51 protein-coding genes and 1 pseudogene (2 of these 52 cut by a window edge) are annotated in these 56,686 nt (G+C 69.7%); 22 read left to right on the top strand and 30 right to left on the bottom strand.

Features of this window, described 5'->3' with window-relative positions; all coding sequences use genetic code 11:
• On the bottom strand, positions 1-250 hold the start of the coding sequence (locus OG622_RS48140; RefSeq protein ID WP_371583633.1) for a hypothetical protein. 440 nt of this gene lie to the left of the window's left edge; only the first 250 of its 690 coding nucleotides appear in the window; the start codon lies at positions 248-250; its stop codon lies off the left edge, out of view.
• 62 nt (positions 251-312) lie between these two features.
• Positions 313-1,722, bottom strand: a complete 1,410-nt coding sequence (locus OG622_RS48135; RefSeq protein ID WP_371572538.1) for an IS701 family transposase — start codon at positions 1,720-1,722, stop codon at positions 313-315.
• 176 nt (positions 1,723-1,898) lie between these two features.
• Between OG622_RS48135 and OG622_RS48130 the strand changes: the two genes are divergently transcribed.
• Complete coding sequence (locus OG622_RS48130) at positions 1,899-2,438, top strand: winged helix-turn-helix domain-containing protein (RefSeq protein ID WP_371572729.1); 540 nt, start codon at positions 1,899-1,901, stop codon at positions 2,436-2,438.
• Entirely contained in the window at positions 2,435-2,971 is a 537-nt protein-coding gene (locus OG622_RS48125; RefSeq protein WP_371583632.1) for a transposase, read from the top strand. Before OG622_RS48130 ends, OG622_RS48125 begins: the two co-directional genes overlap by 4 nt.
• Before the next feature lie 2 nt (positions 2,972-2,973).
• On the opposite strand, the gene OG622_RS48120 is transcribed toward OG622_RS48125, so the two are convergent.
• Complete coding sequence (locus OG622_RS48120) at positions 2,974-3,168, bottom strand: hypothetical protein (protein WP_371583630.1); 195 nt, start codon at positions 3,166-3,168, stop codon at positions 2,974-2,976.
• A gap of 108 nt (positions 3,169-3,276) precedes the next feature.
• The gene (locus OG622_RS48115; RefSeq protein WP_371583628.1) at positions 3,277-4,197 is read right to left on the bottom strand and encodes a VOC family protein; all 921 of its coding nucleotides are present in this window, start codon (positions 4,195-4,197) and stop codon (positions 3,277-3,279) included.
• 630 nt (positions 4,198-4,827) lie between these two features.
• On the opposite strand from OG622_RS48115, the gene OG622_RS48110 reads away from it, so the two are divergent.
• Positions 4,828-5,724, top strand: a complete 897-nt coding sequence (locus tag OG622_RS48110) for a fumarylacetoacetate hydrolase family protein (RefSeq protein WP_371583627.1) — start codon at positions 4,828-4,830, stop codon at positions 5,722-5,724.
• Positions 5,721-6,836 (top strand): zinc-binding dehydrogenase, encoded by a 1,116-nt coding sequence (locus tag OG622_RS48105; RefSeq protein ID WP_371583625.1) that lies wholly within the window; start codon positions 5,721-5,723, stop codon positions 6,834-6,836. Before OG622_RS48110 ends, OG622_RS48105 begins: the two co-directional genes overlap by 4 nt.
• Positions 6,837-7,098: 262 nt before the next feature.
• Here the strand turns inward: OG622_RS48105 and OG622_RS48100 are convergent, their stop codons facing one another.
• From OG622_RS48100 to OG622_RS48085, 4 genes are all read right to left on the bottom strand, one after another.
• Positions 7,099-7,899 (bottom strand): GntR family transcriptional regulator, encoded by an 801-nt coding sequence (locus tag OG622_RS48100; RefSeq protein WP_371583624.1) that lies wholly within the window; start codon positions 7,897-7,899, stop codon positions 7,099-7,101.
• Between the two features lie 347 nt (positions 7,900-8,246).
• Entirely contained in the window at positions 8,247-8,864 is a 618-nt protein-coding gene (locus OG622_RS48095; protein ID WP_371583622.1) for a nuclear transport factor 2 family protein, read from the bottom strand.
• A 351-nt stretch (positions 8,865-9,215) separates the two neighbouring features.
• The gene (locus OG622_RS48090) at positions 9,216-10,184 is read right to left on the bottom strand and encodes a dioxygenase (protein ID WP_371583621.1); all 969 of its coding nucleotides are present in this window, start codon (positions 10,182-10,184) and stop codon (positions 9,216-9,218) included.
• Complete coding sequence (locus OG622_RS48085) at positions 10,184-11,332, bottom strand: maleylacetate reductase (protein WP_371583620.1); 1,149 nt, start codon at positions 11,330-11,332, stop codon at positions 10,184-10,186. Before OG622_RS48085 ends, OG622_RS48090 begins: the two co-directional genes overlap by 1 nt.
• 1,073 nt (positions 11,333-12,405) lie before the next feature.
• On the opposite strand from OG622_RS48085, the gene OG622_RS48080 reads away from it, so the two are divergent.
• Positions 12,406-13,791: an MFS transporter gene (locus OG622_RS48080; RefSeq protein WP_371583618.1), complete on the top strand. Its 1,386-nt coding sequence runs from the start codon at positions 12,406-12,408 to the stop codon at positions 13,789-13,791.
• Positions 13,792-14,283: 492 nt separating this feature from the next.
• Here OG622_RS48080 and OG622_RS48075 read toward each other — a convergent pair whose 3' ends face one another.
• From OG622_RS48075 to OG622_RS48050, 6 genes are all read right to left on the bottom strand, one after another.
• Positions 14,284-14,655, bottom strand: a complete 372-nt coding sequence (locus tag OG622_RS48075) for a hypothetical protein (protein ID WP_371583617.1) — start codon at positions 14,653-14,655, stop codon at positions 14,284-14,286.
• Positions 14,656-14,744: 89 nt separating this feature from the next.
• Positions 14,745-14,873, bottom strand: coding sequence for a hypothetical protein (locus OG622_RS48070; RefSeq protein WP_371583616.1), 129 nt, complete (start codon positions 14,871-14,873; stop codon positions 14,745-14,747).
• A 27-nt stretch (positions 14,874-14,900) separates the two neighbouring features.
• Entirely contained in the window at positions 14,901-15,572 is a 672-nt protein-coding gene (locus OG622_RS48065) for a hypothetical protein (RefSeq protein ID WP_371583614.1), read from the bottom strand.
• Between the two features lie 394 nt (positions 15,573-15,966).
• Positions 15,967-16,428, bottom strand: a complete 462-nt coding sequence (locus OG622_RS48060) for a VOC family protein (protein WP_371583613.1) — start codon at positions 16,426-16,428, stop codon at positions 15,967-15,969.
• A 307-nt stretch (positions 16,429-16,735) separates the two neighbouring features.
• Entirely contained in the window at positions 16,736-17,116 is a 381-nt protein-coding gene (locus OG622_RS48055) for a VOC family protein (protein WP_371583612.1), read from the bottom strand.
• Complete coding sequence (locus OG622_RS48050; protein WP_371584446.1) at positions 17,097-17,558, bottom strand: WD40 repeat domain-containing protein; 462 nt, start codon at positions 17,556-17,558, stop codon at positions 17,097-17,099. Before OG622_RS48050 ends, OG622_RS48055 begins: the two co-directional genes overlap by 20 nt.
• A gap of 54 nt (positions 17,559-17,612) precedes the next feature.
• On the opposite strand from OG622_RS48050, the gene OG622_RS48045 reads away from it, so the two are divergent.
• Both OG622_RS48045 and OG622_RS48040 read left to right on the top strand, forming a co-directional pair.
• Entirely contained in the window at positions 17,613-17,921 is a 309-nt protein-coding gene (locus tag OG622_RS48045; protein ID WP_371583611.1) for a hypothetical protein, read from the top strand.
• A 157-nt stretch (positions 17,922-18,078) separates the two neighbouring features.
• Positions 18,079-18,747, top strand: a complete 669-nt coding sequence (locus OG622_RS48040) for a hypothetical protein (protein WP_371583609.1) — start codon at positions 18,079-18,081, stop codon at positions 18,745-18,747.
• Between the two features lie 976 nt (positions 18,748-19,723).
• Here OG622_RS48040 and OG622_RS48035 read toward each other — a convergent pair.
• The 8 genes from OG622_RS48035 to OG622_RS48000 all read right to left on the bottom strand — a co-directional run bounded on the left by OG622_RS48035 (position 19,724) and on the right by OG622_RS48000 (position 27,618).
• A complete protein-coding gene (locus OG622_RS48035) occupies positions 19,724-20,410 on the bottom strand; it encodes a GntR family transcriptional regulator (protein WP_371583607.1) in 687 nt (228 codons plus the stop codon).
• Positions 20,411-20,432: 22 nt separating this feature from the next.
• Positions 20,433-21,281 (bottom strand): aspartate/glutamate racemase family protein, encoded by an 849-nt coding sequence (locus OG622_RS48030; RefSeq protein WP_371583606.1) that lies wholly within the window; start codon positions 21,279-21,281, stop codon positions 20,433-20,435.
• Entirely contained in the window at positions 21,278-22,543 is a 1,266-nt protein-coding gene (locus OG622_RS48025; RefSeq protein ID WP_371583605.1) for a dicarboxylate/amino acid:cation symporter, read from the bottom strand. Before OG622_RS48025 ends, OG622_RS48030 begins: the two co-directional genes overlap by 4 nt.
• Before the next feature lie 399 nt (positions 22,544-22,942).
• Positions 22,943-23,098, bottom strand: coding sequence for a hypothetical protein (locus OG622_RS48020; protein ID WP_371583604.1), 156 nt, complete (start codon positions 23,096-23,098; stop codon positions 22,943-22,945).
• An 82-nt stretch (positions 23,099-23,180) separates the two neighbouring features.
• Positions 23,181-23,894 (bottom strand): SDR family NAD(P)-dependent oxidoreductase, encoded by a 714-nt coding sequence (locus OG622_RS48015; protein ID WP_371583603.1) that lies wholly within the window; start codon positions 23,892-23,894, stop codon positions 23,181-23,183.
• A 104-nt stretch (positions 23,895-23,998) separates the two neighbouring features.
• Entirely contained in the window at positions 23,999-24,160 is a 162-nt protein-coding gene (locus tag OG622_RS48010) for a hypothetical protein (protein WP_371583601.1), read from the bottom strand.
• A 102-nt stretch (positions 24,161-24,262) separates the two neighbouring features.
• Entirely contained in the window at positions 24,263-26,323 is a 2,061-nt protein-coding gene (locus tag OG622_RS48005) for an RICIN domain-containing protein (RefSeq protein WP_371583599.1), read from the bottom strand.
• A gap of 260 nt (positions 26,324-26,583) precedes the next feature.
• Entirely contained in the window at positions 26,584-27,618 is a 1,035-nt protein-coding gene (locus OG622_RS48000; protein WP_371583598.1) for a LacI family DNA-binding transcriptional regulator, read from the bottom strand.
• Between the two features lie 287 nt (positions 27,619-27,905).
• On the opposite strand from OG622_RS48000, the pseudogene OG622_RS47995 reads away from it, so the two are divergent.
• A pseudogene (locus OG622_RS47995) lies at positions 27,906-28,082 on the top strand (beta-galactosidase); the annotation flags it as partial.
• A 45-nt stretch (positions 28,083-28,127) separates the two neighbouring features.
• On the opposite strand, the gene OG622_RS47990 reads toward OG622_RS47995, so the two are convergent.
• Positions 28,128-31,175, bottom strand: a complete 3,048-nt coding sequence (locus OG622_RS47990) for a family 78 glycoside hydrolase catalytic domain (RefSeq protein ID WP_371583596.1) — start codon at positions 31,173-31,175, stop codon at positions 28,128-28,130.
• 178 nt (positions 31,176-31,353) lie between these two features.
• Entirely contained in the window at positions 31,354-31,683 is a 330-nt protein-coding gene (locus OG622_RS47985; protein WP_371583595.1) for an alpha-L-rhamnosidase C-terminal domain-containing protein, read from the bottom strand.
• 562 nt (positions 31,684-32,245) lie between these two features.
• Between OG622_RS47985 and OG622_RS47980 the strand changes: the two genes are divergently transcribed.
• The 6 genes from OG622_RS47980 (at position 32,246) to OG622_RS47955 (ending at position 37,297) form a co-directional block, all read left to right on the top strand.
• The gene (locus OG622_RS47980) at positions 32,246-33,289 is read left to right on the top strand and encodes a LacI family DNA-binding transcriptional regulator (protein ID WP_371583594.1); all 1,044 of its coding nucleotides are present in this window, start codon (positions 32,246-32,248) and stop codon (positions 33,287-33,289) included.
• Between the two features lie 175 nt (positions 33,290-33,464).
• The gene (locus OG622_RS47975) at positions 33,465-34,601 is read left to right on the top strand and encodes an ABC transporter substrate-binding protein (RefSeq protein WP_371583593.1); all 1,137 of its coding nucleotides are present in this window, start codon (positions 33,465-33,467) and stop codon (positions 34,599-34,601) included.
• A 146-nt stretch (positions 34,602-34,747) separates the two neighbouring features.
• A complete protein-coding gene (locus OG622_RS47970) occupies positions 34,748-35,242 on the top strand; it encodes a MarR family winged helix-turn-helix transcriptional regulator (protein ID WP_371583591.1) in 495 nt (164 codons plus the stop codon).
• A 173-nt stretch (positions 35,243-35,415) separates the two neighbouring features.
• Positions 35,416-36,042, top strand: a complete 627-nt coding sequence (locus tag OG622_RS47965; RefSeq protein ID WP_371584445.1) for a DsbA family protein — start codon at positions 35,416-35,418, stop codon at positions 36,040-36,042.
• 35 nt (positions 36,043-36,077) lie between these two features.
• A complete protein-coding gene (locus OG622_RS47960; RefSeq protein ID WP_371583589.1) occupies positions 36,078-36,884 on the top strand; it encodes an MBL fold metallo-hydrolase in 807 nt (268 codons plus the stop codon).
• A gap of 2 nt (positions 36,885-36,886) precedes the next feature.
• Positions 36,887-37,297 carry a nuclear transport factor 2 family protein gene (locus tag OG622_RS47955; RefSeq protein WP_371583588.1) on the top strand — a complete coding sequence of 137 codons (411 nt, stop codon included), beginning with the start codon at positions 36,887-36,889 and terminating at the stop codon, positions 37,295-37,297.
• Positions 37,298-37,427: 130 nt separating this feature from the next.
• Here the strand turns inward: OG622_RS47955 and OG622_RS47950 are convergent, their stop codons facing one another.
• Both OG622_RS47950 and OG622_RS47945 read right to left on the bottom strand, forming a co-directional pair.
• A complete protein-coding gene (locus tag OG622_RS47950) occupies positions 37,428-38,396 on the bottom strand; it encodes an alpha/beta hydrolase (protein ID WP_371583586.1) in 969 nt (322 codons plus the stop codon).
• A gap of 498 nt (positions 38,397-38,894) precedes the next feature.
• A complete protein-coding gene (locus OG622_RS47945) occupies positions 38,895-39,902 on the bottom strand; it encodes a LacI family DNA-binding transcriptional regulator (RefSeq protein ID WP_371583584.1) in 1,008 nt (335 codons plus the stop codon).
• 214 nt (positions 39,903-40,116) lie between these two features.
• Here OG622_RS47945 and OG622_RS47940 point away from each other — a divergent pair, with 214 nt between their 5' ends.
• The 3 genes from OG622_RS47940 to OG622_RS47930 are packed head-to-tail and all read left to right on the top strand — an operon-like array spanning position 40,117 to position 44,887.
• Positions 40,117-41,475, top strand: a complete 1,359-nt coding sequence (locus tag OG622_RS47940) for an MFS transporter (protein WP_371583582.1) — start codon at positions 40,117-40,119, stop codon at positions 41,473-41,475.
• On the top strand, positions 41,472-42,248 hold the full coding sequence (locus tag OG622_RS47935) for an alpha/beta hydrolase (RefSeq protein WP_371583580.1): 777 nt from the start codon (positions 41,472-41,474) through the stop codon (positions 42,246-42,248). Before OG622_RS47940 ends, OG622_RS47935 begins: the two co-directional genes overlap by 4 nt.
• Positions 42,245-44,887: a family 78 glycoside hydrolase catalytic domain gene (locus tag OG622_RS47930; RefSeq protein WP_371583578.1), complete on the top strand. Its 2,643-nt coding sequence runs from the start codon at positions 42,245-42,247 to the stop codon at positions 44,885-44,887. Before OG622_RS47935 ends, OG622_RS47930 begins: the two co-directional genes overlap by 4 nt.
• Before the next feature lie 123 nt (positions 44,888-45,010).
• Here OG622_RS47930 and OG622_RS47925 read toward each other — a convergent pair whose 3' ends face one another.
• Together OG622_RS47925 and OG622_RS47920 are read right to left on the bottom strand one after the other, a co-directional pair.
• Positions 45,011-45,931 (bottom strand): alpha/beta hydrolase fold domain-containing protein, encoded by a 921-nt coding sequence (locus OG622_RS47925; RefSeq protein WP_371583576.1) that lies wholly within the window; start codon positions 45,929-45,931, stop codon positions 45,011-45,013.
• A 153-nt stretch (positions 45,932-46,084) separates the two neighbouring features.
• The gene (locus OG622_RS47920) at positions 46,085-47,089 is read right to left on the bottom strand and encodes a LacI family DNA-binding transcriptional regulator (protein WP_371583574.1); all 1,005 of its coding nucleotides are present in this window, start codon (positions 47,087-47,089) and stop codon (positions 46,085-46,087) included.
• Positions 47,090-47,467: 378 nt separating this feature from the next.
• On the opposite strand from OG622_RS47920, the gene OG622_RS47915 reads away from it, so the two are divergent.
• From OG622_RS47915 to OG622_RS47900, 4 genes are read left to right on the top strand one after another with little or no spacing between them, the layout of a single operon-like run.
• A complete protein-coding gene (locus OG622_RS47915; protein WP_371583572.1) occupies positions 47,468-49,030 on the top strand; it encodes an ABC transporter substrate-binding protein in 1,563 nt (520 codons plus the stop codon).
• A gap of 9 nt (positions 49,031-49,039) precedes the next feature.
• Positions 49,040-49,981 (top strand): ABC transporter permease, encoded by a 942-nt coding sequence (locus OG622_RS47910; RefSeq protein ID WP_371583570.1) that lies wholly within the window; start codon positions 49,040-49,042, stop codon positions 49,979-49,981.
• Positions 49,978-51,738, top strand: coding sequence for a dipeptide/oligopeptide/nickel ABC transporter permease/ATP-binding protein (locus tag OG622_RS47905; RefSeq protein WP_371583568.1), 1,761 nt, complete (start codon positions 49,978-49,980; stop codon positions 51,736-51,738). Before OG622_RS47910 ends, OG622_RS47905 begins: the two co-directional genes overlap by 4 nt.
• On the top strand, positions 51,735-52,571 hold the full coding sequence (locus OG622_RS47900) for an ABC transporter ATP-binding protein (protein ID WP_371583566.1): 837 nt from the start codon (positions 51,735-51,737) through the stop codon (positions 52,569-52,571). Before OG622_RS47905 ends, OG622_RS47900 begins: the two co-directional genes overlap by 4 nt.
• Before the next feature lie 23 nt (positions 52,572-52,594).
• Here the strand turns inward: OG622_RS47900 and OG622_RS47895 are convergent, their stop codons facing one another.
• Positions 52,595-54,115, bottom strand: a complete 1,521-nt coding sequence (locus tag OG622_RS47895; protein ID WP_371583564.1) for a glycoside hydrolase family 43 protein — start codon at positions 54,113-54,115, stop codon at positions 52,595-52,597.
• 110 nt (positions 54,116-54,225) lie between these two features.
• On the bottom strand, positions 54,226-55,311 hold the full coding sequence (locus tag OG622_RS47890; RefSeq protein WP_371583562.1) for a LacI family DNA-binding transcriptional regulator: 1,086 nt from the start codon (positions 55,309-55,311) through the stop codon (positions 54,226-54,228).
• Between the two features lie 157 nt (positions 55,312-55,468).
• On the opposite strand from OG622_RS47890, the gene OG622_RS47885 reads away from it, so the two are divergent.
• Positions 55,469-56,686 carry the 5' portion of a cellulase family glycosylhydrolase gene (locus tag OG622_RS47885; protein ID WP_371583560.1) on the top strand. It continues 525 nt past the right edge of the window, so only the first 1,218 of its 1,743 coding nucleotides appear in the window; its start codon is at positions 55,469-55,471; its stop codon lies beyond the right edge, outside the window.

The following is a 56,686-nucleotide window of genomic DNA, read 5'->3' as shown; positions in this document are numbered from 1 at the left end:
GAAACCTCTGCAGGGTACCCCCCACCGGGACGAGTTGGTCGTCGGTCACCGGCGAGCCGGCGACGTCGGCGAGCACGGCGCGCAACACGAACGCGAAGGCGCTCCGAGGGTTGTCCACCGCCCACCGGTCCGTCGCCAGCGGTGTTCCGGGACGCCGGTGAACAGCCAGTTCACCCATGCCCTCGGCCCTGACGGCCACCGGATCCCGTTTCAGCAGCCCATGCAGCAGGTGGTCGGGAGAGGTGTGCATGAGGTCGAAGTCGTCATCGTTCCATCCGGTTACCGGTAGTTCGTTAAATCCGGAGATAGAGATCAATACCGTGTCCGGTGGTGACCGCGTCGATTAGGGCCTGGAGGTCGGGGGGTGGGTCCGTGTCCGTCCATGCTTGCCACCATCGGGTGAGGGTGATGGCGGGGGTGAGCCAGGAGCGGACCGAACGTAATGCCTTGGGCCAGCAGGGCAGTTGGGGTGGGTGGGGTTCGGTTGGTCCCCCTCTCTGGCCCCTCGTCGGGGCAGGGGTCCGGCGCGGTGGCATCCAGGGGTCCGGGTGGGGTGAACCACTGGTCCCAGCAGAAGGAGAAGGCGCAGTTGACCAGGGTCTGGTGGCGGCGGATGGCGCGGTCGGAGCGGACTTGGAAGTCGGCCCAGCCGAGTTCGTCCTTGATCTGCTTGTAGCTCTGCTCGATCCAGGGCCGCAGTCCGTAGAGTCGGACGATCTCGGCGAGGTCGGCGGGCGGGTGCGGGCCGGCGGCGTGGTGGGGTGCGTCGGGGTGGGGCAGGTTGGTGGCCAGATACCAGGTGGCCTTCTCCGGCAGGGCGGCCGGGTCGGTGGTGGCCACGACCAGACGGCAGGGCGAGTCGGGACCGTAGCCGCCCAGTCGGGCATCGGCGGCCCACCAAGTCTCGGTGTGCCCGTCGCGGAAGTGACGCTCCACGGGCGTCCAGTCGCCTGGATGTCTGGCATCGCGCCAGGTCAGGGCGTGCGCGGCCTCGATGGGGGTGTGCGGCTGGTCGGCCGGGGCCCAGGTGCCGCGGTGCGGCTTGAGCGCGACCACGTAGGCCAGGCCGGCCTCGCGCAGTGCGAGATACCAGTCGTCGCTGACGGAGTAGGCGCAGTCGGCGACCACCGCCCGGCAGGAAAAGCCCGCCTCCTTCCCGCGGGCCGCGAGGGCGGCGGCCAGCTGCGGTTTCGTGCGGAAGGCCGGGTCGGACCGGCCGCGGGGGAAGTGGTGGGCAGGGGTGTAGGGGTGCGTGTGCAGCGGGTAGTAGACGCGGCCGTCGGTCCATACCGTGGTCACCGTGACGATGCCGTTGTCGGTCTTGCCGTACCGGCCCAGCCACTGCCGGCCCACATTCGCGGTCGCGGTGCCGGCCTTGCGGTCCCCGGAGTCGTCGATCACGATGATCCCGCCGTCGTGCGGAGCGGTCGCCGGTTCCTTGCGCAGCAGTTCAAGCCTCCGGTCGTTGATCTGTTCGGCCTCCCAGGGCGACTCGGACAGGAAGAACTGCAGCCGCTGTACCCCTGGCTTCCCCGCACCGGCCACTGGCTCCGCCCCGGCCAGGCAGGTGATCGTCTTGTTCCGCTCTCGCGGCGCCAGCAGCCCGGTCAGATACTCGCGAAATCCTCGCCGCTGGGCCAGGCTGAAGAAGAGGTCGTCGAACTGGGCCGCGTAGTCCTCCAGCGGCCCCGGCGCAGGCGGACACGGACGGCGGGCAGTCATCTTTAGCCTCCGGCAAGGCAGTTGGCTCCTATGACCGGCCTACGACCAACTCGACCCGTCGTCAACCCACGCCACCGCCGGATTTAACGAACTACCGTTACTGACTTCGGCGTTATAGCGTCTGGGTCTTTGTCGGACCTCGTGACAGGACCCGTCTTGGCTGGTAGCCCGGAAGTATGCGGTATCCGGACGGGGGCGGTTTGACCGCCGAGCAGCGCACGCGGCGCGAAGAGGTACGCATGCGGGCCGCTGATCTCTTCGAGGAGGATGTGAAAGTCCCGTGCATCGCCCGGGAGTTACGGGTGAGCGAGAAGTCGGTCTACCAGTGGCGCCGCGTGTGGGCGTCAGGTGGGCGGGAAGCGCTGCGTTCACAAGGGCCCCCGGGCTACGACTGCCGACTCGGCCCCGACCTGCAGGCCAAGCTCGCCGTCTGGCTGGAAGAAGGGCCGGCCGCGCACGGCTGGAGGGACGACCAGGTGTGGACCGCCGCAAGGGTACGCACGCTGATCGGGCGGAAGTTCCACCTCTCCTACAGCGTCTCCGGGGTGACCCGGCTGCTGCACCGGATGGGCTTCAGCGTGCAGATGCCCGCCCGGCCCGCCGCCGAACGCGACGAGGACGCGATCACCGCATGGCGGGAGGCGACCTGGCAGGAGGTAAAACCTTCCGGGCGGCGACCGGCGCGTATCTCTGCTTCGAGGACGAAGCGGGCGTGACCGGTCGGCCGCCCAAGGGCCGCACCTGGGGCCGACGCGGCATCACCCCGAAGGTCAAAGTGCCCGGTCGCAGCGGGGGACGGCTCTCGGTAGCCGGGCTGCTGTGCTACCGGCCCGGCCTGCCCGCCCGCCTGTGTTACCGGCTGCGCCGGCACACCGGCCGCAAGGGCGAGCGCCGCTCGCTCGGCGAGAGCGACTACATCCACCTCCTGGACGGCGCCCACCACCTGCTCAAGGCCCCACTGATCGTGGTGTGGGACCGGCTGAACACCCACACCTCCAAGACGATGAAGGCACTCGTGGCCGAGCGGGAATGGCTGACGGTGGTCCTGCTGCCCGGGTATGCGCCCGACCTCAACCCGGTCGAGGGCCTGTGGGCGCACATCAAGCGGAGCCTGGCCAACCTGGCCGCCCGCACCCTCAGCGAACTGGAGACCCTGCTCCGCAGACGGCTCAAGGCACTGCAGTACCGGCACAGCATCCTCGGCGGGTTCCTCGCCGGGACGGGCCTCGCTCTCGACAGACCGAACTAACCCTAAAACGCCGAAGTCAGTATCTGCTGGTCGGAGGAGACGACCTGTACGACGTTCACCTCGAGCCCGGCCTGCTGGAAGTACCCGGAGTCGATGGCGTGGTGGAGATGCACGTTGCCGGAACCGGGAAAGACGCCCACAGTCAGCTGTCGGGTGGGCTCGCCGGGCGGGCGCAGCTCTCTCAGCGCGGGAAACATGACGAACTCCCTTGCATGGGTGGTTCCTTTGCGTCAGAAGGCAGGACGTGTCGGGCCGTCGGCTCGGGGCGTCCGGGCGGTCAGATGACGGCGGTCAGGTGACGGCAGTCAGGTGGGCTTCGCCTCCTGGTTGGTGATGAAGTCGGCCGGTGGCTCCCCGGGGCTCCAGATGGCAGCCGGAAGGTCCTCCCAGTCGTTCGGCTGCCAGTTGTCGGTGATGCAGTCCATGTCGCTGGAGTACTCGATCCAGCTGCCCCACGGGTCCTGGATGTAGTGGAAGAGGTTCGAGCCGAGGGTGTGGCGGCCCAAACCCCAGCCCTTCGTGTAGCCCTCGGCGACCATGTTCTGCGCGCCCCTGGCGATCTGGTCGATGTCGGACACCATCCAGCTGGAGTGGTGCAGACCGGGGTACTCCCCCGGGACGAAGCCGAAGACATGGTGGTCGCCGGGCCCCGAGTTCAGAAATACAGGTCCGCCGACGATGCGGTCCGACAGCCGCAGCCCGAGCGTACGGGTGTAGAAGGCCTCGGAAGCGCTCACATCGGAGCTGAAGATCAGCATATGGCCGAGACGCTGAGGGCTGGTTTCCTCGGTCGCGCTCCGCCAGCGGGCCTGGTCGATCCGGCGGACCCGGTCTCCGACGTTGGCGTCGTGCGCGTCCTTGGTCCCGAACTCGCGCCAGGGGGCGATCCCCTCGTCACGAAGGTTGACCAGGTTCCCCTCGAGATCGCGGAACCACAGCCCGCCGGGCGCCTCGGTCGGCGCGTCCAACAACTTCAGACCCAGGCGCTCCAGGTGCCGCTGCCACTCGGGCAGCGACTCAGGCTCCACCGCGAACGCCACGTGGTGGAACCGCTTGACCGGCCCCTCCATCAGCAACGTCTGGTCCTGCTCCCGGCCGTCACAACGGATCACGACCGCATTGCCGCGCTCCGCCGCCTCCAGTCCGAACGCGCTGTAGAAGCTCGCCCCCGTATCCAGTGACGGCACCTGGAGTCCGTAGTGCAGGAGACCGATGACACGCAACATGTGCACTCCTCATGGTTCTGGTGAACCCGCGTCCCACACGAGCACCCAAGCCAAGTGTGCACACATCTAGTACCCGAACGTCCAGATGCCGGCTAAACCTTTTCCGTTCCGGGACCACAGATCACGCCCGTCGACACCTGGACGTTCCGGGCCCCGCAGCCGGGATCACGGCTCTCGACGGCTTGGGCGCGCGGCACGGGCGAGATGCCGGGCGGGCAGCCGGACCACCTGATACACCCCTGGCCGCAACCCCGCCAACAGCCGCGACGCTCCTGACGACGTGCCGCGTGGCGCGCGCCGGTCGCGCCACCACTGCCGCCCCGCACGAACATCACGTTCACCGTGCTCTCTTCGCAGGAAGCGATGGGCCGCGCACCGAGCGATGGTGCCCCCACCCTGCTGCGCACGGCCCATGTCATGCAGCCGGGTCGATGCCTCCCGCAGCTCCCGGCACACGCCGGCCTCGATCGACCCTTCCAGCCCTTCCGGCCCTTCCGGCCCTTCCGGCCTGGAGCATGCAGGACCGCCTCACAGAGGGGCGAAGGTTTGCCCTTCCCTCAGCCCTTCCCTCCCCAAAGTGTATCCACTATGGTGCTCCTGCTTTCATCGAGCCGCTTGTCGGAGGAACACATGACACCGTCTGAATGGTCGTTGGTGCAGTACCGGGTCGATGACTCGGAGAAAGTCGCTGTCGGTGTGTACACCGACGGAGCCGTGGTCCAGGGGCCGCCCGGGACAGAAGGCCTCACGCTCATGGAGGTGCTGGGCCGGTGGGAATCGCTCGCGCCGCTGCTGCGCGACTGGGCGCCGACCGCGTCCGACTCCGTAGCGGGTGCCCGACTCGCTCCGCCGCTGACGTATCCCGGCAAGGTGCTCTGCGCCGGCGCCAACTACTGGGACCACATCGCCGAGATGGGCTGCGAACGCCCCGACGAGCTGGGGGACCCGTTTTTCTTCTTCAAACCTCCGACGACGACCGTGACGGGACCAGGGGATCCGGTGCCCCTGCCCGCCTACCCGGGTGCCCGCGTCGACTGGGAGGCCGAACTGGCCGTCGTCATCGGCCGTGGCGGCCGCGACCTCGTGCCCGGGCAGGCCATGGACCATGTCGCCGGCTACCTGGTGGCGAACGACATCTCGGCGCGGGACCGGATCAAGGCCGACAAGCCCGTCGCCGAGCCATTCACCTACGACTGGGTCAGCCACAAGGGCCAGGACGGATTCTGCCCGCTCGGCCCGGGACTGGTGCCTGCCTGGCAGATCACCGACCCACAGAACCTGAAGATCCAGCTCAGCATCAACGGTGTACTGAAGCAGGACTCATCCACCGCGCAGATGATGGTGAAGATCCCGCAGGTGATCGCGGCGGCCAGCCGCATCACCCGGCTGGAACCGGGAGACGTCATCCTCACCGGCACACCCGCCGGCTGCGGAGTACCGCGCGGGGAATTCCTTGCTGCCGGGGATGACATAGTCATTGAGATCGAGCGCATCGGTCGCCTGGAGAACAAGGTGGTGGCGTCATGAGCGGCACTCTGGCCCCTTCCGAGTTCGGCTGGTCGCAGGCGCTGCCGGTTCCCTCAACCATGTGGGCCATGCTGTTCCGCAGGTTCGGGCCGCCGGATGTGCTGGAGCGGGCCGCGGTAGACACACCGCGTCCCGGTCCCGGCGAGGTCCTCGTGCAGGTCGCCGCGGTCGGCATCGGCCGACTCCTCGACCTCACGGCCCGCGCGGGCGACCACCCCTACGCCACGATCGAACCGCCCCACATCCTGGGCGCGGACCACGCCGGCACCGTCGCCGCCCTCGGCGAGGGCGTGGACTCCGTACAGGTCGGCGACCGCGTGGCCGTCCTGCCCGGTGTCGCCTGCGGCACCTGTGCCTACTGCGCCGACGGCCGCGAGGAGGTCTGCGACTCCCTGACCGTGATAGGCACCCACCACCCCGGCGCCTACGCGCAGTACTGTGCGGTGCCGGCGCGCAACGTCCACAAGGTCCCGGACGGCATTCCCGCCGCGATGGCCGCCTCGCTCGCGCTCCTCGGCGCTGTCGCCGCCAACCAGATGACCCAGGCAGGGCTCCGCCCCGGACACTGGGTACTCGTGCAGGGCGCGTCGTCCGCACTCGGTTCCACGACGGCCGCCTACGCCCAGCACCTGGGCGCGAAGACCATCGCGACCTCCCGCTCGGCGGAGAAGCGCGCGGCCATGGCCGTGGCGGGAGCCGACGTCGTGCTCGACACCAACGCGCCGGACTTCGTGGAGCGGGTACGCGAGGTGACCGGCGGTCGCGGCGTCGACATCGCCGTCGACAACCTCGGTGACCCGGCCGTCTGGGACGCCACCCTCGACTCCCTGACCCGCGGCGGCACCGTGGTGACCTCCGGCGCCTTCCTCGGCGGCCAGGTCAAGATCGACCTGCGCCGCGTGTACTCCGACTGCCACCGCATCATCGGGGTACGCACGGGCAACCCGGCCGCGGTAAAGGAACTGTGGACACAGGTGGAGAACGGCTTCCGTGCCGTGGTCGACCGCACCTTCCCCATCGCCCGGGCCGCCGATGCCCACCGCTACATGGAGGACGACAACTGTCTCGGGCGGGTGGCGCTCACCCTGGGCCCCGGCGACTGGGACGCGTAAAGGCCCCCGCCTGCCGAGTGAAGCCGGTGCCATGGTCAGGTCGAAGGCCCCGGCTTGACGCTTCGGAAACGCCGTTACGGCGATGCGCGGGATTCACTCCCTGCGTGCCGACACGATCGCGCGCCCACGCGATGGGGAGGAGCAGCGCACACGGGACGCGGTATCCCGCGTCCCGTGCAGTTCCCTGATGTGCGGGGCCGGCTGTGCTTCCGCGGGGCTGTGCCCCCGCAGGAGACGCGCCACCATCCGGCCGACCCCGGCATCAGGACTGCCCGTTCCCCGCGATCCCGAGCGCGGTCCGCGTGGCCGCGGGCTCGTACTCCGGGGCGATGTCCGCCAGGACGTTCAGAGCGGTACGGGCGAGATGGCGGGCGATCACCCGTGCCGCCTCGTCCGGGTCACCCAGGCGCAGCGCCTCCAGCAGCGCTTCGTGATCTGCGTGCGCCCGGGCCCATGAGCTGGGCATTCCCAGCTGGGCCAGCCGGATGTAGCGCTCGCTGTGCTCGCCGAGAGACGCCAACATGCGCTGCAGATGCGACCCCACAGCCTGGGTCGCGATGCCGTGGAACTCCCTGTGCGCGGCGTGCCACTTGTCCGGCAGGTCCTGTCCCGCCAGTTCCCGCATACGCTTCAGGGCTTCGCCCATGCGCTCCAGGTCCCCCGCCACGAGCGACTTGGCCGTCACGTTCACAGCGAGCGTTTCGAGCATGATGCGAGCTCCGTAGACACCGTCCAGGTCCTCGGGGTCCACTCCCCGCACCCTCGCCCGCTGGTCGGGCCGTGCGTCGATGAGCCCCTCTTCCTGAAGCAGCCGGAAGGCCTCACGCATCGGTGTGCGGCTGACGCCCAGCTTCCGTGCCATCTCGGCCTGAAGCAGGGCCGAGCCAGGAGGCAGCTCGCCCTTCAAGATCATGTCCCGCAGCCGTGCGTGCACGTCCAGGGCCAGCCGGCGTCCGCCCACGGCCCCGGGTGCCCCGGCCGTCGGCACGGCCGAGGCCTGCGCCTCGCTTCCGTTCTCCGCCGACCGCTGTTCCCGGGGACTGTCGCTGCTCCTCGTGCTCATGCCGGCAGAGTCTAGCGATGTGTATGCAGATTCAGTAGCCAAAGGGCGTAACAACCAGGCTGTGACCGACTTGACCCGCCGGGGCACTGAGCAGTGAGAGGTGTCACTGTATGCACTGAGCCGGACAGGTCGTCGGGCGGAGGGTGATGCCGACCGCGACAGCGGCGATATGGGCGAGCACCGCACGCAGCGCGAACGGCGACTGCGAACTGCGAAGACGCTGTGCGCATTGTCCACCGCCCATGGTTCGGGCCGTGCACCGATGGCAGCACGCCCGGCGTTCGGTAGGTGCCGCACGACATCGGTGCAGCACCGCTCGAACACCAGGCCCTCCGGCGGCGCGACAGTCAGTGAGCGTCGCCCGGAGTGCTCGCGCCGGCCAGCCATTTCGCGCCTTCCTCGTAGAGGCGCTGCACCACCTCGCCCGTCAGACCCGGCAGCCCGGTCTTCACCGTGAAGCCCGCCTTGGTCTGCAGGTACCCAAGATGGCGGTAGCCGACGGGGAAACGGCCCAGCAGCTCCCGGTCCAGGCTGAGCGTCGCGGACGGATCGACAAGGTCGAGACGGCCCTTCTCGTAGATCGGCTGGCGCCGCACGATCTTCCACGCGCCCTCGTGACGCGCGCAGAAGTCGTAGAAGCGTCCCGTGCAGACGACGTCGACCTCGACTCCGTCGACCTCGGCCCGCTGGTTGATGGTCATCTTGGTCTGGGTGACGGCACGGTCGCCCACGACGTCGGCGGTGTGTCCGCCGAGGAAGTGCAGGATGCTGACGCCGTTTTCGAAACCTTCCCGGCTGACAGCGATGAAGTCCGTTGCCGGCCCTTGGAACCAGGTGGCCGTCATCCAGCCCTCCGCTGGGTGCCATACGGTGGCGAACCGGTCCCAGTCGCCGGCGTCGCGCCACAGTGCCCAGTTGTCGACGAGTCGGCGAAGCTCGTGCTGATCTGTCTCGGTTGCCGGCATGGAAGACCTCCATTGAGTGTCGTACGACTGCATCCGGGCTTCTCTGCCATCGGGCCGGCGATGAACGCGGCGGCATGTGCCAAGAACCGCGAGCGAGACCACGCACAAGCCGACAACGCTTCCCGAGGCCATCACGGGCAAGAAAGCCCACACCTCTTCCGGGGACGCATCGTTCAGACGCCCAGTGTCGGACGCGTGCTCGATGACGATGCCCAGGGTCTTCGTGGCCTGCGCCCCGGCGACACCAGCACGTCCGAAAAACTGCCCATACCGTCGCAATGACGGCAGGGCTGTGCCGACGCCTGCTGCCGCCCGGTTTCTCCCCACAGTGGCAGCGACCGGGAGGTCCGCTCAGGGCGTCGCCAGTGTTTCTCGCACGGCCGGCTCCGCGTCGTGCCCATGGATCCAGCCGGTGTGCGCGGGAGCCAGGACGATGTCGAAGCGGACGCTGGACCAGGTACGGTCCGCGAGATCGCGTCCGTCGGGGGTGGGGGTGCCCACAGCGTGCTCCACGAAGTCGTGAATGAGTGATTCCTTGACACCGAACACGGCGTCGCTGCTGAGGAGTTCGTCGCCCCGGACGAAGATGTGGGTGATCAGGGTTCGCTTTCCGCCGGCCCGGACGTCGAAGTGCAGGTGCGAGGCGCGCATGGGGGAACGGCCGACGGAGGCGAGCAGGGCGCCGACAGGGCCGTCGTGCGGGATGGGGTACGGGGTCGGGGTGATCGCCCAGAACCGGTAGTGGCCGTTCTCGTCGGCGACGAGGTGACCTCGTGCCGCCAGGCGGTCGTCGTCGTACTGCACGTCGTAGAAGCCGTCCTCGTCGGCTTCCCACACCTCGATGCGTGCTCCCGGGACGGGTTCGCCGTCGGTCCCGGTGACTGTGCCCTCGACCCAGCACGGCTGTCCGGCGGCGCCGAAGGAGATGTCCCCGCCCAGTGGGATCCCTGGCGAGCCCTCGACGAAGAACGGGCCGAGCACCGTCGCCTCGGTCGCGTTCGCGTATGCCTCGTTGTTGATCGCAATCGTCTGCATGGACGCCCCGAGGACATCCGACAGCAGGATGAACTCCTGCCGTTTGTCGTCGGTGATGTGCCCGGCCGCGGTGAGGAAGTCGATCGCGGACGCCCACTCCGCCTCGGTCGGACGCACCTCACACAGGAAGGCGTGCAGGTGCCGGGTCAGCGCTTGCATCAACTGCTTCAGCCGCGGGTCCTCGGCCGTCTCGAACGAGGCCACGACCTGCTCGACCAGGGCTTGTTCACGCGCCTGCTGGTCAGCTGCCACCTGCGCGTCGGCGTCGCCGTTCTTCTCACTCATCAGCAGTCCTCCTTGCCATCAACCATCGTGCTCGGGTCCGTGCCCGCCCACGCCGAACGCAGCAGGCGCTGGAGGTCGTGGGCCGTCACTGGACGGGGATTGCTGTCCGGGACGACGTCCAGGACGCCTTGCACGGCGTCGTCGACATCGGCCTCTCGCAGCCCGTAGTCGCGCAGTGCCTTCGGTGCGTCCACGTCGCGCCGGAGCCGCTGCAGGCCTTCGATGGCCGACTCCGCGCCGAGCGCGGCCGCGATCCGTTGTTCGGCTTCCGGGGCGGCGGATGCGTTGAACGCCAGCACGTAGGGCAGCACCACCGCGTGGGTCTGGGCGTGCGGCAGGTCGTACCTGCCCCCCAGGACATGGCAGATCTTGTGATGCAGCCCCGAACCCGCCGACGAGAACGCCACCGCCGACAGATACGTCCCGTACAGCGTCCGCTCCCGGCCCCACAGTCCCGCCGGATCGGCCACCACCGCGGGCAGCCCGGTCGCCAGCGCCCGGATTCCCTCTGCCGCCAGCGCCCGGTCGATCGGGTCCACGCGGGGACCCCACATCGCGTCGACGCAGTGCGCCAGCGCGTTCAGCCCTGATGCGACACTCATCGGCACCGGCAAGGACACCGTCAGCGTCGCGTCGTAGACGATGGACCGCGGCAGGACCCGCGCATCCACACCTGTCGTCTTGCGCGCCTGCTCGGTGAGACCCCACACACTCGTGGCCTCCGAGCCCGCGTACGTGGTGGGAACCGCCACGATGGGCAGGTCCGTGGTCAACGCGATCGCTTTCGCCAAGCCGGTGGTGGACCCTCCACCGACGCTGACCAGGCAGTCCACATGATGTCGGGCCGTGGCGGCGCGCGCCCGCTCGGCCACCTCCACCGGAACGTGCATCACCACCTCGCTCCACCGCAGCACGACCGGCAGACCCGCGGTGACCTGCTGCGCGAGCTCCTCTTCCGCGGCTGCCGCGATCACCATCACCCGTGCGGCACCGAGCCGCTCGACCTCTGCCCGTACCGTCGCCGCCGACTCGCCCGAGGCGAAACACACCCTCTGGGGCAGGGTCTCGTGCTCGAACCGCGTCAACGACCTGTCGGCCGAGCCGGCGTCATGGCCTCCGGGGGCTCGTGACGTCCCGGTCATAGGCATGTCCTGATTCCTTTCGTCCTTGAGCGGGACGGGCGCGTGGTCGCCGGCCAACGGCAGCGGCGGCTCTCCCGGTCCAGCCAGGGCCGGTTCAGGCTCGACACCGGGCAGGACCGCTCGTCCCCGTCCGCAGCCCGGCAGGCCGGCAGGACCCGGTCGGGACATCACGTCCGCGAACAGGGCAGCCGACTCCGTCCGAAGGTCTGCTCCGGCCCGCCGTCCACGTTCCACCCATCCCGTGAGGGCCTCAGGGCCCGGGACAGAGAGTGGGGCACAGTGCCCACGACGGTCATCACGATGTCCGCTGAATGGACATTCTCCTGGCTCGCGCCCGTACGTTCGCGGCCAGGAGGAGACCTGAGCAGCGCCCCCGTCTCCGTTAGGGGGCGAAGTCGGGAACTGCCAACACCAGCGGCCCGGGGGCATCCCAGCACTGCATACACTTTGAGTTGCTATCGGAGTGCAACCAACCTGCCGGCGCCGCACACCCCGACGCCCCTCAGCGAGGGTTCCACGGTCAACGCGTGACCACGGGCCCGCGTCCAGCCCCAAGGCCGCACCCGCCTGCACTTCCTGGGCCGTGTTGAGCCGCATTGCCGCCGTACACAGGGCCATGGCGACGCGCGGCGCCTCGCACGGGCGGCACCCCCGGCAGTGGACGAGACCTACCCGGAGGGACGACCACACCCGCCCACCACAAGAGATGATCGCGGTTTTCCGGCGACCCGCATTCAGGTTTCCCGCACCCTGCTCTTTACAGACCCGCCATACTGTGCACACTTAGCGGTGCGAGGTGGGTCGCGGACGATGCAGTCAGGAATCAGCGGTTGCGGCTCGGAGCCCTCCGGGCAGGACACGACATGAGCGAGGAGATCCGCCGTCCTCGCATGAGTTGAGGCACCCGGCCGCCCCGGCGGCCCGCGCACCAGAGTCGATCCCGCTGATCCAAGCGGGCATGTCTTCACCCTCCGCACGTGCGGGTGGCACCGGCGGACGCCGTCACCAGGACGTCCACACGGCACACCCGAAGCACGAGAACCCTCACCGAAAAGCGAAGCCCTGTGAGAGGAACCGTCATGCACGAAATCAGTCACAGAGGAAGTCACTCCAGCGCCACCTGGCCTCCCGTGACACTGCTCGTCCTTGCGATCTGTGGCATCACTGTCATTTCCGATGGCTATGACGTGGTCATCTACGGCGCGGTGATTCCGTCCCTTCTCCACGAACCCGGATGGGGACTGACTCCCGCGGGGGCCGGGCTGATCGGTTCCTTCGCCCTGGTCGGGATGCTCATCGGAGCCACAACGGTCGGCACGCTCACCGACAGGCTGGGCCGCCGCAAGTTGCTCATCTGCTGCCTCGCCTGGTTCTCGGTGATGACCGGCCTGTGCGCGACGGCCACCTCTCCGGAGGTGTTCGGCCTCTTCCGGTTCCTCGCCGGCCTCGGCCTCGGCGGCGTGCTCCCGACCGCCAGCGCACTCAGCGGTGAGTACTCGCACCCCAAGTCGCGCAACCTGGTCTTCGCGATCCTCTTCAGCGGCTTTCCTGTCGGCGGCATCATCGCGGCTCTCACCGGGATCTTCGTGATTCCACGGTTCGGCTGGCAGGCGATGTTCCTGCTCGGCCTCATACCGCTTCTCCTGGTCGTGCCGCTGGCCTTCAAACTCCTGCCCGAGTCGATCGCCTTCCTCCGGGCACAAGGGCGGCACGCCGAGGCGGACAAGACCGCCAACCGCTGGAACATCGCCTTGGATGACGAGCGAAAGGCCGACCCGGCGTCCGAGTCGAACAAGTCCGGAACCGACTTGGACAACAAGTCGCCGGTGCGGACTCTCTTCTCGCGCGGCTACGTCGTAGCGACGCTGTGCTTCCTGCTGATGACGTGCCTGTGCCTGTTCATGATCTACGGCTTCAACACCTGGCTCCCGGAGATCATGCGACGCGCCGGCCACTCCGCGGGCTCCTCGCTCGGCTTCCTTCTGGTGTTCAACCTCGGAGCCGTCATCGGCACGCTCGTCATCTCGCTCGCGGCCGACCGGCTCGGCTCCAAGCCGATCATCACCACGACCTTCCTCGTGTCCAGCGTGGCCGTCATCCTGCTCAGCCTGCGGTTGCCCACCACGGTGCTGTACGCGGCCGTCGCACTGGGCGGGGTCGGGGCGATGGGAACGCAGACGTTCGTCCTCGCCTACGTCTCCAAGCACTATCCGGTACGGATGGGTGCCACGGCGTTGGGGTGGACGCTGGGCTTCGGCCGCCTCGGATCGATGCTCGCTCCGCCGCTGCTCGGACTCATCATCGGTGCCGGGCTGGCGTTCCAGTGGAACTTCTACGCGCTGGCCGTGCCCGGCATCATCGGCGCTCTGCTGATCGGCCTGGTTCCCCGCACACCGGAAGCGGACGCTCGGGCGGGGCATGCGGGTGACGGCGGCACCGTGCGCCCCCTCGCGGAGCAGACGTGAACGCCCACGGGGGCGCTCAGCGCAGGGTCTTCGGGTGCGCGTGAACCCCTGACCTGCCCCCTCTCTCTTGAGGGACCCGCACATGAGAGCGTTCGAAGACCCGCTGTTCCAGTCCCTCACCGACCGGGCACCAGGGCTCGGCAAGGACCACAGCCCTGGCGTCACACCGGGCGCGGCGTGACCGGCGCTCCGTGTGGGGACGCCTCGGGCTGTGGCCGCTACGGCGAGGCCGTCTTCCGTCCGGAACAGACAGGCGAGGGCGAGGGCGTCGACCTCGGCACCCTCGCCTACGACGACGCCACCATGGCGCGGCTGCGGACACTCGGGGCCGGCCCGGGGTGGCGCTGCCTCGACGTGGGTGCCGGCACGGGCACGGTCTCCCGCCGCCTGCTCGACGAGGCCGGGGTGGCGAGCGGGCTCGCCTATGGACCGCGACGGGCGTTTTCCCAGGGCGCGGCCCGTGCCGCGGGCTGGACGTGGTGGAGGCCGACATCACCGCCCGGGCTCCGTACCCGGCCGGACCGGCTCGTCCACGCGCGCCTCACGCTGATGCACCTCCCCGAGCGCGACCGCGTGATCGCGGCGCCGGTCGGACTCGTCACGCCCTGCGGTGTGCTGGTGCTCAGCGACGCGGTCGCCCTGACGAGCGACCGGACGCCGGGGCACGCCGTACAGCCCGGTGATGCGGGCGATGTGGGCGATGCGGCAAGGGCTGCGGGCCACGATCGGCACGATGTCTTCTGGGTCCCGATCGTGGACCGCAGCTGTGAGCATGCCGGCCGACAGCTCAGCGCATTCGTCGGAGCCCACGTACCGGACCGCCACGTCGACGGCCGTGTCGTCGACCAGGCCCGTGGCGAGCATCGCTCCTCTGCTCCGCTCCCACGTGTCCGCCCAGAAGCGGCTGAGGGGGGCCGGCACTACCCCACGCGCAACACGAAAGTCGCACCACCTCAACTGGCGTCGAGTGTCGTCGCCAAGCCCTGGGCCGCTGACCGGCAACCCTCCGTCGCCGGGTCCAGCAGCGGGTGGACGAGATCGACGAGCAGGTTGGCCGGCACGGAGATCAGCGCTCCGAACACCACCACTATCGGTGATCGGCGGCCGTCTTATCGCCCTGGTCGTCTGAAGTGGGCATAGGGCGGATACGGTTTGAAGCAGACCAGCACCTCGACGGGGTGCCCGCCACCGGGTGCCTGGACCAGTGTCGGGAGCGCCGTCATCAGCGCCGAATGACCCTTGGCCACGCCTTTCTGGTGCGGGCCCCAGCCCGCCGCGTGGGCGAGGGACGTGGCGGTCTCGGCGAAGACGTCCCGGCTGCCGAACAGGAAGAACGTCCGGGCGTGGGTGGCGTGCCGCAACTCGTCCCGGTTGTCGGCCCGTTCGCAGCGTTCGCGCCAGGAGGTGGCGTCCCGAGTGGTGCGGGCCTCGTCAGTGCGGGCGGTCAGTGGGGTGCCGTTGACCAGCTTGCGCCGCATCTCGGGCCATTTACTGGGGCGCAGGCCGAGCGTGTGGTGGGCCAGGACCAGGTCGACCAGCTCACCGACGCCCTCGTCGGGCGGCAGGCTGTCGCGCAGCGGTACGTGGACGATGGTGTGCCGTGAGTAGGCGGCGAAGGAGAGCAGCCCCGCGAGGCGGTTCAGCCCGTCGTGGTCTCCGAGCAGCATGCCGATGGGGTGGGGAGCGCGCAGAGAAGTATGGCGCAGGGGCCGCCGGGGCTGGACGACACGGTGCTCGTGGGGCCCGGTCCGGGGCCTGAACTGACGCAGCATCAGCTGCATTCGTAGTACCTCATGGCCTCAGGATCGCGGGCGGCGAGTCTCCCCGGCAACGGAGATTCAGGTGCAGGTAGGAGATTCGGCAACGGCGATCCGCCCACCGCCGTCGGCAGACGTCGTGTTCAGGCGGTGTGGTGGAACGTCGGTACGGGGTGGGTGGGGCATGACCGTGATTCCTACGACGGAGGGTGGGGGGCAGGCCGGCCGAATCCGACCCGCCGGTGGATCTCCATGTGCGGTGGACCGGACCACCCGGACAGGACGTGGACGGGGCCGGAGGGTCTGGAGTCGTGCCGCCGTTCCTGCCGAACACACGGCCGCCGTCAGCCCTGATGCACCGACGGCGATCGGCTTCGGATCGGCACCCCGGCCGAGTGACGAAACCGGGGCCGCCCACTCAACCTGGCATGGCTTCCCTGGCCCGCTTCTCCATCTCCTCCGGCGAGATGTCCTCCACGTGCGAGGCGACATGCCACCGATGACCGAAGGGGTCCTCGAACTGCCCGACCCGGTCGCCGTAGAACTCGTCCTTGACCGCGTTCACCTCAACGGCGCCCCTGGCGAGCGCCTCGGCGAAGACCGCGTCCACGTCCTCGACGTACACGTACAGGTGCACGGGCGTGCCGCCGAGCGACTTCGGCCCACGGAACCCCAGGTCCGGGAACTCGTCCGCGACCATGACGACCGAGTTGCCCAGCTGCAGCTCGGCGTGGTGGATCTTGCCGTCGGGTGATGCCATCCGCATGCGCTCCGTAGCGCCCAGAACGGCGACGTAGAAGTCGAGCCCGGCCGCCGCGCCGTCGACACAGATGTACGGCGTGACGCGCGGATCGTCCTCGGGAAAGGGCTTTGTGCTCACTGTTGCCACCTTCCGACAGATGATGGCCGTGCCCGTGGTCCTGTGACGGTCGTCGCCGCTGCCCGGGCCTGCTCGCCACCCCGGTGATGCCGAGCTACAGAACAAGCCTGGCACTCATCAGCGGGCCACGCAGCCAGACGGCTGATCCCCGTTCCCGCTTCCTTCGGACTTCACTCACTTCACGATCATGACCCGCACGTCACACCGGGCTTCGGAGCAGACCCTGGACATCAGGTCTGGATACAGGTACGGGAACAGGTCTGGGTACAGGTCTGGGTACAGGGTGTCGAGGTGTTCCCCATGCACATCAGAGCGGGTTGAGGCGGGCCTTGAGCAGGCAGAACTCATTGCCTTCGGGGTCGGTCAGGACATGCCACTGCTCCTCCCCTGTCTGGCCGATGTCAGCCGGGCGCGCACCGAGCTTCAGAAGGCGTTCGAGTTCGGCGTCCTGATCGCGGTCGGTGGCGTTGACGTCGATGTGCAGCCGGGACTTCCCCTTCTCCGGCTCGTCCCTACGACTGAGGATGATCGTCGGCTGCGGACCACCGAACCCTTCGCGCGACCCGATCTCGATGCAGTCGTCCCCTTCGCGATCGAGCACGACGAAGTCCAGGACCTCGCACCAGAACCGCGCCAGCACCTCGGGGTCGTGGCAACCGAGCACGAGCTCACTGATGCGACATGCCATAACGCAACCTGCTCTCATCCCGGGGAACCGCCGGGGAGGCCACACGCGAACTCATGGTCTCCCAGCAGCGAAAACAACCCCGCGACCGTACCGGACGAGGCGAGCACGGGCGAAATGTTTTCAGGCCGACCCCGTCCGGGCGGGCCCGGCAAGGCCGTTGACCACACAGTAGGGAGGCTGACCATGAGCCACGGACCAGCCGCACACCTGGGTGACCGCCCCCGGGATCCACCGCGTACCGCTGGAGCGGGACGTGCGCGCTTCCCGTGTACAGGGTGGCGCTGTCGGCGCTGAAGGCGAGGGAGCCGATCGTCTCGCCCGGTGTGGTGAGTGGGCCGCCCAGGGGCTGTTGGGTGGCGGTGTCCCAGAGTTGCAGTGTGCCGGAGCCGCCCCCGACGGCCAGGGTGGCGCCGTCGGGGCTGACTGCGAGCGCCTCGACCACTTCCGGGTCGTCACCGGGCAAGGTGCGGAAGACGTTGCGCAGGACGGCCGTGCGGTGGCTCGACTCCCCGTCCCACAGGGCGACGACCCGGCCGGTCCGGTCTCCGGCCGCGAGGCGCGAGCCGTCGGCGGCGAACGCGAGCGCGTCGATCTCCTCCCCCTGGACGAGGCCGCCCTTGACGACGTTCCCTGGGACACCCCGGCCCGGCTCACCGTGAACACCATGGACGACCCCGCGCGCAGCGCACTGTGTAGCTCCCAATGTGGCAAGGTCAACTTCCCGCTGACCACCAACTTCACCTCCAACATCAACAAGGCCCGGAACGCCGACAGCCGGGTCGCGTCCGCCATCCCCGCGCTCTGACGGCCCCGGTATGCGCGGCCGACGAAGGGGCAGTTCCTCGTCAGATCCCATCGGCGGCACCCCCTCTTCGTGGGAATCAAGCAGACGTACAGGTTGCGGACGAGCAATGGTGAGTACCATCCGCACACAACACATTCGTTTGTCGGGAGGGACTGCCATGACCGAAACGCCATCGGACACAACTGATCTCAAGGCGCAGTACACCGCCCAGGTCACCGCCGACCTCGAGCGCAACGCCAAGGAACAGGAGCGTCTTCACGGAGAGATCGACGCCCTGCAGGACCAACTCCGGAGTCTGCAGCAGGACCACGGCGTGTTGGCGAACATGCAACAGGCACTCGGCGTCGTGACACCTGAGCCCGCTCCCGCGGCCGACAAGGTCGCCGCACCTCCCGTTCCACGGCAGAAGACCGCCGCCACCCCACTGGCCGCCAAGCGGACGCGAGCGAAGAAGGCCGAGAAGTCCGAGAAGGTCACTCCCCCGCAAAGCGCCAAGGAGGCGAAGAAGCCCGCCGCCAAGGCCGCGGCCCCCAAGACCTCGGCCCCCAAGAGCAACCAGCCCACCCTCGTCGAGCTCATCCGCCGTCACCTCACCGGCCAGAGCGAACCGCGCTCCGCCGCCGAGGTCGCCAGCGCGCTCACCAAGGCTCACCCCGACCGCCGCATCCAGACCAACGTCGTCCGCACCACCCTCGAAGGACTCGTCGCCAAGAGCAACGCCCAGCGCAGCAGGCAGGGCTCATCCGTCTACTACACCGCTCCCGACGCACAGGAACCGACCGCACCCTCCCAGGCCGATTCCGAGCCCGCGCAAGTGAACGGCTGAGGCGGGGACTTTCCCTGGCCGTTCCGCAAGGACCGAGGAAGCCGTGTGCGTGGGCCTAAGGCCACGCAACCGGCTGTCCGAGGGTCCGAGCATGCGCGGTATTGATGAGGAACCGACGCCGCCCCGGTCGTCACATGCGGGCGCGCTGAGCGTGCTCGTCATGGCGGGCGATCCCGCACATGTCGAGCAGGTCAGCCGGTCACTGAAGTCGGCGGGCTGCCACGTGGACAGGGTTGGGGGGTGCCGCCGAGGGGGTGGCGCGGCTCAGGCGGCCAGGGTTCGACCTGGTGGTCTGGGACGCCGCCCTGCGGGAGAACAGGAATCTCTCCCGGGGCCGCCTCGTACCGGACAACCGGACAACCGGCCACCCGTCCTCTTCCTCATCACCTGCGACCATCTCCACACCCTCCTCCCGGAGCTCGGCGGGGGGAGGGAGGACTACGTCACCAGGCCCTTCCGGACGGCCGAGATCGTGGCGCGGGCCCAGGTCCTGCTGCGCCACCTGCTGGTCAACGCGGGGCAGGTGCTGTCGAAGGAACAGATCAGCCTGCACGTCTGGAGCGACTTCCGCGCGACCCGAGGCCATCGAGAAGCTCGTCTCCCGCCTGCGGCAGAAGGTGGGCAAGGAGGTCCCGGCCCTGCATCGACACGGCCGGGGGTTCGGTTACGTCCGTCGGTCCGGGTCGGGGGGCCTCGGGCGAACGGGAGCATGACGACAGCCACCTCCCAGGCCCAGAGAGCGCACCGCCCCGGCCCCGGGGCGCGAACGCCTCTGCCCGCTTCGTGGCCGCTGCCCCGTAGAGGCACAGACGTCCGGCGGCGGGCGACACCCGGCCGGTCGGCCTCGGCCAGAAACTCTGCACGGACGGACTCGGCGAGGAGGAGGGCGTGCACCAGCGGCGTCACCTCCGCCCCCGCCTCGCACGGCGCAGGTCGCGCTCGCCAACGATCCGGCGGCGTACGGCCGACCGGCGTTCTAGCCGGCGGCCGCCTCGGCGAACTGGTTGGTGTCGAAGAGCTGGTTGATGTGTCCGCCGAGTTCGGACCAGTGCCGCCCGGAGAGTTCGGCGGCGGATTGGGCGTCGCCGTCGGCGCAGACGTCGATCAGTTCGTCGTGGTGCTCGATGGTGTTGCGGCCGCCGAGCAGGGTCGAGAACTTGCGGTAGAGGATGCGGTGGATCTGGGGGTGGAGCTGCTCGACGATCCGGCTGAGGACCGGGTTGTCCGCAGCCGTGATGGGGACGGCGTGGAAGCGGTCGTCGGCGTCGAGTGCGGCGGTGGTGTCGTTGGCGGCGACAGCCTGTTCGAAATCGCGGTTGGCCTCGCGCATGCGCCGGAAGTCCTGTTCGGTCATGACCGGAACGGCTGTCTCGATGGCGAGTCGGTCCAGCGAGCGCAGGACGGCGAGAGTCTTTTCGACATCACGGCGGTTGAGGGTGGTGATACGGGTGTAGACGCCGGGCTTGGCCTCGACCAGGCCGATGTCGGCGAGCCGGGCGAGCGCCTCGCGCACCGGGGTGCGGCTGAGGCCGAGGCGCTCGGCGAGCTCACCGTCCTTGACCTTCTCGCCGGGGACGAGCTCGCCGCGCACGATGGAGTCGCGCAGACGGTGGAACACCTCGTCACTGAGGAGGCGGCGAGAGACAGGGTGGTCAAGTGACATATTGCGTACAGTACATCGCCGTTCACTCTCCCTGCACGGCTCTGCCTTCGGCCAGAACCCGGCGGACCAGAGCGTGGGCCAGGACGAGCGCCGGGTCGACGAGGGGAACGTCCACGGCGTCCGGGGGAAGCCCGAGGGGGACCTCGGTGCAGCCGGCGATCACCGCCTGTGCACCCTGCTCGGTCAGGCGCTGTGCGACGCGGGCCAGCAGCGCGGTCGTCGTGTCGTCGCGGACACCGGCTTTCACCGCGCGGATGGCTGTCATCACCTCGCGTTCCTGGCCGACGCCGTCCGGCAGGACGAGCCGGATACCGAAGCGGTCCAGCCACTCCTGATAGAGGCCCGCGCGGACGGTGCCGGTGGTGGCGAGCAGTCCGACGGTTCGGATGCGCGGGCTCAGCGTGGTCAGGTGCCGGGCGGTTTCTCCGATCATGTGGACGATGGGCAGGCCGACGTGGCCGGCGATGCGCGGGACGAAGGCGTGCGCGGTGTTGCACGGGATGGCGATGACGGTGGCACCCGCCTCCCGCAGGACACGGCTGCCGTCGAGCAGCCAGGGGGTCGGGTCGGGGCCGTCACCCAGCAGGGCCTCGGTGCGGTCGGGGATGGTGGGGTCGGACCAGATGACCGTACGGAGGTGGTCCTGGTCGCTGGAACCGGGGGTGGTGGAGACGAGCTTGGCGTAGAAGTCGGCGGTGGCCGCCGGGCCCATGCCACCCAGGATGCCAATGATCTCGGTGGTGCCGGCGGTGGTGGGGGCAGTGGTGGTGGGGGCAGCCCTTGTGGTGGCAACGGTGCCGGTGGTGAGGGTGATGGGACTGGCGGGGGCATCGGGGATGGCGAGGGCGGCGGGGATGGCGGGGATGGTCATTGTGCCGGTTCCTTCTGCAGGGCCTTGGCCTCTGACCCGGTCGGGGTGTGGGGGGCTTCACGGCTGCCGCGTTTGGATTCGCGTCGGTTCTCGGAGCTGTCGACGACGACGGCGGCGGCGAGCGAGTTGCCGATGACGTTCACGCCGGTGCGGGCCATGTCGACGATGAAGTCCACACCGAGGAGCAGTGCGACGCCTTCGGCGGGCAGGCCGATCGAGTTGCCTGCGGCGAGGAGGACGACGATGGACGCGGAGGCGACACCGGCCATGCCCTTGGAGAGGATCACCAGCACGCCGACCATGAGGAGCAGGGCGGGCAGGGAGGTGTCGGCGCCGTAGGCGTTGGCGAGGAAGACCAGGGCGGCGGCCTGGTAGAGGACGGAGCCGTCGGTGTTGAAGGAGTAGCCGAGCGGGACGACGAAGGAGGTCGTCGACCGGCTGAGGCCGAACGCCTCCAGCCTGCCCATCAGCGGGGCCAGCACCGATTCGGAGCTGCGGGTGACGAAGGCGATACCGGCCAGGCCGGCGATCGACTTCAGCAGTTCGACGTAGCGGACGCGGTAGATCGCGGCGATGAGCGGGAAGAGGACGCCGACGACGATGGCCAGGCCCGCATAGACGACGGCGATGAAGCCGAGCAGGCTGCGCAGGTTGCCGAAGCCGTAGTGGGCGACGTCGTAGGAGATGAAGCCGAGCACACCCAACGGCGCGATCCGGATGACATAGCCGACGACCTTGAACATCACCGAGGCTACGGACTCCAGCACGGAGGCGAAGGGTTCGGACTTCTCTCCGATCGCGGCCATGGCGACGCCCACGAGAAGGGCGAAGACGATCGCGCCGAGCAGGTTGCCCTCTCCGAACGCGGCGAAGATGTTCTTCGGGAAGGCGTGCAGGACCAGTTCGTGGAAGTCGATGCCCTGGCTCAGGCCGTCCAGGTCCTCGGCGTCGGACCCGTTGACCGGCGCGCCCTTGCCGATACCCGTGAACTTGGCCAGGCCCACCGCGATCAACAGGATGAGGGTGGTGACGACCTCGAAGTAGAGGATCGCCTTACCGGCGATCCGGCCGACCTTCTTGACCGACTCCATGCGGGCGATGCCCAGCACGATGAGCGGGAAGACCAGCGGTAGGACCACGACCTGCACCAGGTTCAGGAACACCTCCCCGAGGATCTTCATCTGTTCGCCCGCCGACGGGGCGAGGGAGCCGATGAGGGCTCCGAGACCGACGGCGATGATCGACTGGATGCCGATCGGCATCTTCAGACATCGCCGCAAGAACCCTGACGGTCGGGTCGGTGGGGTGTCCGTGCTGGTGGGACGAGGATGCCTGTTCGCCTCGGTACTCATACGACCTCCTGCCATATGCAATATATTGCGTTCTGCATGCCGGTCGGTAACACTGAGGCCGGAGACGGTGGCCTGTCAAGGGGGCCCGCGCCGGCAACCGGCCCATGTCCCGGCGGCAGCGAACGAGGAGCATCAGACGCAGGCGGCAACCGTCCACACGCATCGAGCACGACCTGATGGGAGACAAGGAGGCGGCCGCACGAGCGTTCGTCGTCGACCGGGCCCTGGAGACCCTCGGCCGCCCCCCGCGGCTTCTACTCCACCGCCGTACGCCTGGCGCTGGTCGTCTCACTGCGCCGGCTCGGCGACTCAGCCGGGGGCGCCGGCCACGGCCTTCAGCGCGAGGGCGGCGGAGTTCGGCGGCGGGCTGAAGACGGGCCGCACCCAGCTCCAGGAGGCCGCCCCATGGCGCTGGGCCAGGGGTTCACCACCTACTGCGTCACGGTCGAAGAGGAGCGCCAACACCTCACCGAGGCGGCCACCTTGCTGTTGAAGTCCGACCTCGGCGGCACCGCGATGGGCACCGGCTCCTCCCCCGGCTCCCCACTCAACCGAGCGGGACGCCGGTGTGGCTCTCCAAGAGATGAAGGAGGCGAGCCTGGAAGGCTTCGTCCCGCGACGCGGGGTGTGGGGTCTGTGTCTGCCGGTGGTACCAGTAGCCGCCGGTGGGCGGGGTCGCGTCGTGGTGGGTGGCGAGCCACACCTGTGTCCGGTGCCCGGCGGCCAGGTCGTCCGACGCGCCGGGACCACCCATACGTGTGGGCACCCATCCCGGATCGACCGCGTGGCTGGTGGTTCCCTCCCAGCGGAACGCGCATGCGAGCGCGAGGGCGGTGACCCAGAGCTTGGTGTCGTCGTAGGTGGCGGTGCCGGAGGCCAGCCGTCGCAGGTCGGTGGAGCCGGTGCGGTGCATGGAGCTGCTGAGGTAGATGAGCCTGGCCGGCTTGTCCATCAGGGCTGTCAGCAGGTAGGGCGCGACCGTGTTGACGGTGATCTCTTCGGGAGAGTGCAGGACGCCGGCGTTGTGGATGACGGTGTCGAAGCGGCCGTACTCGCAGGCCTGCCGGGCCACGTCGCGGATCTCGTCCGGCTCGGCGAGATCCCCGGTGACGATGCCCTTCCAGCGGGCGGTGCCATCAGCGTCGGTGAGCCGGGCCGGGTCGCGGACATGGACGACCACGTCGTGCCCGTCGTCGGCCAGCGCGTCCGCCGTGTGGCGCCCGAGTCCGCTGGATGCCCCGGTGACCAGTATCAGTGCCATGTAAGTCATCTCCCGCCCGTATGTGTGCCATCCGTGTGTCCCGCCCACATGTGTCCCATCCGCATGTGTCCCGCCCGTATGTGTCCCGCCCGTATGTGTCACGTCTAAACGTACGGATGCGTGTCGAGCACGGTTCCCTCCGACTGCTTCGGGTCTGCGAACTGGTAGCGGGCGAAGTTCGGCGGCTTCGTGCCGCTGTCGAAGACGTCACTGAAGAAGGCACGGGCGAGTTCGTCGGCGGCGAGTACGTCCAGGCGGCCGTTCACGACGACGGCGAGGCCTCCCGGCGTTTGATTCGCATCGCGATGCGGACCAAACGCCGGGAGGCCCCTTCTCATTGCAGCCGTTGCCGAGGAGAACGACGCGGCTCAGTTAATGCGGACGATCTTCCAGAGTTGGTCGTCGACGTTCACGTCGTTCCACTGGACCACGGCGGCGCCGTTGCTGGTGGAGGACTGGGCGACTCCCGCGTGGAGGCCGCTGTTGACGTTCTTGAGTTCGTAGTAGCCGTCGCCCGCCTCGACGAGGGTCCATTTCTGTGTGTCGGCGGTGGAGGGTGTGTTCTGGACGACGGCGGCTCCCGCGGTGGTGGAGCCGTCGCGGATGGCCAGGTTGAGGTTGCTGTTGACGTTCCTGATGTTCCAGGCTCCGCCGCCGGCGGACTGGAAGGTGAAGAGCTGGCAGGAGCAGGCGGAGTTCTGCCACTGGTTGGCAGCGGTGTTGGTGGCGGTGGATGCCTGGGGGATGTCGACGTACTTGCCGCTGTTCTTGTTGACGAGGACGTACTGACCGGTGCCCAGGGGCGGGAGGGCGGTCTGGGTGAAGTCCCAGCGCTGGCAGTCGCATCCGGTGCCGCTCCACTGCACGGCGTTGGTGCCGGTGGCGGTGGAGGCGTTCGGGATCTCCAGGTGCTTGCCGGTCACGCGGTTGGTGATCGTGTAGCCGCCGTCCTGGTGCGGAGCGACGGCCCATTCGTGGTCGAGGGTGCCGTTGTCGTCCCACTGCAGGATCCGGGCGCCGTTGGCGGTGGACTGGTTCTCCACCCCGAGGACCTTGCCACTGGCCACATTGAAGATCTTGAAGTAGCCGGACGGCTGCTGGACGAACCGCCACTGCTGGTCGGTGGCGTTGGTCGTGGTCCGCTGGGTCGCACCCGTGCCGTTGGCGGTGGAACCGCCCGCGATGGTGAGCCTCAGGTCACTGTTCGCGTTCGACACGGTGTAGGTGGCGCCGTCGGAGATGCCGCCGCCCAGGTCGACGACGCTGTACGTGACGGGGTTGACGCCGGTGCTTCGGCCGCGTCCCCCGCTGAGCACCATCAGGCTGTGGCCGTCGGTCAGCGGGAGCATGCCCCGGCTGTACCCGCCGGCGACGTTGGAGCGCATACGGGTCCAGGCGTTCGCGGCCCCGTTCTCCGTGTTGACGAACAGGTCGTCCTGGCTCTCGCCGCTGACGACGAGGGTGCCGTTGGGGCCTCCGGCAGGAAGCCAGGTGATGAAGGGCGCTCCGCTGGGGATGACGCCGTCGGTCGAGCGCAGCACCCGGCCGGTGACGGAGCCGAAGCCCTCCGGGTCGGCGGAGATCTTGTAGTAGACGGAGCACCTGCCCTCGGGGGCGTTGCAGTACTCGTAGCTCATCACATAGTTGCCGTTGGGCAGCCGGGTGACCACCGGCATGCCCGGGCGGTCCGCGTAGGTGGGCATCGACACGTCGTCCACGACCGAACCCCAGTTGCGGAGGTCCGTGGAGACCTGGTGGACGATCTCCTGACCGTGGTCGGTGTCGCGCTGGTCGGAGTAGTAGACGACGAGCCGGTCTCCGGAGATCAGGAAGAACGGCTCCCAGACGGGGGTGAAGCCGTTGGTGGAGAACGCCGGGCCGCCGGTGGCGATGTTGGTGACGAAGTCCCAGCTCTGGCCCCGGTCGGTGCTGGCGTACAGGTCGATCTTGCTGCCTCCCCACCGGTCGGCCGGCACGGAGTCACCCGCCGCGAGGATGGTTCCGGCGGGGAAGCCGCCCATGGCCTTGGGCAGTTCGAACAGCTCGGGCTCCCATCGCATGCCCCAGCCGTTCTGGGTGTCGGCGACCTCGGAGATCTTCGTCCAGGAGGTGCCGTTGTCGGTGCTGCGGTAGATCGGGAAGACCGGCGTACCAGAGGTGTACTCCTCGAAGGTGGCGAGCATCGTGCCGTTGGCGGAGCCGTTGTACTGCAGGCGCATCGCGCGCGGGTAGAACGTGCCCGGCGAGGGCGCGTTCGACGGCGGCGTGTACAGCGTCTGCGACGGACGGGATTCCGCCTCGGCCCGGCCCGCGGCGGGCAGGGCCAGCGTTCCTATGGCGACGAGCAGGGACACCAACAGCGTCAGGAGGGAGAAGGGACGGGAACGCGAAGCGGCGCCGGTTGTGGCACCCAACTGCGCAGAGGACATGTGCGGCTCCCACGGGAAGGGATGGGGATAGGGGGTGGGGGGGTGGGGATAGGGGGTGGGGATGTGTTTCGGTGCCCGCCGCTCCCCGGATCGTCCGGGCGGGAGCGGCAGAATCGGTGGGCGGCGTCGGTCGGCGGAGGCCGAACGACGCGGCGGCGGCACCGTCCGGGAGCCTCGCGGTCAGGCTTTCGGCGGACGGCGGGAATGGTGCTCGGTGCGTCAGCTCCTACGCCCTCTGCCAAGAGGGGTGGTGCAGGGACCTACCGTCGTGGCGGGGCGGTCGAGCCGCGGACGACGAGTTCGATCGGCGGTTCGCTGACCGGGGGCAGGTCGGTCTCGGGTGACTCGATCGCGTGCACGAGGAGTTTGATTCCTTCCCGTGCCGCCTCGTCGAAAGGTTGACGCACGGTGGTCAGGGGCGGGGTGACATAGGCGAAGACGGGGTTGCCGTCGAAGCCGACGACGCTGATGTCGTCCGGCACCCGGCGGCCGGCCTCCCGCAGGGCGTGGATCAGGCCGACGGCCATCTCGTCGCCCGCGGCGAACACGGCGGTCACGGAGCTGTCGGCGGCCAACTCACGGCCTGCCTCGTAGCCGGAAGCGGGCGACCAGTCACCTTCGAGCAGGGGAGGTTCGTCCGCTCCCCGTGCCGCGAGCGCCGCCCGCCAGCCCTCGACACGGTCCTTCGAGGCGTACCACTGCCCCGGACCGGCGAGGTGATGGACCGTCGGGTGTCCCAGATCCAGCAGGTGATCGGTGGCCGCCCTCGCCAGCTCGTACGCGCCCACACCCGCGGTCAGGGTCCGGGCGGAGGTGAAGGCCGGTGGTGCCCCGAGGAAGAGAAGCGGCACGTCGATTCCGACCTGCACCTCCCCCTCCACGATGGGTTCGGAGACGACGATGCCGTCCACGCCCTGCTCCAGGAGTGAGGTCACGGCGCCGGCGATGTCGTCCGGTTCCCCGTCCACCGTGTTGACCACGCGCAGGGCGTACCCGGCGTTCCGTACGGCTCTCTCGATGCCGACGAGGAGCGAGGCGGTGCCGTATCCGGCCGTCCCCAGTGCCACGACACCGATGGACCGGTTCCGGCCGGAGGCCAGTGCCCGAGCCGCGTGGTTCAGCCGGTAACCGAGTTCTTCCGTGGCCTCGAGGACGCGTCGACGGGCCTCGTCGGAGACGTACGGCTCGTTGTTGAGGACGCGTGACACCGTCTTGCGCGAGACGCCGGCCAGGCGGGCCACGTCCGCGCTGCGCGGTGCGACCGCAGCCGTGCCGCGTGCCACCACTGGTGTCATTGCTTCTCCCGACGGGCGTATGCCTGTATCGAGCGAGGTCAACCATATGACCGCGCGGTCACTGACCGCGCGGTCATATCTATGTGGACGGAAGGGGTACGCGTCAAGAGTGCCGACGGAATTTCTTGCTCCGGGCGCCACTTTCCGGGTGGCGGGCGGCGCGTGATCCACGAAGTCTTGACAGCGAGAAGTCGAAGCGTTCACTCTTCGACACGTCACCGATCGCACTTGTTCGATCGCGTTTGTTTCTGGTCGTATCGACGGCCCATCTTTAGCAGTGGCCGGAGGAGGCCCGGGCCGAGGACATGCGCCTGATGCGCGAGGCCGACGTGCACATGGTCAGCGTCGCCATCGTCTCCTGGGCCCTGCTCGAACCCTCCCAAGGACTCCTCGCCAGCACACCGGTCAACGGCACCGTCACCGTCCCACCGGGAGGTGTCGCCGCCGTCCGCGAGCCGCGCTGAGGCGGCGCCCGACACCGCGACATCGTGGTGTCGGGCCGTCCACCGTCAGCGCAGGTCGGCGGTCAGGCGGTACCGGCCGGAAGGCAGGTGGTACGAGGACACGCCGTCCGAGTGGCCGAGGAGACGCACGCCGTCCACACGTGCCAGCGGGGTGCGCCCCTCGCGGACCGAGTCCGCGGAGGCGGCCGGCACGCGCAGGGTGGCCTCGCTGTTCGCGGGCACGACCACCTCGTACGTCAGGGTCCGGCCCCCGCCCTCGACCTGCCACGCGCTGCGGATCTCACCGTACGGCGACTCGTAGGTGCCCGAGACCCGGGTGATCCTCCCCGTGGGATCGAGATGGGGCTGCAGGACGAAGCGCTTGAAGCCGGGGCCGTCCGGGTCGCGGGCGATGCCCGCCATGTACGCGTACATCCATTCCATGATCGCGCCGTAGGCGTAGTGGTTGAAGGAGTTCATGCCGACCGGGCCGAACCCGGAGTCCTCGGAGTAGGAGTTCCAGCGTTCCCACACGGTGGTGGCACCGTTCTTCACCGAGAACAGCCAGGACGGCAGCGCGTCCTGGTGCAGCAGCTTGTACGCCAGGTCCGCGCGCCCCTCGTCGGTGAGGACGGGAGCGAGGACGTTGACGCCGAGGAAGCCGACGGACAGCGTGTTCTCGGCGTACCTGACCCGGATGCTGTCCGGGTGCGCCTCCTTGTAGGCCGCGTCGTTGCCGATGTCGTCCGCCAGGAGTCCGACGAGCGTGCGGCGCTGCGCCTCGGTCTCGTAGAAGCCGAGCTTGAGGACCCACAGCAGCGCGCTCTGGCTGTTGTCCTCCGTCTTCTGGTTCGGGTCGGAGCCCGGCTCGATCGGGGAGGCCGCCCCCAGGCTGGACCGGACGGTGACACGGCCGCCCTCGGTGCTCAGGTACTTGGTGATGAACGCCTGCTTGATACGTCCGAAGAGCCGCTCGTACGTCTCCGCCTCCGCGTCCCGGCCGATCGCTCGGGCCATCCGTGACATCAACCGGGCGGAGTAGCCGTAGTAGACGTCGCTCATGAGCTGGGCGCTGGTCTTCTGTGGGGCGAGCCAGTCGCCGGTGAGGGATCCCTGTCCGGCGTAGGTGTCGCCGGTCTGTTCCTGGATCCAGTCGAGGTAGCGGACCATCGACGGCCAGTTGCGCTCGACGACGGTCGTGTCGCCGGTCATCTGCCACACGGTCCAGGGGAGGACGACGCCGCAGTCCGCCCAACCGCTGCCGCCGCCGGGGAAGTTGTAGCGGCCGCCGGGCGCGACGCCGGTGTACTGCGCCTGGTCCGCTCCGTAGATGCTCTGGGAGTCGACGACGGTGTCCTGGAAGTGGCTGAGGAAGGCGCCGGCGTCCACGTTGTAGAGGCCGGTCGTGGCGAAGACCTGGGTGTCGCCGGTCCAGCCGAGTCGTTCGTCGCGCTGCGGGCAGTCGGTGGGCACCCAGAGGTAGTTGCCTCGCTGGCCCCAGCGGATGTTGCTCGCCAGCTTGTCGACGTCGGGATCGTTCGTCGTGACGGTCCCGATCTCGCGGACCGCGGAGGTGGCGACCTTGCCCGTCAGCCGGGTGATCGTGACGGTGTCCGACGCCGTGACGGCCACATAGCGGAAGCCGTAGAAGGTCAGGGAGTCCTGATGGGTCTCCCCCTTCGGGTCGCCCTTGAGGATGTACGTGCTGGTGGCCTTGGCGCTGCGGAGGTTGGCCCGGTAGACGGAACCCTCGGGGCCGTCGGCGCCGGCGCTGTCGTCGTTGAGGATCTCGGCGAACCCGAACTCGACCTTGGCGCCGGCCGGGCCGCGCACGCCGTAGCGGGCCACGCCGACCATGTTCTGGCCGAGGTCGAAGATCGCGGTCTCGCCGCTGCCGATGGTGACCGGGGCGGTGGCGGCCTTCGCGGGGTCGGTCACGGTGCGGGCCGGGTCGACGACGATGCGCCCTCTGCCGTGCGGGCTGCCGTCCTGTCCGGTCACGCCGGTGGCGACGGTGACGGACTGCGGCCGCCGGTCCCAGCGCGCCATGAAACGCGCGCTCTCGCCCGGATAGGCGAGCAGTCGCACGTCCGGGTACCTGTCCTCGAAGGCGACGCGTTCCACGTCCGACCAGGCGGTGTCGTCGAATCCGTGCGAGGTCCAGCCGCGCAGTTCCCTGCGGGCGTCGTACGTCTGGCCGTCATAGATGTCGTCGGCCCGGTAGGGGCCGGTGTCGGTGGCCTTCCAGCCGTCCTCCGTCCCGGTGACGACGGTCTGTGTCGTCCCGTCCGAGTAGCGGATCAGCAGCTTCGCCTTGACCGCGAGGGCGTTGCCGTCCTTCGCGTAGTAGGTGCTGCCGTCGGAGACACGACCGTTGTACCAGCCGTTGCCCAGGACGAGGGCGAGGGTGACGTCGGGTGCGCGTGGCACGAGGTCGGTGACGTCATAGGTCATGTAGTTGACGCGGGCGTCGTAGTTCGTCCAGCCCGGCGGCAGGAGTTCGACCGTGGGGTCGCCGTCCTGTTCGACGGTCACCCGGTGTCCGTTGACATGGGCCTCGTACACGCCGAGGGCCGAGATGTACAACCGCGCGTCGCGCACCTGCCGGCGGCTGCCGGTCCTGAGGGTCTCCTCCTTCCGCAGCATCGGGGCCCCGGCCGAGTTGAGGGCCTTCCCCTTCATCCCGATCCACCGCGCCCCGTCCCAGCCGGTCACACCGTCGGTGCTCATCAGGCCGGTCTCGAAGACGGCGGGAGACGCGGTGCCGGCCGCACGGCCCTCGGCGTCCCAGACGCTTACGGTCCAGTGGTAACGGGTCGAGGCACGCAATGACCTGCCCGCGTAGCGGACGGCCACCGAGTCCGAGGACCGCACACGTCCGCTGTTCCAGACGTCGGCACGCGTGGCGGTCAGCCTGTCCGGGGAACTGGCGACGAGGATCTGGTACGCCCCCTGCCGCCAGCCCCGGACGGCGGACCGCGTACGCCACCCGAAGCGCGGTCGGTCGGCGTCCACACCGAGGGGATCGGTGCGGTGTTCCACTGTCAGCCCTCCTACGGGGCTGTCGTGCGGGCGGGGGGATTCTTCCGCCGCCGCACTCGTTCCACCTGACATGGCACTGGCTCCTATCGACATGGCGCCGGCTGTCGCCGCGAGCATGGTTCGGCGACGTAACGCCGGTCCATCGCCGCGAGGTGCGATCCCCTCGCGGCCATCGTGGTCGGCATGGTCTGCACTGCGCCCTTCGTGGCTCACGCCTTCGGGTCCTTTCGATCGGGGTCGGGGGTATCGGTCACAGATCGCGGGTGGTGAACGTGTGCCGGCCGGAGCCGACCACATGGGTGGCGTGGTCGCCGGTGGGCATCCGGATCTCCGCCGTGGTGTTCGGCGGGAGCTCCACGTCGAGCCGGTACCTGCCGTTCCTGCGGGTCCATCGCGCGGAGACCACGCCGTACGGGGTGCCATAGCTGCCCTCGGCACGGGTGAGGTCGCCGACCGGGCGAGGGTCGATGACCAGCTGGCGCCGGCCGGCCTTGCCGCGCGCCTGGCGGATGCCCACCACACCGCTGTGGAACCACTCCTCGATCTGCGGCAGGATCATGTGGTTCTTGGAGTCGCCCATGTCCCACTGCTCGGGAATGGCCGTTCTCGGTGCGCGCCGCGCGGATGCGACAGGCGGCCTGTGTCCGTTCCGCTGCGGCTCCGCTCACCCGCCGGCTCAGGCGCGGCGCGGGGTCGTCGACGCCGAGGCGGGGCGGTTCGCGCGCGACGACCCCGTGGAGCCGGTTCCACGCCCGGGGGCCGGTCGACGTCCGGAAGTTTCTGATGCGGGGTGGCAGTCAACTACGAACCTCTCTTGAAACGATTCAAGACACTTGCTGGATCAGCCGTCCGACCCTGCGCCCCCAGGGGGCGCCGCCGGTTCTCTACGTCCTGAGGTTCGACAACGCGGAGCGACGATGTCCCGACACCGAGCCGCAGGGCCGGAACCGTTTTGTGGGTAACGTTTCCCAAAGGGTGTGGCCAGACCTTAGGGAGCCTCCCGCATGACGTCAAGATGTCGCGCACACACTTCGGTGGCCTGACGACGGCGGCGCGTCCACGTTCCGGGCCGCCTCCCTGAGCTGCGGAATCCGGCCCTAGACTCGGCCGCCCGACGCCACCCCGACAGGCAAGGACCCCGGATGGAGCCGACAGCACCACGTCGCAGGATCACCATCGTCGACGTCGCGCGACACGCCGGGGTCTCCGTCACCTCCGTGTCCAAGGTGCTGCGCAACGCCTACGGGGCCAGCCCCGAGATGCAGGTCAAAGTGCGCCTCTCGATGGACGAGTTGGGCTATCGGCCGCACGCGGGCGCCCGAGGCCTCCGGGGGCAGACGTACACCATCGGCGTGATGCTGCCCGACATCCGCAACCCGTTCTTCCCGGAGATTCTCGACGGCGTCACCGATGCACTGGAGGAGACCGACTACCAGGTGTTCCTGGGGCCGGGCTGCAACGGCGAGAAGGCGGAGGCCAGGGTCACCGAGGCCATGATCGACCGCGGCATGGACGGCCTCATCCTGGTCGCACCGGTCTCCTCACGCGCACATCTGGAGCATGTCGCCGCCACGGTTCCGACCGTCGTCGTCGGCCGCCACGGATCCTCTCCGGTGTACGACACCGTGACCGACGACGATGTCGAGGGGGCGGCCCTGGTCGTCCGTCACCTCGCCGCTCTCGGACACCACCGGATCGCCCACGTCGAGCATCACGAGACCGATCCGACGCGCCTCGCGGAGATGCCCAACGCCCGGCGCGCGGACGGATATCGGCAGGCCATGAGGGCGCACGGGCTGGCGGAGCGGATCGATGTGATCTCCACCAGCTACAGCCAGGAGGGTGGTCACCGGGCGGCACGGGAACTGTTGGCCCGGCCCGCCGCCGCCCGGCCGACGGCCCTCTTCGCCGGGGCGGACATCGTCGCCATGGGCGTGCTCGAAGCACTCGCCGACGCCGGTCTGTCCGTTCCGGGCGACCTCTCTGTGGCCGGCTACGACAACACCACGTTCGCCGCGTTCGGCCTGATCTCGCTCACCAGCGTCGACCAGGCCGGCCAGGAGATGGGCCGGAACGCCGTACGGCTCCTCCTGGACCGGATCGCCGATCGTGACCGCACGTCGGCCCAGGTCACCCTCTCCCCCACGCTCGTGCCGCGCCGGTCCACGGCACGACCGGCGCAGTGAGCGGCCCGCACCGAGAGCTCCAGCGGGCGTTCAATCGTTCGGTTGAATATGGGCTCGAAGGTTTGGGAAACGTTGCCCATCCGAGGGCGGTGGCAGCAGGATGAGTGACGCCCGACGGCCGTGGCGGAGCCAGGCCCCGGGTGTCATCCGTCCCCCTCAGAGAGGTCTCCTCAGCATGTCCAGCTTCAGCAGGCGACATGTCCTTGCCACCGGCGCCGGTGCCGCCCTCGGGGTCGGCGCGCTCGCCACCTCGGCAGGTCCGGCCGCCGCCTCGCCGGCGAGATCCCGCCGTACGGGCGGGCGCGAGGAGACCCGTACGCTCGACCAGCTGTACCGGGACGCCCTCGCGGAGGGCGGCAAGCTCGTCGTCTACGCGGGCGGCGACACCCCGACCCAGCAGGACGGCACCAAGGCGGCCTTCAAGGCCCGCTTCCCCGAGATGGACCTGACGCTGATCGTCGACTACAGCAAGTACCACGACGTGCGGGTCGACAACCAGTTCGCCACCGACACCCTGGTGCCGGACGTCGTCCAGTTCCAGACCCTTCAGGACTTCGACCGCTGGAAGCAGCAGGGCCGCCTGCTGCACTACAAGCCGGCCGGCTTCTCCAAGGTGTACGACGCGTTCAAGGATCCGGAGGCCGCGTGGGTGGCCACCGGCGCGATCGCCTTCAGCTTCATGTACGACACGGCGGCGGTCGGTTCGAGGACGCCGCTCACCCCGCTCGACCTGGTCGACCCGAAGTGGAAGGGCAGGATCGCCTCGTCGTTCCCGCACGACGACGACGCGGTCCTCTATCTCTTCTCCCTGTACGCCCGCACGTACGGCTGGGACTGGGTGGCCGGGTTCGCCGCCCAGGACGTCCGGTTCGCACGGGGCAGCAACTCCCCGGGCGACGCCGTCTTCGGTGGGCAGAAGGCGATCGGCGTCGGCACAGCCGGGTCCGCGGTCAGCACCTCCCCGGTGACCTTCGCGATCGGCGCCGGACACCCGTTCATGGCCTGGGGCCAGCGCATGGCCATCCTGGAGCAGGCGAAGAACTCCACCGCCGCCAAGCTCTTCCTCAACTGGCAGTTGTCGACGGAGATGCAGAACGGTTCCTTCAACGGCTGGTCCGTCCGCACCGACGTCACTCCCCCGGCCGGCCTGAAGCCGATCTGGAAGTACCCCAACGCCAACGTGGACGGCTTCCCCCGCTTCATGGCCGACCGCGCCGGGGTCGAGCGCTGGAAGCAGACCTTCGCCCTCTACTTCGGCGAGGTCAAGGGCGACCCGACGCCCGGCCGGCTCGGCCTGCACCCGGGGGCCTAGCGGCGGGCGGTGCCGCGGGCGTCGGCACCGCTTCAGACACCCTTCGCCCACCCCGTGCCCGGGTGGGCCTTGTCGGCTGCCGCTCCCCTCACCCAGGGCAAGATCGGTACGGTGGCAGTCGGGACCAGGAGAGGGGCGGCGCGACCGTGAGCGAGCAGGCAGGGATCAGTACGGCCAAGGAGGCCGCCGACCACGAACTCGTCCTGGCGTTCGGGCGGCTGCAAGGGGCGGCCAACCGGCTGGAGTACATCCTCGGGCGGGCGCTCGAAGTCGAGTGCGGCATCAGCCACCTGATGTTCGAGGTGCTGCTGATCCTCGGGCGGGCGGGCGAGCCGGGACTGCCCATGCGGGCCATCGCCCAGGAGCAGATCCTCACCACCGGCGGAGCGACCCGCCTGGTGGACCGCATGGAGGCGGCCGGGCTCGTGACCCGGGAGGAGTCCCCTGCCGACCGGCGGGGAAAGCTGGTCCGGCTGACTCCGCTGGGCGAGGAGACGACAGTTCGCGCCGCCGTGGTCCATGTCGAGAACATCAAGAAGCACTTCATCAGCCCTCTCCCGGTGGCAGACCGCGAGCGGTTCGCGGAGGATCTTCGCATCCTCAGTCATACGGCTCGGGACGTACTGCCCCGGCTGCCCTGACCCGCACGCCGACGCCCCTCCTGACATCCCGACCCGAACACGCCCATGTGACCCACCCGCACGCACATGTGACCCACCTCACACGCAATCAGAAATACCTGACACGTCAGTTACTGTTCTGTCAGGTGATCGCCCGCACCGGGCGGGCCGTCACACGCCTGTTTGAGGTCACGATGAAGCTGGTCTACGTTTTCGACGCCTACTGCGGCTGGTCCCACGGCTTCTCCGTGACCCTCCGCGAGGTGGTCTCCCGCCACCCCGAACTGCCGGTGGAGGTGGTCTCCGGCGGTCTGTTCACCGGATCGCGCCGGGTGCCGATCCGCGAGTTCGGTCATGTCCAGGGCGCGAACGCACAGATCGCGGAGCTGACCGGTGCCGAGTTCGGCGAGGGCTATGAGCGGCTGATCGCCGACGGTTCGTTCGTCATGGACTCCGAGGCCGCCGCCCGTGGCACGGCCGCGCTGCGTCAGACCGCCCCCGACCGGGCCGCGGCCCTGGCCACGGAGGTGCAGCACGCCTTCTACGCCGACGGCCGCAGCCTGTCGGACCCGGCCACGTACCGCGCGGTCGCCGAGGCCGCCGGACTGGACTCCGACGCGGTCGTGGCCGCCTTCGAGTCGCCCGAGGCGCGGGCTGCCGCCCAGGCCGACTTCCGCCGCGCGGCCGAGCTGGGTGTCACCGGATTCCCCACCCTGTTGGCCGTCGAGGGCGACTCCGTCACTCCCCTGGCCTACGGCCGCGCCACCGCGGACGAGGTCGACAAGCGGCTGGCGTCCTACGCGGCCACCCTTACCTCCTGACCTTCCCTGTCCCCACCCCCATCAAGGAGTTCCCCGTGAGCACCCTCGCCTTCAAGGTCCTCGACCTGGACTTCCCGGCCGGCAGCAAGAACAAGACCGCCACCCTCGTCACCGGCGAGACCGAGGCGCTGCTGGTCGACGCCGCCTTCACCCGCGCCGACGGTCACCGGCTGGCCGCCGAGATCCTCGACTCCGGCAAGAACCTGACAACCGTCTTCGTCAGCCATGCCGACCCCGACTTCTACTTCGGCGCCGAAGTGATCGCCGACGCCTTCCCCGACGCCGTGTTCGTCGCCACCCCGATCGTCATCGACCACATCCAGCACTCCTACGAGGGCAAGCTCAAGGCGTGGGCCGCCCTCGGCGCGAACCTCCCCACCCGCCTGGTCGACCTGACCCCGCTGACCGACGACCTCACCCTGGAGGGCCACCGCTTCGCGCTCCGGGGCGGCCCCGCCGGCCTGCCCGACCGCCACTACCTCTGGCAGGCCGAGCACCGCGCCCTCCTCGGCGGCGTCCTGCTCTTCCAGCAGGAGCACGTCTGGGTCGCCGACACCGCCACCCCCGGCGACCGCGCCGCCTGGATCGACCTGCTCGACGAGATGGCCGCCCTGGACCCGCAACTCGTCGTCCCCGGCCACCGCCTGCCCGGCACCCCGGCCGACGCCTCCGCGATCGCCGCCACCCGCGCCTACCTCCTCGCCTTCGAAGAGGAACTGGACAAGGCCGCCGACGGCGCCGCCCTCACCGAAGCCCTCATCAAGCGCTACCCCGACAACGGCATGCTCATCGCCGCCCAGATCGGTGCGAAGGTCGCCAAGGGCGAAATGAAGTGGGGCTGAACATGAGCGAGTTCGCCACCTCCACCGCACCCGCCGACGTCGTACGCCGCCAGTACCTCGCCTCCGCCGCCGGCGACCTCGAGGCCCTGCGCGCCACCCTCGCCCCCGACGTGGAGTGGACGGAGATGGCCGGCTTCCCCCTCGCCGGGACCTACCGCACCCCCGACGGTGTCACCGCCAACGTGATGGAGAAGCTCGGCCAGGACTGGGACGGCTGGACCGCCCACGACGACACCTACGTCGTCGACGGCGAGAACGTCGTCGTCCTCGCCCGCTACACCGCCGTCAACAAGGCCACCACCAAAGCGATCGACGTCCGCGTCGCGCACCACTTCGTCGTACGCGGTGGACTCATCGTCCGCTTCGAACAGTTCGTCGACACCGCCCTCGTCCGTGATGCGGCGGCACCCTGACCGGACCCGGCCGAAGCTCTCCTGGAGCGGCGGAACCGCATCGGCCGCGCCGCGTCTGCCGTATCGGCCCGCCCCGTGCAGCGACGACTGCGCGGGGTGGGCCGCCGGCGCGGAGCGCGGCCCTCTCCCGTCATTCTCCCAGCAGTCGCCGGAGCCACCGCAGACGCGCCTCGCGGGCGTCGACCGAGAGGGCTGCCTGGGGCACGAGGCCGTCGAAGCCATGGAAGCCGCCCGGCCACACATGCAGTTCGGCGCTGCCCCCGGCCTGCCAGATCCTGGTGGCGTACGTGACGTCCTCGTCCCGGAAGGTCTCCGCGGAGCCGACGTCGATGAAGGCCGGAGGCAGACCGGAGAGGTCGGTCGCGCGGGCCGGGGCGGCGTAGGGCTCGACGTCGTCGGTGCCGCGCGCCTCGCCCAACAGCGCTTTCCAGCCCGTTTCGTTGGCGGTGCGGTCCCATACGCCGAGTCCTGCCATCTGGCGGGCGGACGCGGTGTCGTTGCGGTCGTCGAGCATCGGGCACATCAGCAACTGGCCGAGGGGGCGAGGGCCCCGGCGGTCTCGTGCGAGGAGGGCCAGGGCCGCGGCGAGTCCACCGCCCGCGCTTCCTCCGGCCAGGACGACGCGGTCCGGATCGCCGCCGATCTCCTCGGCGTGCGCGGCCGTCCACAGAAGGCCCGCGTAGCAGTCCTCGACCGGTGCCGGGTGCGGATGCTCGGGAGCGAGCCGGTACTCCACCGACACCACGACCAGACCCAGTTCCTCGGCCCAGTCCAGGGGCAGGCCCAGTCGGTTGGTGCCCACGATCATGCCGCCGGGGTGAGTGAAGTAGACGATCGGGCGTGGACCCGGCACGGAGGTGGGCCGACAGATCAGCAGCGAGACGTCCGGCGCGCCCGGCGGGCCGGGCACCGACCGCTCCTGTATGTCGAAGAGCCCGCCACAGTTCAGTTCGCCGTTCGACAGGAGGGGGACCTCGCCATTGAGCCGCTCTCTCGCCGCGGGGATGTCGTCCGGGGTCGCGGTGGTCGGCGCCTGGTCGCCCAGTTCGGCGAGAACGGCGGCCAGCTCCGGGTCGAACGGCGGAGGGGGCATGGTCATCTGGACCTCCTGAAGGTTGATCGTCGACGTCGTCGCGGCCCGTCGGGACAGCCGTCGCGCCGGGGCGGAGCCGTGCCCCGGGGATGTCCGCCCGCCGAGCGCAGGGGTGCCTGCGAGGAAGAGCGGACGGGCGTCGAGGCGAACGGGGCCGGGGCCCTGGCGTACGCGGTCGTACGGCCCGGGCTCGTGCGCTTGTTGCTGGTGGGCCGTGCGGGGCCGTACGTCTCCAGCGGAACAGCGGGCCGCGGCCTCGTGGTTCGTCCGGGTGCCGCGGGACGCCTCGCACCGAAGGAGACGGGCGGAACCGTAACCGGACGCCCCGCTCGCCGTCCAGCCTCCTCACGGAGCGCGACCGTTCCCGGAGCCGGCGAGCGCTGCCTTTCGCGTCGTGCGGCTGCCGTACGGCGGTGGGTCGTCGGAAGGGGCGCGCCCGGACCCGGCGGTGGTTCGGGTCCGTCGCGGCCTCGGCCGCCGTCGGCCGGCCGACCGCGCATCCGGTCAGGCCGAGTCCCGCACCTCGACCCGCAGCGGGTCCTCGACGGGGTCGGCCGGAGCCTCCTTCCGGTCGAGCGCGTCGACGACACGGCGGGCCAGCCCGCGGGCGAGGGTGTCGGTGTCGCGGACGACCGTGGTCAGCGACGGTCGCAGCAGGGCCGAGCTGGGGATGTCGTCGACGCCGATCACGGCGAGGTCGTGCGGGGCGCGCAGCCCGAGGGACTGCAGGGCCAGCAGCACGGCCATGGCGATGTCGTCGTTGAACGCGCAGATGCCCGTCACCGGAGGGTCGGCCGCGAGCCATGTCTTCACCGCCTCCATGGCGCCGTTCAGCTCCAGCGGGACGGTGCGGACGTGGGGCTCGGGAAGTCCGCGTTCGGCGCAGACGTTGCGGACACCCTCCAGCCGCGGCCGGGCCAGGACGTCGAGTCGTGGCAGGTCCGGGTAGGCGTAGCCGAGCCGATGGTGCGAGCCGGCGAGATGGCGGGCCTGCAGCGCGCCGATCGGTTCCTCGGACACCAGCCGGGATCGGACGTCTCCCGACGCCGAGCCGTGCATCGTCATGACGACCTCGATGCCCACCGCGCGCATGGCCTCGGCCTCGGTCTCGGGGAACTCGTTGAGGGCCAGGACCGCGGCGGGTGTCAGGGCCCGCCAGATCTCCCGCAGGGGCCGGGCGGGCTGCGCCGACGAGTGCACGAGGAAGGTGAACTCGTGTTCGGCGAAGGCGTTGGTCAGCTGCTGGATGAGGCGTCCGAGCACATGCTGGATCGGCCAGTCCGGCAGCACGCCGAGCACGATGTCCGAACGCCCCGTCCGCAGGGTGCGCGCGGCGGCCGAGGGCGCGTAGCCGAGCCGGGCGGCGGCCTCCCGCACCCGGCGACGCGTCGCGTCGGCGATCTTCTGGTGCGGGGTGTCGTTGAGGACGTAGCTGACCGTCGCCCGCGAGACTCCGGCCTCCCGTGCGACGTCCCCGCTGGTCGCCCGTCTGCCTCTGGACGTCCCGTCCATGCATCCCCACCCTCTGACAGCTCCGACAGACCTCTTGCCAAACCCCGCGATTGCGGGCTAGCTTACCCGCTCAGTCAACCTACACGTTTAAGTGGCGCGTTTAAGTAACGCTCAGTAGCCGTATTCGCCGACCAGCTCCGGCAACTCTCCCCGGCGCCACGCTCAGGTCCCCGCCGTCCCCGTCCCCGTCCCCGGTACTCAACGAAGAGGCCCCATGCCTGGCCCGAAAAGCTCCGCGAGCAACCCCTGGAAGACCGCGACACTCGCCGGCATGGCCTCCTACCTGGACGCCGCCGCCCTGGTGACGTCGGGCATCGCCATCGGCGGCTACTACGCCGCACCGCTCCAGCTCGGTCCCGAGACCATCGGCTCCCTGCTGGGACTGCAGACGCTCGCGTTCGCCGTCGGCGCGCTCTTCGGGGGCCGGCTGGGCGACCGCTTCGGCCGCCGGGCGATCTTCACCTTCTCGCTCGTCCTGTACGCGGCAGGCGTCCTGCTGCTCCTCCTGGCCGCAACCCCCGTCCTGCTGTACGCAGGTGTCGTGATCACCGGCCTGGCCATCGGCGCGGACCTCCCCGTGTCGCTCGCGCTCGTCAACGAGGAGGCACCGCCCGGCAGGAAGGGCACCATGGTGGTGTTCTCCGGCATGCTCTGGCTCGCCGGCATCGTGGCCGTGCTGCTGCTCAGCTCCTTCATGGGGGCGCAGGGCCTACTCGGCGGCCGGATCCTCTTCGCCCATCTGCTGGTCGTGGCCGTCGTCGTGCTGCTCCTGCGCCTCACCCTCAGCGAGTCGGCCGAGTGGGCCGCCGCACGCCGGGCCGCCGACGCCCACCCGAACGCGGCCGGCGAGACCATCGAGTTCGGCCGCGTCCGGGACCTCTTCCGGGCGCCGACCGTCCACGCCCTGCTCGCGACGGGCCTCTACTACGCCACCTGGAACCTCGGCGCGAACACCCTCGGTCAGTTCGGCACCTTCCTGTGGACCGCTCTGGCGGAGGGGGAGGTCGCGGAGTACTCACAACTGACCCTTCTCGGCCTTCCGGTGGGCTTCGTCGCCGGTCTGGTGTTCATGCGCGTGGTCGACCGGCCCGCCCGGCATACCTGGTTCGCCACGGGCACCGCCCTGATCGTCATCGCCTGGGCACTGCCCGCACTGCTCGGACCCGGCAGGTTCACCCTGGTCGCCGTCATGCTCGTCTCCGGTCTCGGCAACTCCTTCGCGGGCGAGTCCATCTACAAGATCTGGTCCCAGGAACTCTTCCCGACCCTGCTGCGGGCCACCGCGACCGGCGTGACCATGGCCTTCACCCGGGCCCTCGCCGGTCTGGCCGCACTGGGCACGCCCGCCTTCGCCCTGGGCCACACCGGACTGTTCTTCGGCCTCCTCCTCGGCGCCACGGTGCTCTCCGCGGTCATCGGCCTCGCCTGGGTGCCGCGCCTGCCCAAGGCCCTCCAGCCCGAGCCCGCCGACGCTCCCCGACCCGAGGCGCCCGCCGACGCTCCGCATCCCGAGGCGCCCGCCGACCTGAGCGGCGCTCCCGCCACCGTCACGACCGAAAAGGCTGTGCCTTGATCCGCCACCACGACTTCCGTCACCACGATCTGACGCTGCGCTCGACGCTGCACATCCCCGAAGGACCGGCGGACACCCGCCATCCGACCGTGGTGTTCGTCCACGGCTTCACCGCCAACCGCCTCGAACTGCCGAACTTCGTAGCCATGTCCCGGCTGTTGGCGGCCAACGGCATCGCCTCGGTCCGCTTCGACCTCTCGGGCCACGGGGAGAGCGACGGCGACTTCTTCGACGTGACCATCACGGGCGAGATCGCCGAGACCCGCGCGATCCTGCGGGCGGTCCGGATCCTCGACTTCGTCGACCCCGACCGCATCGGCCTGGTCGGCATGAGCATGGGCGGTGTGGTCGCCGGGATCACGGCCGCCGAGGAGACCGGCATCGGCGCGCTGTGCCTGTGGTCCCCGGCGGCGGTCGCCCCGTTCGAGGCCGCCAAGGGACATCTCAAGGGCCGGAGCGTCACCCCGGAGATCGAGGAGAAGGGCTACTTCGACGCCGACGGCCACCGGGTGAGCCCGGCCATGGTCAAGGACATCGCCGGCCTCGATGTCTACCGGCGGTCCGGCGCGTACACCGGACCCGTCCACATCCTCCACGGCGACAACGACGGCATCGCACCCCTGGAGTACGTACGCCGCTACCTGGACCACTACGACGGGAACGCGGAACTCGAGATCGTCGAAGGCGCGGACCACGCCTGGGGGAGCGTCCCCCACCGCGGCAGGCTGCACGGGTCCACGCTGCGATTCCTCCGGAGGCACCTCCAGCGATGAGTACATCGAGCCCCACGGCACACCACACGACGGACGCCGCGACCACGGTCACCGGCCTGCGCACCCCGGACGACTCCGGCCTCGTCGCCACCCCGCACCCCATGCCGCGCCTTTCGTGGTCGCTGACCGGCGCACGGCCGGACATCCTGCAACACGCCTACGAGATCCAGGTGTCGGCCGACCCGTCCTTCAGCGACACCACGTCCAGCGGTGAGGTCGAGTCCGACACGGTGACCGACCACCCGTGGCCTGCGCAACCCCTGAACAGTCGCGAGACCCGGTACTGGCGGGTCCGTGTCCGCACCGATCTCGGGTGGACACGGTGGAGCGACTCCGCCCGTGTGGAGGCCGCGCTGCTCGACGACGTGGACTGGGCGGCTCGCCCCGTCCATCTGCCCAGTGACCGGGGCCGTTCCTCCCCCGGCCCCGTGCCGTTGCTCCGCCGGGAGTTCCACCTCCCGGCGGAGCCGGTGTCCGCCCGCCTGTACGTCACCTCGCTCGGTGTGCACCGCACCACGGTCAACGGCCGTCCCGTCTCCGACGACCTGCTGGAACCGGGCTGGACCAGCTACCCCAACCGGCTGCTCTACGCCACCTACGACGTCACCGACCTGCTCCGCCCCGGCGCGAACGCCCTCTCCGCCGCGGTCGGCGACGGCTGGGTCCGCGGCCACCTCACCTGGCACAAGAACCGCGACGTCTACGGCGACACGACGGCACTGCTCGCCCAGCTCGAAGTCGACCTGGCCGACGGGACCAGGGTCACGGTCATCACCGACGGACGCTGGAAGGGCGGTTACGGCGACCTGCTGGCGGCGGACCTGTACGACGGCTGCGAACGCGACCTCCGCCACGAGCCCCGCGGCTGGCAACTGCCCCACTTCGTCGACCATGGCTGGGAACCCGTCGCCGTACTGCCCCTGCCCGGCGGCCTGGCACAACGGGCCCACCCGCCCGTGCGCGTCGTCCAGGTCATCCGGCCCGAACAGCGGACCCTCCCCGACGGCACGATCGCCGTCGACGCGGGCGAGAACGTGACCGGCTGGCTGAGGATCCGCGTCGACGGGCGGCAGGGAAGTACCGTCACCGTCCGGCACGCCGAGGTCCTCGACGGCGAAGGCCGCCTGCTGACGAGCATCCTGCGCGGCGCCCGCGCCACCGACCAGTACACCCTGGCCGACGGCCAGGCCGAGCTGACGCCGGAGTTCACCTTCCACGGCTTCCGGTACGCCGAGATCGGTACCTCGCCCGACGTGACCGTCGAGGCGATCGAGGTCGAGGTCGTGGCCAGCGATCTGCGCCGCATCGGCGGGTTCCACTGCTCCGACGACCGCGTGAACACCCTGTACGCCAACGTCGTACGCTCCCAGCGCGGCAACTTCCTCGCCGTGCCCACGGACTGCCCGCAGCGCGACGAGCGGCTCGGCTGGACCGGCGACATCATGGCCTTCGCCCCGACGGCGTGCGCCACGTTCGACAGCGGCTCCTTCCTCGACAGCTGGCTCACCGACCTCCGCATCGAGCAACGGTCCGACGGCGCGGTCCCGCTGGTGGTCCCCGACGTACCGCTCGGTGAACTCCCGCCCGCCGAGCTGCCGTTCGCCGGAGCCGCCGCGGGCTGGGGCGACGCCGCCACGGTCGTACCGGCCGCCCTCTACGAGGCCTACGGCCGGCCGGGCATGCTGGAACGCCACTACGCGGCGATGCGCGCGTGGGTCGGGTTCACCGTCGATCACCTGGACGAGGACGGCACCTGGAGCGGCAACGCGCAGCTCGGTGACTGGCTCGACCCCGCCGCGCCACCGGAGGACCCGGCGGCCGCCACCACCGACTCCGCCTATGTGGCCACCGCCTTCGTCGCGCACAGCGCCCGACTACTCGCCGACGCGGACCGTGCGCTGGGCCGCCCCGACGACGCCGCACGGTACGAGGCGCTGCACCGGCGTACCGCCGAGGCCGCCTGGCGCAAGTGGGGCGACCACGCCCGCACCACCCAGACGGGCTGCGCGCTCGCCCTGGAGTTCGGCATCGTGCCCACCACGGAGCGCGCCGACGTGGGCAAGGCCCTCGCGAGTCTGGTGCGCGCCAACGGCGGCCGTATCGCCACCGGCTTCCTGGGCACACCGTTCGTGCTGCCTGCCCTGAGCGGCACCGGCCACACGGCCGAGGCGTACGAGCTGTTGCTCAACCCCGAGTGTCCGGGCTGGCTCTACCAGGTCGCGCGCGGCGCCACCACCATGTGGGAACGGTGGGACGCCATCCGCCCCGACGGCACCATCGACGTCGAGAAGGCCGGCACGATGCTGTCGTTCAACCACTACGCCTACGGTGCGGTCGCCGCCTGGCTCTACCGGTCCGTGGCGGGTCTGCGACCCACCGCGCCCGGCTACCGCACCCTCGACATCGCCCCACGCCCCGGCTCCACGCTCACTTCCGCCGAGGCCTCGATCGACACTCCCTACGGCACCGCGTCCGTCGCCTGGTCGATCAGCGGCGACACCCTGACGGTGAAGGCCGTAGTGCCGCCCGGCACCACCGGACGGTTCAGCGCACCCGAGGGCTGGCGCTGCACGGAGACCGTCGACGAACTCGGATCCGGCAGCCACCTCATGTCCCTGCGTCAGGTCACCGGTTCCTGAACCTCACCCACCACCGGAGCCTGTCCGCATCGGCTCCTCCCGCCCGGTCCCGGAGACCGGGCCCACAGACGGCGGCCCGCTGCTCCCTGACACGCGGCGGGCCGCCTTCCCCTGGCCCTTGGGCTATCGCAGTGCGTCGGCGAAGAAGTCGAGTGACCGGTCGACCTCGGCGAGAGCCGGGGTCCGGTTGAGGTGACCGTGCGGCATACCGGCGGCCAGGCAGGTGCTGACCTCGACCTCGGACGCGGTCAACTGCCGCGCCAGGAGCTCGGCCGACGGCCGGAGGTCGTCGTACTCGGAGACCAGCAGGTGAACGGGCGGGAGACCGTGCAGCGGGGCCGCGCCCGGCAGTGCGTGGCGCGGGAGGTCGGTGAGCCGGCCGACATAGTTCTCCACCATGAACTCGACGTCCGCCGTGGTGAACCGCATCGTCGGCGGGAGGGCCGCCATCTCGGCTGCCGTCGAGCTGTCCAGGGCCGGGACGGGGAAGTGCGCGAACGGGTAGGCGAGCAGGAGGAGATCGGCCGGTCGCAGTGCCCCCTCCCGGTCCCGTAGGGCCGCGGCGAGAGCCAGCGCAGCGCCCGCGCTCGCCCCGCCGAGGGCCACGACATCGGCGTCGGCGGCCAGTTCGGTCCTCAGCCACCGCCACGCGGCGCACACGTCGTCGAGTGGAACCGGGTAGCGAACGCCGCCGGCCGCCAGCCGGTAGTCGACTGAGACCACCACCGCCCCCGCCCGCGCCGCCAGTTCGGCCGCGACGACGTGCGCCTCGGGCATGTCGAGGTCGCCGCCGAGGAAGCCGCCACCGTGCGCCCACAGGACGGCCGTGGAACCGGGGCGACGCGGAGTGTACGTCCGTATGGGCACAGGGCCGTGCGGGCCGGCCGTCTCGCGGTTCTCGACGACGACATCGGGTTGGGCCCATTCCGTCGGATCCCGCATGAACTCGCCGAACCGGGCCTGGGCGTCCGGGTCGGCGAGATCGGGGAACGTGAGGCCGGCGAGGAGGTGCAGTCTCTCCGCGAGATAGGGGTCGAGGGGCATGGTGACCGCCTTCCGTGACGTCTGGACAAGGGGCTGCGGACGTGCTCGCACGGCACGTCGAAACAGTGGTGGCCGCCGGCGGACGCGGCATGCCCGATCACCCGGATCGGCCGGGGCCCGCCGTGACGGCCCGGACCATGACGGCCGGGACCGTCACGCCGACTCGCGGACCTCCAGCCGGATGTGCGGCTCCACCGGGTTCCCCGGGGCCTGTGCGCCGTCGAGTGCGGCCCGCACCGAGTCCGCGTACAGCTCGGCGATGCCGGGGAGGTCCTGGACGACGCTGGTCAGCGGTGGCCAGGACACCGCCGCGGCAGGGGTGTTGTCGACGCCGACGACCGCCATGTCCCGAGGGGCTTCGAGGCCGAGGTGGCGCAGACCGGCCAGCACGCTCATGGCCACGTCGTCGTTGAACGCGCAGATACCGGTCACCTGGGGATCGGCGGCGAGCCAGGACCGTACCGTGTCGGTGGCGGCACCCGGGGTCAGCGGGACGGTCCGGACGTCGGGAGCGGGCAGTCCCAGCTCTGCGCAGACCCTGCGGACACCGTCCAGGCGCGGCCGGGCGAAGACGGCGACCCGCTCGTCGTCGGGGTACGCGTATCCCAGCCGACGGTGGGAGGCGGCGGCCAGGTGGCGGGCCTGGGCGGCACCGATCGCGTTCGCGTTGGTGATGCCCTCATCCGACCCGAGCCCCTTGTCGTCGTACAGGGCGGCGATCACCTCGATGCCCGCAGCCCGCATCGCCGTCGCGTCGGAGTCGGTGTACGGCTCGAAGGACAGCACGGCGGCCGGTGTGAGGGCCTTCCAGATCTCACTCAGTGGGCGGGCGCCCCGGATGCCGGAGTGGACGACGAAGGTGAGATTCCGCTTCGCGAACGCAAGCGTCAGCTCCTGGATGAGCAGGCCGGTCGCGTAGCCGAGTGGCCAGTCGGGCAGCAGGCCGAGCACCACGTCGGAGCGGCCGTACCGGAGGGTCCGCGCCGCGGCCGACGGGGCGTAACCCAGCCGCTCGGCCGCTGCGAGAACCCGCTGCCGCGTGGCATCGGTGATCTTCTGATGTGCCGTGTTGTTGAGGACGAAGCTCACCGTCGCCCGCGACACACCGGCTTCTCGGGCCACATCCGCACTCGTCACTCTCCCGCTTCGCGGTGCCATCGACGACCACCTTCCACGAACCTCTTGCGCGACGCAGGAGACACGGTTAGTTTACGGACACCCACTTTAACGTGTTAGCGACACGTTAAAGCAACTGCAAGTAGCCATGATGCGAGGTTGTGCGATGGGATGCCCTGTCGACTCACCCGATCGCCGACATTGAAGCAGACGGTCTGCGGCACCCACGAGACGGAGTGATCCTCCGGGTACGTCGCAGTGGGCCCGGTTCATTCGCGCATCGGCATCGCCCCTCAATTCCGGCGGCCTCTCCCGCTGAACCCGCACCTGAACACCTGCACATCCGCCCACCGGGCAGTCCGCCCCGGTGGCGCCCTCGGCGACCTCCTTTGGGCCCGCCTTTTCCTTCGGAGACCCTCAATGAAGAGAAGAACCGCACTCCAGGCCTCGATCGGCGTGGTGGCCACGCTCACGCTCGCCGCCTGTGGTGGCGCACAGAGCGACAACGGGAACGGCGGCGACGTCGGCCCGGTCGACCTGACCATCGCCCTGTCCTCGGCGCCCAACAGCCTGGACCCCGCCCAGGTCGCCGTCGGGCCCTTCCTGAACTACATGGACCCCGCCTACGCGACCCTGCTGACCCGCAAGGCCGACGGCGCCCTCGGGGCCGGGCTGGCCGACAAGTGGGGCTACGTCGGCAAGAAGAACACCAAGTTCGAGCTCCACCTGCGCAAGGGCCTGAAGTTCGCCGACGGCACACCGGTCACCGCCGCCGACGTCGTCAACTCGTTCAAGTACTTCCAGAAGGGCAGCGGACCCACCGTCGCCTACTTCCGTCCCCTGACCTTCTCCACGCCGGACACTTCGACCGTGGTGGTCAGCAGCCCTACACCCAACCCCGACATGGGCACCCTGTTCACGCCCTCGTACATGGGCGGCGCCATCATCAGCCCGGCCGGGCTGAAGGCCCCGAAGAAGCTGGCCTCCGCGACCTTCGGCGCCGGACCGTACGTGTACAGCGCCCAGCAGTCCGTCTCCGGCGACCACTATGTCTACGTTCCGAACAAGAACTTCTGGGACAAGTCCGCCGTGCACTTCAAGAAGATCACCGTCCGGGTGATGCCGAACGTCAACTCACAGGTGCAGGCCCTGAAGTCCGGGCAGATCGACCTCATGTACGGCACTCCGGACGTGGCGCCGACCGTCAAGGGCGACAAGTCGCTCGCCACGCTCACGAAGCCCACCACCTGGGCGGGCCTGTTCCTCCTGGACCGTGAAGGCACCGTCGTCAAGGGGCTGGGCGACGAGCGTGTCCGGCAGGCACTGAACTTCGCCATCGATCGCTCCGCGATCACGAAGGCGGTCTACGGCGACTTCGGCACACCGGTCTCCCAGCCGGCGATGCCCGGTTACGACGGCTACAGCCCCGTCGCCGCGGACATGTACTCCTACGACCCGGCCAAGGCCAAGAAGCTGCTGAAGGCGGCGGGGTACGGCAAGGGCCTGACCATCCCGGTGAACTACGGGTCGTTCGACCCCTCGACGACCAAGATGCTCCAGGCCGTGCAGGCCCAGCTCGCCGAGGTGGGCGTCAAGCTGAAGCTGCGGGCCGCCACGAACTTCGGCGCGTGGATCAACGACCTGCTGTCGAAGAAGTACGCGGCCACCGTGCTGTCACCCGGCACGGGTGGCGAGCCCAACTTCTACGCACAACAGGCGGCCTTCACCAAGACGGGCATCATGAACCTCTTCGGCGTGAGCGACCCGGACTTCGATGCCGCCTACGCCCGGCTCGCCAAGTCGGACGCGAAGTCCGGCGGGGCGGCGGCGAAGGATCTCACCGATGTGATCGTGCAGAAGGCGCTCGCGCTGCCGGTGTCCGGTACCGACACGATCGCCATGTACAACAAGAAGTTGCATGGCGTGCAGTTCCCGGAGGGCGGCGCCCAGCTGACCTCGAACACCATATGGACCGTTCGCTAGCGAGGACCGATGCTCTCCATCATTCTCCGCAGGCTGGCGCTGTCCATCCCGCTCCTTGTGATCGTCTCTGCGATCACCTTCCTCCTGGAGTCGTTCGTGCCGGGAGATCCGGCACGAACGGTGCTCGGGATCAACGCGACGCAGGAGCAGTACGACGCCCTGAGGGCCGCGATGCATCTCGACCAGCCGGTCGTCGTGCAGTACTGGCTGTACCTCCGCGACATCCTGCGGGGTGACCTCGGCGACTCGCTCTTCACCGGCGAATCCGTGCTGGGGCTGATCGGGCAACGCCTGCCGGTCACCCTGGCGCTGGTGATCGGGGGAACCGTGCTCGCGAGCCTGGTCGGCGTCGTGCTCGGCGTCTTCAGCTCGACGCGCGGCCGGTTCACCCGCCGACTGTTCGACATCGTGTCCCTGCTGGGCAGCGCGGTGCCCAACTTCTGGATCGCACTGATGCTGGTCGCCGTGTTCGCCGTCAAGTTCGCCCTCTTCCCCGCCACCGGGTACACCCCGTTCGCCGAGTCGCCCGGGCAATGGGCCGCCGGCCTCGTCCTGCCGGTGGCCGCCCTCTCGATCGGCGGAGTCGCCTTCATCTCCAAGGTCACTCGCGACGCGATGCTGACCACCCTCAGCCTCGACCACATCAGAACGCTGCGGGCCTCCGGCATCCGGCCCTCGTCGATCGTCTGGAAGCACGCCCTGCGGGGCTGCGGACTGCCGGTGGTGACCACGATCGGCCTCATGATGATCACCTTCATCCCCGGCACGATCCTCGTCGAGAACGTCTTCACCCTGCCCGGTCTGGGCACCACGGTCGTGGACGCGACCAACCAGCACGATCTGCCGGTCGTGCAGGGCCTCACCATCACCTTCACGGTCATGGTCATCGTGGTGAACCTTCTCGTCGACATCCTCTACAGCCTCCTCAACCCGAAGGTACGTACGGAATGACCACTGTCGAGGCGCCTCCGAAGGCGCGATCGCGGGCGCGGATCAACCCGTTCGCCGGGATATGGCGCCGTCCCGTCGCCGCCGCATCGCTCGTGGTGGTCGTCGGGATCACCGTCGCGGTGGTCCTCGCCCCGCTCCTGGCACCGCACCCGCCGCTGGCGCAGGACCTGCTCCACACGCTGTCCGGTCCGTCGGCGGACCATCCGCTGGGCACCGACGTCCTCGGCCGCGACGTACTGAGCCGACTGCTCCACGGCGGACGGCCCACCCTGATCGGGGTGGGGGTGGCCGTAGTCGTCTACGCCGTCGTCGGCATGTCGCTGGGCGTGCTGGCCGGCTACCTGCGCGGCTGGACCGACCGGGTCATCGTCGCCGTGATGGACGTCATGCTCTCGGTCCCCGCGGTCATCATCACACTCGCCGTTCTCGCGATCTTCTACCAGAGCAACGTCGCCGCCATGCTCACGCTCGGCTTCTTCGCCTCCGCGGGCCTCGCCCGGATCATCCGCAGCTCATGCATCGCGCTGCGCGAGGAACTGTTCGTGGACGCCGCCAGGGTGTCCGGGCTCGGCCCGGCCCGGATCATGGCCCGACACATCCTCCCCCGGCTGACAGGGCAGTTGCTGGTCCCGATCTTCCTCTTCTCGGGCAACGCCCTCGCCATCCAGACCGGCCTCGGATTCCTCGGACTGGCCACTCCCGCGCCCGCCCCGAGCTGGGGCGGCATGGTCGGGGAGGCCGCGCAGATCATGCAGCAGGACCCTTATCTGCTGTTCGTCTCCGGTGGCGTGATCGGCCTCATGTCCCTCTCCTTCGGGTTGGTGGGCGATGGGCTGCGCGACCTCGAACAGGACCGGCGGCAGGCCACGGGCGGCCGGTCGCGACGGCCGGTTCCCGCAGCGGCCTCCCAGGACGCGGCCAAGCCGTCGGACACAACGCTGGACGGGGCGGTGCTCGCTGTACGCGACTACTCGATCGCCTTCGCCACCGCGCAAGGGCCACGCAACGTCGTCGACTCCATCAGCTTCTCGGTCCGCCCCGGTGAGGTCTTCGGTCTCGTGGGCGAATCCGGCAGCGGAAAGACGGTGACCGGCTTGTCCCTGCTCGGGCTCCTCCCGCCCAACGGGGCGGTCACGAGCGGCACGGCCTGGCTGGCCGGCACCCGCATCAGCGGTCTGCCGGAGCGGGAGCTGCAGCGCATCCGCGGCAGCGAGATCGCCCTGGTGTCGCAGGAGCCCATGGTGGCGCTCGACCCGTACTTCACCATCGGCTCCCAGCTGGCCGAGGTCATCCGGCGCATCGATGCCGGGCGGGGCGGCAAGGACGCCGTACGGCAGCGGATCCGCGAGCTGCTGACCAGCGTCCACCTGCGGGATCCGGACGACATCGCGCGCCGGCACCCGCACGAACTGTCCGGCGGCATGCTCCAGCGCGTCGTCATCGCCATGGCGCTGGCCGGGTCACCGAAGGTGCTGATCGCCGACGAACCCACCACGGCACTGGACGTCACCGTGCAGGCGGGAATCCTGGACCTGCTGCGGTCGCTGCGCGACGAGCACGGCATGGCGATCGTCCTGATCACCCACGACCTGGGAGTGGTGGCCGACATCTGCGACCGCGCGATCGTGATGGAACAGGGCCGGATCGTGGAGGAGGGCTCGGTCGAGGACATCTTCTACCGGCCCGAGCACCCGTACACGAAGAAGCTCATCGAGAGCACACCCAGCATCGCTCGTACGGAGGGCAGGATCGCGTGACCGGAACACCCGCACTCCAGATCGACGGCCTCGCGGTCCAATACCCGAGCCGTGGCTTCCGCAAGCCCTCTACCACCGTCATCGAGGACGTGTCGTTCGAGGTCGGTCACGCCGAGACGGTCGCCCTCGTGGGCGAGTCCGGCTCGGGAAAGACCACCATCGGCAGGGCGGTCCTGGGACTCACCCCGGTCAGCGGCGGACGCGTCCTGCTCGACGGGCGGGACATCACCCGTCTCACCGGCCGGGCCCGCCGACTGCTGTCCTCCGATCTCCAGGCGATCTTCCAGAACCCGTACGGGTCGCTCAATCCGGCGCTGCCGGTGGGACGGACGCTGGCCGAGCCCCTGCTCGCCGGTTCGGACCGCTCGCCCCGCGAGGTCCGCGACGACATCGGGGACCTGCTCCGCCGCGTCGGTCTTCCGGAGGACGCGGCCGACCGCTACCCGGCCCAGTTCAGCGGAGGCCAGCGCCAGCGCATCGCCATCGCCCGGGCGGTCGCCCGCAAGCCCAAGCTCATCATCTGCGACGAGCCGACCAGCGCCCTCGACGTCACCACCCAGGCCGCCGCGCTGAACCTTCTCTCCGAGCTCCAGGACACGCTCGGGTGCGCGTACCTGTTCATCACGCACGACCTCGCAGTCGTCAAGGAGTTCGCGGCCCGCACCCTGGTCCTGCAACACGGGCGCATCGTGGAGGAGGGAGGCAGCGTCGACGTGTGCGACCGGCCGCAGCACGAGTACACCCGGCGCTTGGTGGCGGCCGCCCCCGTCCCGGACCCTGACCTGCAACGGGTGCGCCGCCAGCAGCGGTTGGGGGTGGAGGCGAACGCGTGACAGCCGGTCCCTACCCGGTCGCTTCAGCCCTCCAGCGGTTCGTAGTCGAACCAGTCGAAGTGAACGGAGCCGGTGGAGGCGAACATGCCGAACACCCGGCCCGTGAAGCCGCCGGCGACCTCCGTGGACAGGTACCGGCCGTCCAGCGAGGCGAGTGCGACGAAGGTGCCGTCCGGCTCCTCGAAGCCGAGCGAGACGAGGTCGGGGCCGGTGCGCGCGTCGTTCACGGTTTTCACCGGGGCCGTCTCCACGCGGAGCACCACAGGCCCCGGGGGCGACGGCCGGGATGCCACCACGGTGTTCAACGGGCCGATGCGGGCAGCGACCTGTACCTGCCCGGAGGTCGCCTCGACGGAGTAGTGGTGGTTCTCGTCGAGGCGGACGGCCAGGCCGCCCCGCCCTTCCGCCGCGTCGACCAGGGTGCGTACCCGGCACGACGGATGCTGCTGCCTGCGTCCCACGAACGTCACGTCGGCGTCATCGAGCGATGCGCCCCGGGCACGCAGGGTCAGCCAGCCGGGCCGTTCCTTCGTGGAGCAGTCCTCTGCGGGGCGATGACGCAACGAGATCCAGTACGGCGCCAACTCGGTCACGTCGAAGCCGTCCCGGCGCTCCGGCGCGACGGCGGGTGGCTGGAGGGGCCAGGGCGGTGCTGGCATGACGGGCGACAGTTCGCCGACCACGGGCCAGCCGTCGATCCACTCGACCGGCGCCAGACAGGTCTCCCGGCCCAGTACGTGCCAGCCGGGGGTGCCGCCACCCGGCCGTACGCCCAGCAGCACCATCCACCACGAGCCGTCGGGGCCCTGCACCAGGTCGGCGTGGCCGGTGTTCTGGATGGGGTGGTCGGTGCCGCGGTGGGTCAGGATCGGGTTGGCCGGGCAGGGCTCGAACGGGCCCGTGGGCGCGCTGCCGCGGGCGATCGAGACCCCGTGGCCCCGCTCCGTGCCCCCTTCGGCGATGAGCAGGTACCAGTGGTCGCCGATCCGGTACAGGTGGGGCGCTTCGGGGGCCTTGGCGCCGGGCGCGCCGGACCACAGCTGGCGGCGCTCACCGAACGTCTCCCCGGTGTGGGGGTCGAGGCGGATCTGTCCGACTCCGGCGGTGGTGCACCAGCAGTTGCCGTCCTCGTCCCAGGCGATGTCCGGGTCGATGCCGTGCACCCCGGGCAGCAGGATCGGATCGGACCAAGGGCCGGCCGGGTCGGTGGCAGTGACCAGCAGATTGCCGTCGGCGCTGACGTTCGTGACGATCAGCCAGAACCGGCCGTCGTGGTGGCGCAGGGTGGGTGCGTAGATCCCCCCGGAGGAGGCTGTGTCCTGCGGCAGACGCAGTTGGCCCGGGCGGTCGAGCGCGTTGCCGATCTGGGTCCAGTGCACCAGGTCCCGGCTGTGGAGGATGGGGACGCCGGGGAAGTACTCGAAGCTGGAGCACGCGAGGTAGTAGTCGTCGCCCGCCCGGCAGACGGACGGGTCGGGGTAGAAGCCGGGGATCACCGGGTTACTGATGGTGCTTCCCTGCTCGGACACGCTCGTCACCCTCATCGGGTCCTTCCACTGTGAAGAAAGTTTCTCGTCCGACGACGGATAGTTTCCTCTCATCAGGCTAGCCAGGGGCCGTCCTGACGGTCAATGACCTCGTGAGTCAGCGTGAGTCAGCTCTTGGGAGGTGCTGTGCTGGCCCGGACCGTCAGGGTCGTCGCGATCTCCAACCCGGCCTGGGGTGCGGCCTCGCCCCGACCGAGCGTGAGCGCCAGCTCGGTCGCGGCCGCGGCCATCTCGGTGAGGGGCTGGTGAACGGTGGTCAGGGGCGGGTCGACCCAGGCCACGACCGGCAGGTCGTCGAAGCCGACGACACTCAGGTCGTCGGGGATACGCAGACCGGCCTCGCGTGCCGCCTGGTAGACGCCGAGCGCCTGCAGGTCGTTGGCGGCGAAGACCGCTGTCGGGCGCTCGGGCAGCGCCAGCAGCGAACACGCCGCCGCGTAGCCGTCCTCACTGGTGAGCGGTGCGTACACGACGAGTTCCGGCTCGACCGGCAGGTCGGCGGAGCGCATCGCGGAGCGGTATCCGTCCAGGCGGGCGCAGCAGTACAGCTGGTCCGGCGGGCCGCTGATCATGGCGATGCGACGGTGTCCGAGTTCGGTCAGGTGGCGGGTCGCGGCCCGGCCGCCCGACCAGTTGGTGGCGCCCACGAACGGGACGTCGTCCGGCAGTTCCGTGGCCGGGTCGACGACGACGAACGGGATGCCCTTCGCCTTCAGCTGCTCGCGCTCGGCCTCGGAGAGCTGGGCCACGGACAGGACGCAGTTGGGGCGCCGGGAGACGGTGTCGTCCCAGGTGAGCGGGTCCGCGTCGTGCAGCCCGAACTCGGACACCATGACGCCCACGCGGTGTTGGCGGGCCACCCGTTCGACGCCCCGGATGATCTCGACCGCCCACATGTGCTTGAGCTCGCGGAACACCAGTTCCACGACGTTGTTCCGGTGGGCACCCGTCGGCTTGCGGTAGCCGTACCTGTTGACCAGCTCCTCGACGCGTGCGCGCGTGTCGGCGGAAACGCCGGACTTGCCGTTGATCACCTTGGACACGGTGGGGACCGAGACCCCCGCCGACTCGGCGATGAACGCGATCGTGACCGGCCGGGACGTGTCGCCCTGCCCGTCGTTGCCGTCCACCGGCCCGTCAGCCGCGTAGTCCGCCAAGGTCGCCCGCCCGTCTTCTGGATCCGCCCGGCTCATTCTGGCACCTCGTACTGCCGCGCCTGTGGTCTCCGGCACCTCTCCATGTTAATTTCTCCGCCGCGAAGAGCGAAACTTTCCTTCTCTGAGTTGTATCTCTGTCGGCATCCCGGCCGACGCCACGTGTCGCACACCCCCCAACCCGAAGGTGCGCGTGATGACGAGAAGACTCGCAAGGCTTCTTCCGCGACGACACCGGTCGTCGCACCCCCCACGGAGACTGACGGCACTCGTTCTGGCGCTCATCCTGCTCCCGCTGCTGCCCGGCACCGCGCGGGCCGCCGATCCGCCCGTGCCCCCGGCCAGTTCCCCGGCCGCCCGCAGCGCGGTCGCGGCCATGCAGCCCGGATGGAATCTGGGCAACACCTACGACGCCATCCCGGACGAGACCTCCTGGGGCAACCCTCCGGTGACGCGGGCCCTCTTCCAGAAGGTCAAGTCGCAGGGGTTCAAGAGCATTCGCCTGCCCGTCACCTGGGGCATCCACCAGGGTTCCGCGCCCGGCCACACGATCGACCCGGCGTGGATGGCGAAGGTGCGCCAGGTCGTCGACCTGGCCCTGGACGAGGACCTGTACGTACTGCTCAACATGCACCACGACTCCTGGATGTGGGTCAACAACCTCTCCGCCGACCACGACGCCGTCCTCGCCCGCTACCGCGCCACCTGGACCCAGATAGCGGCGGAGTTCAGGGACAGGTCGCCCAGGCTGGTGCTGGAGAGCATCAACGAGCCCACGTTCGGCAACACGTCCGGTGACGACGAGAACTACCGGCTGCTGGCCGAACTCAACAAGGCCTTCCACCGGATCGTCCGCGAGTCCGGCGGCGGGAACGCGAACCGTCTGCTCGTGCTGCCCACGCTGTACACCAACGCCGACCAGGGCCGCCTCGACGCGCTGGCCACCGAGCTGGCGGACCTGCGCGATCCCATGGTGGCCACGACGGTCCATTTCTACGGGTGGTGGCCGTTCAGCGTGAACATCGCCGGGTACACCCGGTTCGACGCGACCTCGGAGCAGGACCTGACCGCCACCTTCGACCGCGCGTACAACGCCTTCACCGCACGCGGCATACCCGTCGTCATCGGCGAGTACGCCCTGCTGGCCTACGACCACAACCGCCCCGGCATCATCCAGCGGGGCGAGCAGCGCAAGTACTTCGAGTTCCTGGGCGACTACGCCCGTCGGCGCGACCTCACCACCATGCTGTGGGACGCCGGCCAGTTCCTGAACCGCAACACCCTGCAGTGGCGCGACCCGGAGCTGTTCGGCCAGATCAGGTCGAGCTGGACGACCCGTTCCGGGACCGCCTCCAGCGACCTGGTGTTCCTCCCGAAGTCGGGCGCTCTCACCGGCCAGGACCTCACGCTGAAC

Origin of the sequence: Streptomyces sp. NBC_01314 (genome assembly GCF_041435215.1) — a bacterium.
Classification (GTDB): domain Bacteria; phylum Actinomycetota; class Actinomycetes; order Streptomycetales; family Streptomycetaceae; genus Streptomyces.
This window is presented reverse-complemented; position numbering and strand designations above follow the sequence as displayed.

Excerpts from the sequence above, each read along its gene's own strand:
- OG622_RS48135 (WP_371572538.1), bottom strand. The coding sequence starts at position 1,722 with ATGACTGCCCGCCGTCCGTGTCCGCCTGCGCCGGGGCCGCTGGAGGAC.
- OG622_RS48130 (WP_371572729.1), top strand. The coding sequence starts at position 1,899 with ATGCGGTATCCGGACGGGGGCGGTTTGACCGCCGAGCAGCGCACGCGG.
- OG622_RS48120 (WP_371583630.1), bottom strand. The coding sequence starts at position 3,168 with ATGTTTCCCGCGCTGAGAGAGCTGCGCCCGCCCGGCGAGCCCACCCGA.
- OG622_RS48115 (WP_371583628.1), bottom strand. The coding sequence starts at position 4,197 with ATGTTGCGTGTCATCGGTCTCCTGCACTACGGACTCCAGGTGCCGTCA.
- OG622_RS48110 (WP_371583627.1), top strand. The coding sequence starts at position 4,828 with ATGACACCGTCTGAATGGTCGTTGGTGCAGTACCGGGTCGATGACTCG.
- OG622_RS48105 (WP_371583625.1), top strand. The coding sequence starts at position 5,721 with ATGAGCGGCACTCTGGCCCCTTCCGAGTTCGGCTGGTCGCAGGCGCTG.
- OG622_RS48100 (WP_371583624.1), bottom strand. The coding sequence starts at position 7,899 with ATGAGCACGAGGAGCAGCGACAGTCCCCGGGAACAGCGGTCGGCGGAG.
- OG622_RS48095 (WP_371583622.1), bottom strand. The coding sequence starts at position 8,864 with ATGCCGGCAACCGAGACAGATCAGCACGAGCTTCGCCGACTCGTCGAC.
- OG622_RS48090 (WP_371583621.1), bottom strand. The coding sequence starts at position 10,184 with ATGAGTGAGAAGAACGGCGACGCCGACGCGCAGGTGGCAGCTGACCAG.
- OG622_RS48085 (WP_371583620.1), bottom strand. The coding sequence starts at position 11,332 with ATGCCTATGACCGGGACGTCACGAGCCCCCGGAGGCCATGACGCCGGC.
- OG622_RS48080 (WP_371583618.1), top strand. The coding sequence starts at position 12,406 with ATGCACGAAATCAGTCACAGAGGAAGTCACTCCAGCGCCACCTGGCCT.
- OG622_RS48075 (WP_371583617.1), bottom strand. The coding sequence starts at position 14,655 with ATGCTCGCCACGGGCCTGGTCGACGACACGGCCGTCGACGTGGCGGTC.
- OG622_RS48065 (WP_371583614.1), bottom strand. The coding sequence starts at position 15,572 with ATGCAGCTGATGCTGCGTCAGTTCAGGCCCCGGACCGGGCCCCACGAG.
- OG622_RS48055 (WP_371583612.1), bottom strand. The coding sequence starts at position 17,116 with ATGGCATGTCGCATCAGTGAGCTCGTGCTCGGTTGCCACGACCCCGAG.
- OG622_RS48040 (WP_371583609.1), top strand. The coding sequence starts at position 18,079 with ATGACCGAAACGCCATCGGACACAACTGATCTCAAGGCGCAGTACACC.
- OG622_RS48035 (WP_371583607.1), bottom strand. The coding sequence starts at position 20,410 with ATGTCACTTGACCACCCTGTCTCTCGCCGCCTCCTCAGTGACGAGGTG.
- OG622_RS48030 (WP_371583606.1), bottom strand. The coding sequence starts at position 21,281 with ATGACCATCCCCGCCATCCCCGCCGCCCTCGCCATCCCCGATGCCCCC.
- OG622_RS48025 (WP_371583605.1), bottom strand. The coding sequence starts at position 22,543 with ATGCCGATCGGCATCCAGTCGATCATCGCCGTCGGTCTCGGAGCCCTC.
- OG622_RS48015 (WP_371583603.1), bottom strand. The coding sequence starts at position 23,894 with ATGGCACTGATACTGGTCACCGGGGCATCCAGCGGACTCGGGCGCCAC.
- OG622_RS48005 (WP_371583599.1), bottom strand. The coding sequence starts at position 26,323 with ATGTCCTCTGCGCAGTTGGGTGCCACAACCGGCGCCGCTTCGCGTTCC.
- OG622_RS48000 (WP_371583598.1), bottom strand. The coding sequence starts at position 27,618 with ATGACACCAGTGGTGGCACGCGGCACGGCTGCGGTCGCACCGCGCAGC.
- OG622_RS47990 (WP_371583596.1), bottom strand. The coding sequence starts at position 31,175 with ATGTCAGGTGGAACGAGTGCGGCGGCGGAAGAATCCCCCCGCCCGCAC.
- OG622_RS47985 (WP_371583595.1), bottom strand. The coding sequence starts at position 31,683 with ATGGGCGACTCCAAGAACCACATGATCCTGCCGCAGATCGAGGAGTGG.
- OG622_RS47980 (WP_371583594.1), top strand. The coding sequence starts at position 32,246 with ATGGAGCCGACAGCACCACGTCGCAGGATCACCATCGTCGACGTCGCG.
- OG622_RS47975 (WP_371583593.1), top strand. The coding sequence starts at position 33,465 with ATGTCCAGCTTCAGCAGGCGACATGTCCTTGCCACCGGCGCCGGTGCC.
- OG622_RS47965 (WP_371584445.1), top strand. The coding sequence starts at position 35,416 with ATGAAGCTGGTCTACGTTTTCGACGCCTACTGCGGCTGGTCCCACGGC.
- OG622_RS47955 (WP_371583588.1), top strand. The coding sequence starts at position 36,887 with ATGAGCGAGTTCGCCACCTCCACCGCACCCGCCGACGTCGTACGCCGC.
- OG622_RS47950 (WP_371583586.1), bottom strand. The coding sequence starts at position 38,396 with ATGACCATGCCCCCTCCGCCGTTCGACCCGGAGCTGGCCGCCGTTCTC.
- OG622_RS47945 (WP_371583584.1), bottom strand. The coding sequence starts at position 39,902 with ATGGACGGGACGTCCAGAGGCAGACGGGCGACCAGCGGGGACGTCGCA.
- OG622_RS47940 (WP_371583582.1), top strand. The coding sequence starts at position 40,117 with ATGCCTGGCCCGAAAAGCTCCGCGAGCAACCCCTGGAAGACCGCGACA.
- OG622_RS47930 (WP_371583578.1), top strand. The coding sequence starts at position 42,245 with ATGAGTACATCGAGCCCCACGGCACACCACACGACGGACGCCGCGACC.
- OG622_RS47925 (WP_371583576.1), bottom strand. The coding sequence starts at position 45,931 with ATGCCCCTCGACCCCTATCTCGCGGAGAGACTGCACCTCCTCGCCGGC.
- OG622_RS47920 (WP_371583574.1), bottom strand. The coding sequence starts at position 47,089 with ATGGCACCGCGAAGCGGGAGAGTGACGAGTGCGGATGTGGCCCGAGAA.
- OG622_RS47915 (WP_371583572.1), top strand. The coding sequence starts at position 47,468 with ATGAAGAGAAGAACCGCACTCCAGGCCTCGATCGGCGTGGTGGCCACG.
- OG622_RS47910 (WP_371583570.1), top strand. The coding sequence starts at position 49,040 with ATGCTCTCCATCATTCTCCGCAGGCTGGCGCTGTCCATCCCGCTCCTT.
- OG622_RS47905 (WP_371583568.1), top strand. The coding sequence starts at position 49,978 with ATGACCACTGTCGAGGCGCCTCCGAAGGCGCGATCGCGGGCGCGGATC.
- OG622_RS47895 (WP_371583564.1), bottom strand. The coding sequence starts at position 54,115 with ATGAGGGTGACGAGCGTGTCCGAGCAGGGAAGCACCATCAGTAACCCG.
- OG622_RS47890 (WP_371583562.1), bottom strand. The coding sequence starts at position 55,311 with ATGAGCCGGGCGGATCCAGAAGACGGGCGGGCGACCTTGGCGGACTAC.